Source organism: Pseudomonas sp. RSB 5.4 (assembly GCF_037126175.1).
In the GTDB taxonomy this organism is placed as follows: Bacteria; Pseudomonadota; Gammaproteobacteria; order Pseudomonadales; family Pseudomonadaceae; genus Aquipseudomonas; species Aquipseudomonas fluorescens_H.
The window spans coordinates 4,087,596-4,144,847 of the sequence record NZ_CP146986.1 but is presented as its reverse complement, the minus strand read 5'-3'; the positions used below and the strand labels follow the sequence as shown (position 1 = coordinate 4,144,847).

The following is a 57,252-nucleotide window of genomic DNA, read 5'->3' as shown; positions in this document are numbered from 1 at the left end:
CAGTGACGCTCGGCCAGCGGGCCGGATGTCGACAAGAAAAATGGGGAAGACCATGGCACGTATCCTGATCGTCGATGATTCGCCGACTGAAATGTACAAACTCACCGGCATGCTCGAAAAGCACGGCCATGAAGTGCTCAAGGCCGAAAACGGCGCCGACGGCGTGGCCCTGGCCCGTCAGGAAAAGCCCGACGCGGTCTTGATGGACATCGTCATGCCCGGCCTCAATGGCTTCCAGGCCACCCGGCAACTGACCAAGGATGCCGAGACCAGCCATATTCCGGTGATCATCATCACCACCAAGGATCAGGAAACCGACAAGGTCTGGGGTACGCGCCAGGGCGCGAAGGATTACCTGACCAAGCCGGTCGAAGAAGACACCCTGATCAAGACCCTGAACAACGTGCTGGCCGGTTGATCGCGCCGCCATGAACCAGTCGCTGACCGCGTTCGAGCTGCTGTGGCAGATCGACCAGCGCTGCCGCCTGCTGGCGGCGGACCTGCCGTCGCAAGCCGGTCGTCAGGATCGCTGGAGCGGCATCGGCTTTCGCCTCGGCGAGCACTGGTACGTGACGCCGATGGGCGAGGTCAGCGAAGTGCTGCACGAACCGCGCTGCACTCAGTTGCCCGGGGTCAAGCCGTGGGTCAAAGGGGTGGCTAACCTGCGTGGGCGCTTGCTGCCGATCATGGACCTGTGCGGCTTCTTCGGCCATGAGCTGTCGCCGCTGCGCAAACAGCGGCGGGTGCTGGTAGTGGAGCATCAGGACGTGTTCGCCGGGCTGCTGGTCGATGAAGTGTTCGGCCTGCAGCACTTCGAGCAGGACAGCTTCGAGCCGATCTCGATCAGCAAACGCCAGGGTTCCAAGGCGGAGTTCGTCAAAGGCTATTTCCGGCGCGAGCAGAACTGGCGGGTGTTCAGCCTGTTTGCACTGGCCAAGTCGCCGGTGTTCATGAGCGTCGCGATATAACCGAAGCACCATAAATCTATGGGGTGGGGGTCTGTGGCGAGGGGATTTATCCCCGATGGTTGGCGAAGCCAACCCAAAACCTGCATTCGCGATGTGCCAGATACAACTCAGTTTTGGGGCCGCTGCGCGACCCATCGGGGATAAATCCCCTCACCACAAATCCCACAGTGGACCGTGGCAGGTTTCATAGGCGAGGACCGATGACAAAAGCAAAAACAGGCAAATCGGCGGAAGGGTCGCGCAGTCGTTCGCAGATCATTGTGCTGTTTATCGCACTGATCGTGTTCATCATGCTGCTGTTCGCCAACTTCGCCTACCTCAACACCCAGGCCAACTACGACAAGCAGTACATCGGCCACGCCGGTGAGCTGCGCGTGCTGTCGCAGCGGATTGCCAAGAACGCCACCGAAGCCGCCGCCGGCAAGGCCGCCGCGTTCAAGTTGCTGAGCGATGCGCGTAACGATTTCGCCCAGCGCTGGGGTTACCTGAAGAAGGGCGATCCGGCCACCGGCCTGCCACCCGCGCCGGCCAGCGTGCGCCCGGAAATGCGCGCGGTGCAGCTGGACTGGGAACGCCTGCTGAAAAATACCGATGCGATTCTCTCCAGCGAACAGACCGTGCTCTCGCTGCATCAAGTCGCCGCGACGCTGGCCGAAACCGTGCCGCAGTTGCAGATCGAATACGAAAAAGTCGTCGAGATCCTTCTGCAACGCGGCGCCCCGGCAGCGCAAGTGGCAATGGCCCAGCGCCAATCGCTGCTCGCTGAACGCATTCTCGGCGCGGTCAACACCGTGCTGGCCGGTGACGAAAACTCGCAGCAGGCTGCCGACGCTTTTGGCCGCGATGCCACCCGTTTCGGCCAGGTGCTCAACGGCATGTTGCAGGGCAACCCGACCCTGAAGATCAGCCAGGTTGAAGACCGCGACGCCCGTGCGCGGCTGAGTGAAATTTCCGAGCTGTTCCAGTTCGTCTCCGGCTCGGTGGACGAAATCCTCGAAACCTCACCGGAACTGTTCAAGGTCCGGGAGTCGGCGAGCAACATTTTCAGCCTGTCGCAAACCCTGCTCGACGAAGCCTCGCACCTCGCCAGCGGTTTCGAAAACCTTGCCGGTGGGCGCAGCACCGACACCATCGGCGGCTACGTGCTGGGCTTGCTGGCGCTGGCCTCGATCATCCTGATCGGCATGGTCATGGTCCGTGAAACCAATCGCCAGTTGCGCGAGACCGCCGAGAAAAACGAGCGCAACCAGAACGCGATCATGCGCCTGCTCGACGAGATCGAAGACCTCGCCGACGGCGACCTGACCGTGACCGCCTCGGTGACCGAAGACTTCACCGGGACCATCGCCGATTCGATCAACTACTCGGTCGATCAACTGCGCGATCTGGTCGCGACCATCAACCTCACCGCCGGCCAGGTCGCCGCCGCCGTGCAGGAAACCCAGGCCACCGCGATGCACCTGGCACAGGCCTCGGAACATCAGGCGCAGCAGATCTCCGAAGCCTCGACCGCGATCAACGACATGGCCCAGTCCATCGATCAGGTCTCGGCCAACGCCGCCGAGTCGTCGGCGGTGGCCGAGCGTTCGGTGGAAATCGCCAACAAGGGCAACGAGGTGGTGCACAACACCATCCACGGCATGGACAACATCCGCGAACAGATTCAGGACACCGCCAAGCGCATCAAGCGCCTGGGCGAGTCGTCGCAGGAAATCGGCGACATCGTCAGCCTGATCGACGACATTGCCGACCAGACCAACATCCTCGCGCTCAACGCGGCGATTCAGGCCTCGATGGCCGGAGATGCCGGACGCGGGTTTGCCGTGGTCGCCGACGAAGTGCAGCGGCTGGCCGAGCGCTCGTCCGCCGCCACCCGGCAGATCGAAACGCTGGTGCGGGCGATTCAGGCTGACACCAACGAAGCGGTGATTTCCATGGAGCAGACCACCACCGAAGTGGTGCGCGGCGCGCGACTGGCGCAGGATGCCGGAGTGGCGCTGGAAGAAATCGAAGGCGTTTCGAAAACCCTTGCCGCGCTGATTCAAAGCATCTCCAATGCGGCGCAGCAGCAGACCTCGTCGGCCGGGCAGATTTCCATGACGATGAACGTGATCCAGCAGATCACCACGCAGACATCGTCCGGCTCGACCGCCACCGCCGAGAGCATCGGCAATCTGGCGAAGATGGCCAGTCAGCTGCGCCGTTCGGTATCCGGTTTCACCTTGCCGTCGGCGTCCGCGACGGACAAGGCGTGAGTGGAGTGGTTATGGGTGACCGGCACGACTACGTGGCCCTCGAATGGGTCAAGGGTGAAATTGCCGAAACGCTGAGGCAGGCGCATCAGGCGATTGAAGCCGTGCTCGATGATCCGCAGGCCTCACCGGGGCTGGACGAGTGTCTGACGTATATTCATCAGGTGCACGGCAGCCTGCAGATGGTCGAGTTCTACGGCGCCGCTTTGCTCGCCGAAGAGATGGAACATCTGGTCGAAGCCTTGCAGCAGGAGCGCGTCAGCCACCGTGACGAAGCCCTGCACCTGCTGCTGCAAGCCCTCGGGCAATTGCCGATCTACCTCGATCGCGTGCAGAGCGCCCGCCGCGACCTGCCGCTGGTGGTGCTGCCGCTGATCAACGATCTGCGCAGTGCGCGCGGCGACAGCCTGCTCTCGGAAACCAGCCTGTTCAGCCCGCCCTTGCCGGACTTGCCGCCGTTGAGCGCACAAGCCTTGGCCGCGCTGGAGCCTCCCGACCTGCCCAATGTGCTGCGTAAATTGCGCCAGATGCTGCAAATGGCGCTGGTCGGTTTGCTGCGCGAGCAGGATGACCAGACCCACCTCGAATACCTGGCGAAAGTCTTCCAGCGCCTCGAAGCGCTGAGCTTTGACGCGCCGTTGAGTCCGCTGTGGCAGGTCGCTTCAGCCCTGGTCGAAGGCATGCGCGAAGGCGCCATCGCCAACAGTCCGGCGTTGCGCAGCCTGTTCAAGGACGCCGACAAAGAGCTCAAGCGCCTGCTCGAACAGGGCATGCGCGGCCTCAATCAGCCTCCCCCGCCGGAGCTGCTGAAAAGCCTGCTGTTCTATATTGCCAAAGCCGAACATCCCACCGGGCAGATGCTGACCATGAAAGATCGCTACTCCCTGGACGACGCGTTGCCCGACAGCGCGATGGTCGACGAAGAACGCGCGCGTCTGGCCGGTCCCGACCGCGATGCGATGCGCTCGGTGCTGGCGGCATTGTGCGAAGAGCTGGTGCGGGTCAAGGAACGCCTCGACCTGTTCGTGCGCAGCGACCGTCAGCACACCTCCGATCTGGAGAGTCTGCTGGCGCCGCTGCGGCAGATCGCCGACACCCTCGCGGTGCTCGGTTTCGGCCAGCCGCGCAAAGTCATCATCGATCAACTGGCGGTGGTACTCAGCCTCGTTCAGGGCCAGCGCGAACCGAACGACGCGACCCTGATGGACGTGGCCGGCGCGCTGCTTTACGTCGAAGCCAACCTCGCCGGAATGGTCGGCACCGTAGAGCCGGAAAGCCCCGAAGACGCGCGCCTGCCGACCACTGATCTGACGCAGATCCATCAGATCGTGATCAAGGAAGCACGCATCTGCCTGCAACAGGCCAAGGACATGATCGTCGATTACATCGACGCCGACTGGGATCGCCAGCAACTGCAACCGCTGCCGGAACTGCTGACCCAGGTGCGCGGCGCGCTGGCGATGATTCCGCTGAGCCGCGCGGCGAGTCTGGTCGAGGCCTGCAACAGCTTCATTCGCGAACACTTGCTGCTGGATCCGCACGAGCCGGGCTGGCAGCAACTGGATCACCTCGCCGACGTCATCTCCAGCCTCGAGTATTACCTCGAACGCCTGAGCGACGACCCGCAAGCGCCGAATGAACAACTGCTGGATGTTGCACAGAAAAGCCTCGCCAGCCTGGGGTTCTTTCCACATGAGCAGCACGTGCCGGTGCTCGACGATGTACTCAGCCCCAGCGAAGCGCTGGTGATGCAAGACCTGCAGGTACTGGATGACCCCGAGACCGTGAAGTCGCTGGCCGAGGTGCTGGCCAGCCCGGTGTCGGCGGTCAACCCGCCGGCCTTGATCACCCCCGGCAACCTGATGCCGCCGCCCGCCGATGAAGAACCGGTGGACGATGAACTGCGCGAAGTGTTCCTCGAAGAGACCGACGAGGTGCTTGAGGTTCTGCACGAATACCTGCCGCGCTGGTCGGCCGACACCCATGACCGCGCCGCACTGACTGAATTGCGTCGGGCCTTTCATACCTTGAAGGGCAGCGGGCGCATGGTTCGCGCATTGATCCTTGGCGAGCTGGCGTGGGCCGTGGAAAACCTGCTCAACCGCGTGCTGGAGCACAGTGTCGAGCCTGGCGCGCAGGTGCAGCAGTTGCTCACCGACACAGTGTTGCTGCTGCCGGAGCTGATCAGCGAATTCGCCACGCACCGCCAGCGTCAGCGCAGCGATGTCGATCAACTGGCGGCCCGTGCGCATGCGCTGGCCAAAGGTGTCGAGCCGCTGGCGGCCGAAGACGTCGACGATGTGGCGGCCCTCGATCCGCTGTTGCTGGAGATTTTCCGCAACGAGGCCGAAACCCACCTCGCCAGCCTCAATCGCTTCCTCGATCAGGCCGCCGAGCATGTGCCGCTGCCGGCCAGCGACGAATTGCAGCGCGCCTTGCACACGCTCAAGGGCAGTGCGTCGATGGCCGGCGTGTTGCCGATTGCCGAACTGGCGGCGCCGCTGGATAAGCTGGCGCGCGAGTTCAAGGCGCATCAGTTGCCGCTGGATCTCGATGAAGTGGAATTGCTCCTCGAAGCCGAAGGCCTGTTCCGCGTCGGTCTGCGCCAGCTCAAGCACGATCCGCTGGCGCCGATTGTCGGTGCGCAGTCGCTGATCAAACGCATCGAAACGCTGCTGGCCGAGCGCCTGGAAGCGATCCTCAACGCGCCGAACACCGGTCTGCGGATCAAGCGCGATGCGCAACTGATCAACAACTTCCTCGCCCAGGGCATGGACATCCTGCTCGACGCCGAAAGCCTGTTGCAGCGTTGGCAACAACACCCCGGCGAGCGCCAGGAACTCAGCGCGCTGCTGGATGAACTGACCACCCTCGGCGAAGGCGCGCACCTCGCCGATCTGCTGCCGGTGGACGTGTTGTGCGAAGCCTTGCTCGACCTCTATGGCGCTGTCGAAGAAAGCAGCCTGGCGGTCAGCGACAGGTTTTTCCAGGAGGCGCAGAACGCCCACGAAGCGTTGATCAACATGCTCGACGAACTGGCTGCAGGCCAGGAAATCACCCCACAGCCGCAGCGCGTCCGCGCCTTGCACGAACTGCTCGATGAAAGCCTCGACCCGACGGCGATGGGGCTGATTCGCAGCGACGGCAGCAGGACCTTGAGCATCAGCGAACTGGGCGCCGCGACCGCCGAACTCGCCCACACCCATGCCGAGACCGCCCCCGACGACGAGATCGTTGAAATCTTCCTCGAAGAAGCGGTGGATATTCTCGACAGTGCCGGTCAGGCCTTGCAGCGTTGGGTGAGCGACCCGGACAACGCTGCGCCGCTGTCGTCGTTGCAGCGCGATTTGCACACCCTCAAGGGCGGCGCGCGGATGGCCGAAGTCGATGCCATCGGCGATCTGGCCCATGAGCTGGAAAGTCTTTATGAAGGTCTGGTGGATCGTCGCCACAGTTACAGCGAGCTGCTTGGGCGCTTGCTGCACAAAAGTCACGACCGCTTGGCGCAGTTGCTCGAACAGTTGCAGAACCATCAGGCGCTGACCCCGGCGCAAGACCTGATCGAAGCGATCCGCCAGTTCCGCCAGGGCCAGGCCGGCAGTCCCGAAACGGCGCAGCCGACGCCTGAACACGACAGCGCGGCGCATGATCCGGAGCTGCTGGAAATCTTCCTCGAAGAAGGTTTCGACATCATTGAAAGCTCCGGCGCGGCGCTGCTGCGCTGGCAGGCAGAGCCGGGCAATCGCCAGGAAGTGGAAACCCTGCTGCGCGATCTGCACACCCTCAAGGGCGGCGCGCGGATGGTCGAGATCGGCCCGATCGGCGACCTCGCCCATGAGCTCGAATACCTTTACGAAAGCCTCGCTACCGGCGTGCTGCAACCGTCCGCCGAACTGTTCGCGCTGGTGCAGCGCGGGCATGACCGGCTGGCGCAAATGCTTGATGGCGTGCGTGCCGGGCAGCCATGCCCACCGGCGGATCGGCTGATCAATGCGATCCAGAATTTCAGCCACCCGGTGACTCTCGACACGCCACCGCTGCAACCGATTCCGGCCAAGACCGAGCCTGCGGCACCCGCCGCTGATGCCGGCGCGGACATGGTCAAGGTCTCCGCCGAACTGCTCGATGAGCTGGTCAACCTGGCCGGGGAAACCTCGATTTTCCGTGGGCGTATCGAGCAGCAAGTCAGCGATGCGCAAACCGCGCTGAACGAGATGGAAACCACCATCGAGCGCATGCGCGATCAGCTTCGCCGGCTCGACACCGAAACCCAGGGGCGGATTCTCAGCCGTCAGCAAGTCGATGCCGAACGCCTCGGTTATGAAGAATTCGATCCTCTGGAAATGGACCGTCATTCACAGTTGCAGCAACTGTCGCGGGCGCTGTTCGAATCCGCCTCCGACTTGCTCGATCTCAAGGAAACCCTCGACCGCCGCAACCACGACGCCGAGAACCTGTTGCAGCAACAGGGGCGGATCAACACCGAGTTGCAGGAAGGCCTGATGCGTACGCGCATGGTGCCGTTCGAACGCATGCTGCCGCGCCTGAAACGCATCGTGCGTCAGGTCGCCGAAGAGCTGAACAAAGATGTCGCGTTCATCATCGGCAACGCCGAAGGCGAGATGGATCGCAATGTGCTGGAGCGCATGGCCGCGCCGCTGGAGCACATGCTGCGCAACGCCGTCGACCATGGTCTGGAGTCGGCCGAAGTGCGGCTGGCGGCGGGCAAACCGGCGCAGGGTACGATTACGCTGGACCTGACCCGCGAGGGCGGCGACATCGTTTTCGATATTCGTGACGATGGTGCCGGGGTGCCGCTGGAAGCGGTGCGGCGCAAGGCGATCAAGCGCGGCCTGCTGGCACCGGACGCCGAGATCAGCGACCGCGACGTGCTGCAGTTCATCCTGCAGCCGGGCTTCTCCACGGCGGAAAAGATCACCCAGATTTCCGGGCGCGGCGTTGGCATGGACGTGGTTCATGAGGAAGTCCGCCAGCTCGGCGGCACCATGAGCATCGATTCGGTGCCGGGGCAGGGCGTGCACTTCCGCATTCGTCTGCCGTTCACCGTGTCGGTCAACCGCGCGCTGATGGTGCAATGCGGCGAGGATCAATACGCGATTCCGCTGAACACCATCGAAGGCATCGTCCGCGTGTTGCCGAATGATCTGGAAGGGCACTACCGCAACGATCCGCCGAGCTATCACTACGCCGGTCAGCGCTACGAGTTGTGCTATCTGGGCGAGCTGCTGAAAACCGCGCCACGGCCCAAACTGCTCGGCCAGAGCCTGCCGTTGCCGGTGTTGCTGGTGCAGTGCAATGACCGGCACATCGCGGTGCAGGTCGATGCGATGGCTGGCACCCGCGAGATCGTGGTCAAGAGCCTCGGCCCGCAGTTCGCGGCAGTGCAGGGCGTGTCCGGGGCGACGATTCTCGGCGATGGCCGGGTGGTGCTGATTCTTGATTTGCTCGCACCGATCCGCGCGATGCAGGCGCGGGTTGCACAGCGTCCGGCGCAGGCGGAAATCGACAGCGAACCGCAGAAGCCGTTGCTGGTACTGGTGGTCGACGACTCGGTGACCGTGCGCAAGGTCACCAGCCGTTTGCTCGAACGCCACGGCATGAATGTACTGACCGCCAAGGACGGTGTCGACGCCATGTTGCTGCTCGAAGAACACATGCCCGACATGATGCTGCTCGACATCGAAATGCCGCGCATGGACGGCTTCGAAGTCGCCACCCAGGTGCGCAACGACGAACGTCTGCAACACCTGCCGATCATCATGATCACCTCGCGCACCGGGCAGAAACACCGCGACCGCGCGATGGCCATCGGCGTCAACGACTACCTCGGCAAGCCGTATCAGGAATCGGTGCTGCTCGAAAGCATTGCCCACTGGAGCAAGAAACATGCATGAGCGTCGCCACAACGCGCGCACCAGCCAACTCACCGGCCTGCTGCTGCCGCTGGCCGACCGCAACCTGATCCTGCCCAACGTCGCCGTCGCCGAACTGATCGACTACCAGGCCAGCGCCTTCGATCTCGACACCCCGCCGTGGTATCTGGGGCGGGTGAGCTGGCGTGAACGGCAGATTCCGCTGCTGAGTTTCGAGTCGGCCTGCGGGCAGAAAATCGTCATCGGCGAACGCGCGCGGATCGTCATCCTCAACGCCCTTGGCGGCTTGCCACAGCTGAAATTCATTGCGCTGCTGGTGCAGGGGATCCCGCGTTCGTACAAGCTCGACAGTCAGTTGAGTTATGTCGATGTGCCGTTGTGTGCGCTGGAACAGGCGGCGGTGCAGGTCGGGGAACAGGTAGCGAAGGTGCCGGATTTGTTGGGGCTGGAGCAGTTGTTGGTGGCGGCTGGGCTGGTTCACTGATCCAGAGTTTGTGGTGATCTTGCTGGCCTCTTCGCGAGCAAGCTCGCTCCCACATTGGAACTTCAGTGAACACAGATTTTGGACACGACACAGATCCCCTGTGGGAGCGAGCTTGCTCGCGAAGGCGCCAGTCGCTTCACTCTGATCCGACAGACAAGCCCTCAATTTCTACAGCGCAATAAACACCATTCAGCACAGCTGTTTAAAGACACTCAGTGTTACGCCTAATCCGCCTACAAATCCTTGCGCCACTGCCTACGCATGCACCAGAATCCGCCGGCTTGTGCGCCTTGGGCATGCTGCGTAACTTGATCCCGTCACTGATTCCCAGTGATCGGGTTTAGCAGCTCGTGGTTAATCTAAGGGTGCACATACATCATCGTCAGGCTCAGTGCCTGCATTCGATGGCGGCTGTGCGCAGGGCGCTTCGGCGCGCCGGCTTCCTTAGGTTCCCCGGTCTGCTAACCTGCGTTCAGCTGCCACCCCTTCTTTTAGCAGAGAAGCGGTTCCAGCTTTATTTCGGAACCTGAAAGTGATTAAACCAACACTAAGTCCGCCGCCAACAGACACGGCCTCCCCCTACGAAACCCCCGAATCGAAGAAATTCCACGAAGCCGCCGAACGCGCCCTCGATCATTACCTCGGCCCGCCAAAACCCGACCTCATGGCCACGCCCTACACCCCCAACACGCTGTACATGGCCAACCCCGATGCCGACAGCGAATCCCTACTGGCCGACGCCAGTGAATCGTTAGGCTCGGCCACGGTCATGCTCAACAACCATGCGGCGCTGGTGCAAGGCACGCACCGCAAGACGCTGCAGGGCATTGCTCAGGTGGTGATGGTGGCGGAGATGGCGGTGAATCGGGTGTTGGATAAGTTGGTGCCGACGGAGTAGCGAAAAAGCTGACCCTCACCCCAGCCCTTTCCGGAGGGAGAGGGGGCCGACCGCAGGATGCTCACAATTTTCGCCAACCGGAAAGTACCGCTGTGAATCCATAATCGACTCGGTGGGGCAGGTCGATGTATGGCGCCAGACACCTCGGTCAGTCCCCTCTCCCTCCGGGAGAGGGCTAGGGTGAGGGCGCTCTCGATCGTTACCCTGAGCGTAATGATTCACCACCGCGCTTGATTGATGCGCCCCGCTCACACGCCTACCTTGGCTCCACGACAGCGAACCCCGTGGAGTGAGCATGACAACAACAATTTCCCCCGACTCGCGCTGGACGCGGCGGCGTGACGAGAAGCAGCGGCGTCTCGACAAGGTGCGCGGGCTGGCCGACGGTGTGGTGTTGCCCAGTGACAGGATCGTCGCGGCGCTCGAAGCGCTGATCCATCCCGGCGACCGGGTGGTGCTGGAGGGCAATAACCAGAAGCAGGCGGATTTCCTTTCCCGTTCGCTGGCCAAGGCTGACCCGGCCAAGCTGCATGATTTGCACATGATCATGCCCAGCGTTGGTCGCTCCGAGCACCTTGATCTGTTCGAGCGCGGCATCGCCCGCAAGCTCGATTTCTCCTTCGCCGGCACCCAGAGCCTGCGCATCAGCCAGTTGCTTGAAGACGGCTTGCTGGAAATCGGCGCGATCCACACTTACATCGAACTCTACGCGCGGCTGGTGGTGGACCTGATCCCCAACGTCGTGCTCTCGGCCGGGTTCATGGCCGACCGCGCCGGCAACATCTACACCGGCCCCAGCACCGAAGACACCCCGGCACTGATCGAACCGGCCGCGTTCAGCGACGGCATCGTCATCGTCCAGGTCAACCAGTTGGTCGATGACGTCAGCGAACTGCCTCGCGTCGATATCCCGGCCTCGTGGGTGGATTTCGTGGTGGTGGCCGACAAGCCGTTCTATATCGAACCGCTGTTCACCCGCGACCCACGCCACATCAAACCAGTGCACGTGTTGATGGCGATGATGGCGATTCGCGGGATCTACGAAAAACACAACGTGCAGTCGCTCAACCACGGCATCGGTTTCAACACCGCCGCGATCGAATTGATCCTGCCGACCTACGGCGAATCCCTCGGCCTCAAAGGCAAGATCTGCCGCAACTGGACGCTCAACCCGCACCCGACGCTGATCCCGGCGATCGAAAGCGGCTGGGTCGAGAGCGTGCATTGCTTCGGCACCGAACTTGGCATGGAGAACTACATCGCCGCACGCCCGGACGTGTTCTTCACCGGTCGCGACGGCTCGCTGCGTTCCAATCGGATGTTCTGCCAACTCGCCGGGCAGTACGCGATGGATCTGTTTATCGGCGCGACGTTGCAGGTCGATGGCGACGGCCATTCCTCGACCGTGACCCGTGGTCGCCTCGCCGGTTTCGGCGGTGCGCCGAACATGGGCCACGACCCGCGTGGTCGCCGTCACGGCACCCCGGCGTGGCTCGACATGCGCCACGACGACGCGCCGCAACCGATGCTCGAACGCGGCAAGAAACTTGTGGTGCAAATGGTCGAGACCTTCCAGGAGGGTGGCAAACCGACCTTCGTTGAAACCCTCGACGCGGTGGAAGTGGCGAAGAAAAGCGGTATGCCGCTGGCGCCGATCATGATCTACGGCGACGACGTCACCCACCTGCTCACCGAGGAGGGCATCGCCTACCTGTATAAGGCCCGTTCGCTGGAAGAACGCCAGGCGATGATCGCTGCGGTTGCGGGCGTGACCGCCATCGGCTTGCGGCATAACCCGAAAGACACCGAACGCATGCGCCGCGAAGGTCTGATCGCCTTGCCCGAAGACCTCGGCATCCGTCGCACCGACGCCACCCGCGAACTGCTGGCGGCGAAAAGCGTGGCCGATCTGGTCGAGTGGTCCGGCGGCCTCTACAACCCGCCCGCCAAGTTCAGGAGCTGGTAATGCACGCACTCAATCTGCAAGCGAAACCCCTGAGCCTGAGCGAACGCCTGGCCGATCTGGCGGTGGATGCGCTGATCGACGAAGCCGATCTGTCGCCGAAACCTGCGTTGGTCGACCGACGTGGCAATGGCGCGCACAGCGATCTGCACTTGGGCCTGATGCACGCTTCGGCGTTGTCGTTATGGCCGGCGTTCAAGGAAATGGCTGAAGCCGCAGTTGAAATCGGCGCAGTCGATTCAACGTTGCGCGAAGCGATTGGTCGGATCGGCCGTGAAGGCGAGCAAGCCATGCTCACGACCACCAACGGCGTGAACACCCATCGCGGTGCCATTTGGGCGCTGGGATTATTGGTGACGGCGGCTGCACTGGAACCGCAATCCTCCAGCGCCAATGCCGTGACCCTGCGCGCTGCGCGTCTGGCGTTGCTGGATGACCGTCACGCGCCGAAGCCATTGAGCCACGGCGCGCAAGTCGCCCTGCGCTACGGCGCACGCGGTGCCCGCGAAGAAGCGCAACTCGGCTTTCCGTCCGTGCTGCAACGCGGCTTGCCGCAGCTCAAGCGCAGCCGCGCCAACGGCCACGGCGAACAGAACGCCCGGCTCGATGCGCTGCTGGCGATCATGACCGAACTGGCCGACACCTGCGTGCTCTACCGCGCCGGTGAACAGGGCCTGCACGCTATGCAGCAAGGTGCGCAAGCGGTGCTCGACGCTGGCGGCAGCGCCAGCCTCACCGGGCGTCGGCGCCTGCACGAACTGGATCAACAACTCATCGCATTGAATGCCTCGCCCGGTGGCGCCGCCGACTTGCTCGCCGCCACGCTGTTGCTCGATCGTATCGAGCGCGACGGCATCCTTCAGGGAGCGTTTTGATGGAAACCTTATCCTTTGAATTCCCCGCCGGGCAGCCGCCACGCGGGCGGGCGCTGGTCGGTTGTGTCGGCTCGGGCGATCTGGAAGTGCTGATCGAGCCGGGGCTGGCCGGCAAGTTGACGATCAATGTGCAGACCTCGGTCAACGGTGCGCAGCAGCGCTGGCAGCATCTGTTTGCGCGGATGTTCGACGGCACCACGCCACCGGCGATGGCCATCGATATTCACGATTTCGGCGCCACGCCGGGGGTGGTGCGTCTGCGCCTGGAACAAGGTTTCGAGGAGATCGGCCATGACTGACAGCGCAGCGCTGTTGCACAAGCACAGCTTCGTCGAACTCGGTGCACGGCAACGGGCGAAAGCCTTGCTCGATGCCGGGTCCTTCCGCGAATTGCTCGACCCGTTTCAACGGGTCATGTCGCCATGGCTTGAACGCCAGGGCGTGGTGCCGCAAGCCGATGATGGTGTAGTGATCGCCAAGGGCAGCCTCGACGGTTTGCCGGTGGTGATCGCCGCCATCGAAGGCGCGTTTCAGGGCGGCAGCCTCGGCGAAGTCGGCGGGGCGAAGATCGCCGGCGCGCTGGAACTGGCCGCCGAAGACAATCGCAAGGGCATCCCGACCCGTGCCGTGCTGCTGCTGGAAACCGGTGGCGTGCGTTTGCAGGAAGCCAACCTCGGGCTGGCGGCGATCGCCGATATTCACGCGGCGATTGTCGATTTGCAGCAGTACCAACCGGTGGTCGGTGTGGTCGCGGGCAGCGTCGGCTGTTTCGGCGGCATGTCGATTGCCGCCGCGCTGTGCAGCTATTTGCTGGTGACTCAGGAAGCACGCCTCGGCCTCAACGGCCCGCAAGTGATCGAGCAGGAAGCCGGGATCGAAGAATACGATTCCCGCGACCGGCCCTTCATCTGGAGCCTGACCGGTGGCGAGCAACGTTTTGCCAGTGGTCTGGTGGATCGTTATGTCGCCGATGATGTGGCGCAGATCCGTCAGCAGGTCGGTGAATTGCTGCAGCAGGGTTTGCCCGCTAAGCCGCGCAGTCAGCGCGCCGATTGGTTTCTGCAATGCCTGAACCGTTTGGACACCGCCAAGCAAATCGAACCGTCGGTGGTTCGCGATCTGTATCAAGGAGAGCGCTCATGAGTGGTTATTCCGTGCGCGGTTTGAACTGGTTCAACGCCCTGAGCGCTGGTGCGAAAGCGGTCGAAGGTTTGCCGCCATCGTTGAAGGTCGCCGACGGCGAACTTGGGCGGTTTATCGCGGTGGTCGCTGACCCGGACAACCGTTTCCCACGGGCTCGCAACGGTGAAGTCGGCTTGCTCGAAGGCTGGGGTCTGGCCAAGGCTGTGGATGACGTGATCACGGCAGATCGCGACAAAGCGCAGAAGCGCCCGATCATCGCCATCGTCGATGTCCCGAGCCAGGCTTACGGTCGTCGCGAAGAAGCCCTCGGCATTCATCAGGCCCTGGCCGGTGCGGCGGACAGTTATGCCCGCGCCCGTTTGGCCGGGCATCCGGTGATTGCGCTGCTGGTGGGCAAGGCCATGTCCGGGGCGTTTCTGGCTCACGGTTATCAGGCCAACCGTTTGATTGCCCTGCGCGATCCGGGGGTGATGGTGCATGCGATGGGCAAGGCCTCGGCGGCGCGGGTGACCTTGCGCAGTGTCGAGGAACTGGAAGCGCTGGCCGCCAGCGTGCCGCCGATGGCCTATGACATCGACAGCTACGCCAGCCTCGGTTTGCTCTGGGAAACCCTCTCGGTGCAGCAGATCGAGCAGCCGACGGCGGAGGATCTGGCGCGGGTGACCGAGTGCCTGAAACAGGCCATCGGCGATATCGCCAGCACTGACTTGAGCAATCGTCTCGGCGCAAAAAATCGCCAAGCCTCCAGCCGCGTGCGCGAACTGTTGAGGGCGCAGTGGTGAACATGCCACTGGCCCACGACCTGCTGTGGGGCATGACCCCAGCGCAGTTACCGGCGGATGCGCCGCAGTGGGCAATCGAGTCGCTGGCTGCCGGGCAACCGGTGGTGGTTCGGCGCGCGGTGGGCGCGGAAGGTTGGGTCGCGGTGGGCATTCGCGGTGCGTTGCGTGAGCAGCGGCTGGCGGCGTTTATGGCGCTCGATTCGATTGCCTGTCGGGTCAGCCCCGAAGCGCTTAGTCATGTCGATTGCGAGCGCGATCTGCCAGTGATGCAGGCCCTCAAACAACTGCGGCCAATGCTCGATGACTGCGGCTGGGTCTGGGGTGTCAGCGGCAGTGTCGGGTTTGAGTTGGCCAGTGGTTTTACCGCGATGCACGCGGCCAGTGACCTCGATCTGATTCTGCGGACACCGCAACTGATCACGCGTAATCAGGCACGCAAACTGGTCGCGGTTTTTGATCAAGCCGTGTGCCGGGTCGACATGCAATTGCAGACGCCGTTCGGTGCAGTCGCGTTGCGCGAATGGGCCAGTGGGTCTGCACGGGTGCTGCTGAAAAACACCCATCAAGCCTGTCTGGTCACTGATCCGTGGAACCCGCAGGAGCAGGCAGCGTGAGCAGCCTGTTGGTGTTCCCCGGCCAGGGTGCGCAACAACCGGGCATGCTCCAGCGTTTGCCTCGGGAAGCGTTGATCGAGGCCAGCGACGTGCTCGGTGAAGACGTCGCGCTGCTCGATTCTGCCGATGCGTTGCGCAGCACCCGGGCGGTTCAGCTGTGCCTGTTGATCGCCGGGGTCGCTGCTTCACGACAATTGCTGCAGGACGGACTCACGGCGGATTACGTCGCCGGCCTGTCCATCGGTGCGTACCCGGCAGCGGTGGTCGCCGGGGCGCTGAGCTTCAGCGATGCGTTGCATCTGGTCAGCCTGCGCGGTGAGTTGATGCAGCAGGCTTATCCACAGGGCTATGGCATGACCGCAATCATCGGCCTGCAATTATCCACCGTCGAAACGCTGCTGGCGCAGGTGCACAGCGCGCAGTCGCCGGTGTACCTGGCCAACATCAACGCCGATAACCAGGTGGTGATTGCTGGCAGCGACGCGGCGATGCAAGCGGTGGCCGAACTGGCGCGCAGTCGTGGCGCCGGTCTGGCCAAACGCCTGGCGGTGAGCGTGCCGTCACACTGTCCGTTGCTGGAAGCGCCGGCGCAAACCCTCGCCGAAGCCTTCGCCAAGGTTGCACTGAACACCCCGAAAATCGCTTACCTGAGTGGCAGCCGCGCGCGTCCGCTGATCAAGCCTGATGCCTTGCGCGACGACCTCGCCTTCAACATGTGCCGCGTGGTGGACTGGCGCGGCACCGTGCAAAGCGCTTACGAGCGCGGCGTGCGGCTACAGATTGAACTGCCGCCCGGTGCGGTGCTGACCGGGCTGGCGCGCCGGGTGTTTGAATCGGGCACGGTCACTGCCTTCGACAGTGCGCGTCTGGACACCTTGCAGGCGCTGTTGCGAGAGGAGGGTGGCCGCCGACCATAAACCGCCGCGACTCAGGCTTCGAACAACAAAAACAACATTCGACGATGCACTTTGAGGACTACAACAATGATTATTTACGGTGTGGCGCTGCTGGCGATCTGTACGCTGGCAGGGGTGATCATGGGTGACATGCTCGGCGTGTTGCTGGGCGTCAAATCCAACGTCGGCGGGGTCGGCATCGCCATGATCCTGCTGATCTGCGCGCGGTTGTGGATGCAGAAACGCGGCGGCATGACCAAGGATTGCGAAATGGGCGTCGGCTTCTGGGGCGCGATGTACATTCCGGTGGTGGTGGCGATGGCCGCGCAACAGAACGTCGTCACCGCCCTGCACGGCGGCCCGGTGGCGGTGCTCGCGGCGATCGGTTCGGTAGTGGTCTGTGGCTGCACGATTGCCTTGATCAGCCGCACCCACAAGGGCGAACCGTTGCCCGACGAACCGGTGGAAGTCACGCCGGTCGGCACCCCGGTAGGAGGTCGCTGACATGTGGGCACTCATTGAAAACGGTCTGGAACACAACGGTCTGGTCACTGCCTTCGCCTTCGTCGGCGTGATCATGTGGGTCTCGGTGATTCTCTCGAAACGCCTGACCTTCGGGCGCATTCACGGCTCGGCGATTGCCATCGTCATCGGTCTGGTGCTGGCCTGGGTCGGCGGCACCCTGACTGGCGGCCAGAAAGGCCTGGCGGATCTGACGCTGTTTTCCGGCATCGGCCTGATGGGCGGGGCGATGCTGCGTGATTTCGCAATTGTCGCCACGGCGTTCGAAGTGCAGGCGACCGAGGCGAAGAAGGCCGGGTTGATCGGCGTGATTGCGCTGCTGCTCGGTACGATCCTGCCGTTCATTGTCGGCGCGTGCATGGCCTGGGCCTTCGGGTATCGCGATGCGGTGAGCATGACCACTATCGGCGCGGGCGCGGTGACCTACATCGTCGGCCCGGTGACCGGCGCGGCGATTGGCGCGACCTCGGATGTGATGGCGCTGTCGATTGCCACCGGATTGATCAAGGCGATTCTGGTGATGGTCGGCACGCCGGTCGCAGCGCGCTGGATGGGCCTGGATAACCCACGTTCGGCGATGGTGTTCGGCGGCTTGGCCGGTACGGTGAGCGGGGTGACCGCGGGGCTGGCGGCGACGGATCGGCGGTTGGTGCCTTATGGGGCTTTGACCGCTACGTTCCACACCGGGCTTGGCTGTTTGCTGGGACCATCGCTGTTGTTCTTCATTGTTCGCGGTATTGTTGGCTAGATACGGAATTTGAGTTGTCTGGGCTGACGCTTTCGCGAGCAAGCCCGCTCCCACATTTGGAATGCGTTCCCCTGTGGGAGCGGGCTTGCTCGCGAAGGGCGCGACTCGGTCTCAAGTCTGGCGATTGGCATACATCCGACACTCCGCCAGCAACGCCAGCAGATTCGGATCGCGCTCCTTGGCCTTCAAGAACACCACGCCAATGTGCTGCTGCAAGCGGTACTTCTCCTGCAACGCAATCAGCTTCACCCGATTCTCGTACACCGCCGCAATCCGCCCCGGCAGCAACGCATAACCCACCCCCGAGCTGACCATGCTCAGCAGGGTGAAGATGTCGTTGACCTGCATCGCCACCTTCGGCTCGAACCCCGCCTGCTTGAACACCCGGATGCCGTCCTGATGGGTGGCGAAGCCCTGGGTCAGGGTGATGAAGGTTTCGTCGCGCACTTCCGCCAGATCGACCTCCTGACGCTGGGCGAATCTTGAATCTGCTGGCGTGGCGAGGAAAATGTCGTCGGAGAACAGCGGGATCTGCTCGCAGTCCGGATCGCTGACCGTGTCGTCCAGCGACACCAGAATCGCGTCGACTTCCATGTTCTTCAGCTTGTACAGCAGGTCGATGTTCGAGCCGAGGATCAGATCGATGTTGAGTTCGCTGCGACGGATCTTCAGGCCCATGATCAGTTGCGGTACGGTTTTCACCGTCAGCGAATACAGCGAGCCGAGCTTGAAGCGTTCAGCGGAGAATCCGGCAGCCTCGCGGGTCAGGCGCACGCTTTCGACCACGTCCTGGATCAGCTTCTGCGCGCGCTCTTCGAGCACGTAGGCGCTTTCCAGTGGCGTCAGGTTGCGGCCTTCGTGCTTGAACAGCGGGCAGCGCAGGGCGCTTTCCAGCGAATGGATCGCCCGGTGCACGCTGACATTGCTGGTCTGCAACTCGGCAGCGGCACGCGCCAGGTTGCCGGTGCGCATGAAGGCGAGGAACACCTCGAGTTTTTTCAGGGTCAATTCTTCGTCGATCAGCATGGCGCGGACTCTTTTTGGTATCGACCGATTGTGCCCAATTACCGTGGCGTGCTCAGGTCCGCGTTGAACAGAAACATTGCGCTTTTACGCTCAAGGCCCGAGCCTTGCGCGCTGCGGTGACGAATAACGAGGTGAGTGACACATGTATCACGGAGAAAAACTCAACGCCTGGACGCACTTGGTCGGGGCAGTGGCCGCATTTATCGGCGGCGTGTGGATGCTGGTGATTGCCAGCCTCGACGGCAGTCCGTGGAAAATTGTCAGCGTGGCGATCTACGCCTTTACCTTGCTGGTGCTCTACAGCGCCTCGACCGTGTACCACAGCGTGCGCGGGCGCAAGAAAGCGATCATGAAAAAGGTCGATCACTTTTCGATTTACCTGCTGATCGCCGGCAGCTACACGCCGTTCTGTCTGGTGACGCTGCGTGGGCCGTGGGGCTGGACCTTGTTCGGGATTGTCTGGGGGCTGGCGCTGATCGGCATTTTGCAGGAGATCAAGCCACGCTCCGAGGCGCGGATCCTGTCGATCGTGATCTATGCGGTGATGGGCTGGATTGTGCTGGTGGCGGTCAAGCCGTTGATTGCTGCTTTGGGCACGGCAGGCTTTGCCTGGCTGGCGTCGGGCGGGGTGTTGTACACCGTGGGGATCATCTTTTTTGCCCTCGATCACCGGTTGCGCCATGCCCATGGGATCTGGCATCTGTTCGTGATCGCCGGGAGTCTGCTGCACTTTGTGGCGATTCTGTTTTATGTCCTGTAGACCGGGTCGCTGCCAATCGCTGGCAAGCCAGCTCCCACAGGGTTTGGGGGTGCTCACAAATGTTGTGGCCAACAAAGCACCTGTGGGAGCTGGCTTGCCAGCGATGGCGTCCTAGAAATCACCCCACAACTGTTGAGCTACCGCCAGTGCAACCACCGGCGCGGTCTCGGTACGCAACACGCGCGGCCCAAGGCGTGCCGCGTGGAAGCCGTTGCCCTTGGCCTGCTCAACCTCGGCATCCGACAAACCACCCTCCGGCCCGATCAGGAACGCCAGTGTCGCCGGTTTGGCATGGCTCACCAGCGGCTCGGCCACCGGGTGCAGCACCAGTTTCAATTCGGCCTGAGTCTGTTTCAGCCAATCGGCCAGCAGCAGCGGCGGGTGAATCACCGGCACCCGCGAACGACCGCATTGTTCGCAGGCGCTGATCGCCACCTGACGCCAGTGCAGCAGGCGCTTGTCGGCGCGTTCGTCCTTGAGCCGCACTTCGCAGCGGTCGCTGAAGATCGGGGTGATTTCGCTCACGCCCAACTCGGTGGCTTTCTGGATCGCCCAGTCCATCCGCTCGCCCCGGGACAGGCCCTGACCGAGGTGGATCTGCAACGGCGATTCGATCTGGCCGGGCAGTTGCTCGTCGATCTGCACGACGACGCGTTTCTTGCCGACTTCCACCAGCGAGCCGCGAAGCTCATGGCCGGAACCGTCGAACAACTGCACCGCATCGCCCTCGGCCATGCGCAGCACGCGGCTGATGTAATGCGCCTGAGCCTCCGGCAATTCGTGTTCGCCGGTGCTCAGGGGGGCGTCGATAAAGAAGCGGGACAGTCTCATTTCGGGTCTCTGGAAAGATGTGAATCAGTTGGAACGGTGTCGACTTCATTCGCGAGCAAGCCCGCTCCCACAGGGAAATGCATTCCAAATGTGGGAGCGGGCTTGCTCGCGAAAGCGGCAGCCCAGGCACCACAATCTTGAACAATTCAAATCAGCCCGGATCGCGGAACCCCGGGTGGAAATCCTTCGGCACGGCCACGCTGACGCTGTCACGGGTGGCGATGTCGATGCCTTCGCTGGCGACTTCGGCGAGGAAGTCGATCTGCTCCGGGGTGATCACGTACGGCGGCAGGAAATACACCACGCTGCCCAGCGGCCGCAGCAGCGCCCCGCGTTCCAGCGCATGCTGGAACACCTTCAGGCCGCGTCGCTCCTGCCAAGGGTAGGCCTCTTTCGTGGCTTTATCCTTGACCATCTCGATCGCCAGCACCATCCCGGTCTGGCGTACTTCCGAGACGTTCGGGTGATCGACCAGATGCGCAGTGGCCGAGGCCATGCGCCGGGCCAGGGCCTGGTTGTTCTCGATGACGTTGTCCTGCTCGAAGATATCCAGCGTTGCCAGCGCCGCCGCACAGGCCAGCGGGTTGCCGGTGTAGCTGTGCGAGTGGAGGAAGGCGCGCAGGGTCGGGTAGTCGTCGTAGAACGCGCTGTAGACCTCGTCGGTGGTCAGGCACGCCGCCAGCGGCAGGTAGCCGCCGGTCAGGGCCTTGGACAGGCAGAGGAAGTCCGGGCGAATGCCGGCCTGTTCACAGGCAAACATGGTGCCGGTACGGCCGAAACCGACGGCGATTTCGTCGAGGATCAGGTGCACGCCATAGCGGTCGCAGGCTTCGCGCAGCAGCTTGAGGTATACCGGGTGGTACATGCGCATGCCGCCGGCGCCCTGAATCAACGGCTCGACGATCACGGCCGCGACGCTGTCATGGTTTTCGGCCAGCGTCTGTTCCATCGCCGCAAACATGTTGCGTGAGTGTTCTTCCCAGCTCATGCCCTGCGGGCGCAGGTAGCAATCCGGGCTTGGCACCTTGATGGTGTTCATCAGCAGGGCTTTGTAGGTTTCGGTGAACAGCGGCACGTCGCCGACCGACATCGCCGCCATGGTTTCACCGTGGTAGCTGTTGGTCAGGGTGACGAAGCGTTTCTTGTTCGGCTGGCCGCGATTGAGCCAGTAGTGAAAGCTCATTTTCAGCGCGACTTCGATGCAGGATGAACCGTTATCGGCGTAGAACACCCGGTTCAGGCCTTCGGGCGTCATCTTCACCAGACGCTCGGACAGCTCGATCACCGGCTGGTGGCTGAAACCGGCGAGGATCACGTGTTCCAGCTGATCGACCTGATCCTTGATGCGCTGGTTGATCCGCGGGTTGGCGTGGCCGAACACGTTGACCCACCAGGAGCTGACGGCATCGAGGTAGCGCTTGCCTTCGAAGTCTTCGAGCCAGACGCCTTCACCGCGTTTGATCGGGATCAGCGGCAGCTGTTCGTGGTCTTTCATCTGGGTGCAGGGATGCCACAGCACCGCGAGGTCGCGTTGCATCCACTGGTTATTCAGGCCCATTTACAGTCTCCTCGAGGCGGCTCGCGTCAGGCGCGGGCAAACAATCGCGCAAGCCTATGCAATGCATCGCGCCGGGACAACCCATTGTGTGGATTGAACTACTTTGTATGGGCTGACAGAGGACGCAGATGGCGTTGTCATGCCTGCCAGAAAACACTCGAGAGCCAGCAACGAATCCCCTTTAATCTTTCCTTAACTCATGTGTTCAAGACTCTTGATCGCATTTCTCGATATTTCAAAGCAAAATTTTCCGCTTTAATTCGATAGATAACTCGCTAGTCTTGGTTCGCAGTTCTCACAGGATTTGGGCAATGCAGCTACGTAACTCTGCTTCTCGCTATGGTTGGGTCAGCATCTTCATGCACTGGGGCGTGGCGCTGGCGGTCTTCGGACTGTTCGCGTTGGGTCTGTGGATGGTGGGGCTGGATTACTACAGCAGCTGGCGCAAAGACGCGCCGGATCTGCACAAGAGCATCGGTCTGGTGTTGCTGGGCGTGATGGTGTTGCGGGTGCTATGGCGCTTTGTCAGCCCGCCGCCGCCAACGCTGCAGACCTACAGCCGCATGACCCGCATCGGCGCCAAATTCGGCCACGGGTTTCTGTACCTCGCGCTGTTCGCCGTGATGATTGCCGGTTACCTGATTTCCACCGCAGACGGTGTCGGGATCCCGGTGTTTGGCCTGTTTGAAGTTCCTGCACTGGTTTCCGGACTACCGGATCAGGCAGATACCGCTGGGGTGATTCATCTCTGGCTGGCATGGGCGCTGGTAATTTTTTCCGGTCTCCATGCGTTGGCAGCATTGAAGCACCACTTTATCGATCGTGATGCGACCCTGACGCGAATGCTCGGTCGCAAAGCCTGAAATTCAACCTCGACTCAAAGGAAAAGAAAGCATGTTGAAAAAGACTCTGGCCGCTCTGGCAATCGGTTCTGCCGTACTGTCCGCGAACGTGATGGCTGCTGATTACACTGTCGACAAGGAAGGCCAGCACGCTTTCGTCGACTTCAAGATCAGCCACCTGGGCTACAGCTACATCACCGGTACCTTCAAGGACATCGACGGCAAGTTCAGCTTTGACGCCGCCAAGCCTGAAGACAGCAAAATCGAATTCAACGTGAAAACCGCCAGCGTGTTCACCAACCACGCCGAGCGCGACAAGCACATCTCCAGCAAAGACTTCTTGGACGTGGGCAAATACGCTGACGCCAAGTTCGTCTCCACCAGCGTCAAATCCACCGGCAAGAACGCCGATGGCAAAGACACTGCCGACGTGACCGGCGACCTGACCCTGCACGGCGTGACCAAGCCAATCGTGGTCAAGGCTGTGTTCCTGGGCGAAGGCAAGGATCCATGGGGCGGCTACCGTGCCGGCTTTGAAGGCACCACCAGCATCAAGCGCTCTGATTTCGGCAAGATGATGGATCTGGGTCCACAGTCCGACAAGGTCGACCTGTACATCTCGTTCGAAGGTGTGAAAGCGAAGTAATTTTCGCCGCCATACAAAAACGCCCCCGGTCGTAAGGCCGGGGGCGTTTTTTATTGCCCGCCAGATCACTTGAGACCACCGCATATCCACTGTGGGAGCGAGCTTGCTCGCGAATGCGGTGTGTCATTCACCAGAGGTCTCGACTGATCCGACGCTTTCGCGAGCAAGCTCGCTCCCACAGGGGGATTGTGGTGATGCAGGGATTTGTGGGAGCAAAAAAAATGCCCCGGCTCTTGCGAGCCGGGGCATTTTTTATGGCAGCGATAACTCAGCGATTGCGGGTCAGCAGTGCTGGTTTCTCGCCGCGCGGACGGGTCGGCAGTTGATCGAGCTGCTCAGGCGTCGGGAAGCGGTCGGCTTTCGATTCCTTGTGCATGATCTTCGGCCCGGTGCTGCGCGGGTTCTGCACGGCCGGTTCGGCGCGTTGCTGATCGTCGCGAGCCGGGCGGCGGTTGCGCGAGGACTCGTCACGACGGCCCTGGCCGTCACGCGGAGCACCGTTGCGCGGGCCGTTGCGTTTGCCCGGTGGAGTGCCGGTGCTCGAACCGTTGCTGTTGCGCGGACCGTTCTGGCGACCTTGCGGCTGACCGCCACGAGGGGCGCCAGCGCCTGCACCTTGTGCCGGCGCACCCGGACGACGGCCACGGCCACCGGCAGGGGCGGCTTTCGGCACGTAATCCACGCGGTTACCGAAGTTATCGATATCGTCGTCGAGGAACTCGTCCGGTGCACGATCAGCCGCCGCACGTGGTGGCTGGCTCGGACGCTGTTCGCGGGCCGGGGTGCCTTCACGTGGTTTCTGCTGACGGGCAGGGCGCTCGCCGCGTTCGCCGGCGGGTTTTTCCTTGCCCTTGTCTTTGCCTTTGTCCTTGCGACCGCCGCCACCACCGCCGCCATTCGGACCGTCGCCACGCGGGCCACGGGCGTTGCGCGGGTTGCGCATGTCCGGACGCTCGCGCACTTCAGGCTTCTCGGCCTCGATGGTGCTGGCATCGAAGCCCATCAGGTCGCCGTCGGCGATTTTCTGCTTGGTCATGCGTTCGATGCTTTTCAGCAGTTTTTCTTCGTCCGGGGCCACCAGCGAGATCGCCTCGCCCGAACGACCGGCACGGCCAGTACGGCCGATACGGTGCACATAGTCTTCATCGACGTTCGGCAGTTCGAAGTTGACCACGTGTGGCAACTGGTCGATGTCCAGACCGCGCGCGGCGATGTCGGTAGCGACCAGGATGCGCACTTCACCGGCCTTGAAGTCGGCCAGGGCTTTGGTGCGGGCGTTCTGGCTCTTGTTACCGTGGATCGCCACAGCCGGCAGGCCGTGTTTGTCCAGGTACTCGGCCAGACGGTTGGCGCCGTGCTTGGTACGGGTGAACACCAGTACCTGTTCCCAGGCGCCGGCGGTGATCAGGTGCGCCAGCAGGGCACGCTTGTGGCTGGCCGGCAGACGGAACACGCGTTGTTCGATGCGCTCGACCGTGGTGTTCGGCGGCGTCACTTCGATACGTTCCGGGTTGTGCAGCAGCTTGCCGGCAAGATCGGTGATGTCTTTGGAGAACGTCGCCGAGAACAGCAGGTTCTGACGTTTGGCCGGCAGACGCGCGAGGACTTTCTTCACGTCGTGGACGAAGCCCATGTCGAGCATGCGGTCGGCTTCGTCGAGGACGAGGATTTCGACGTGAGACAGATCGACGCTGCCCTGGCCGGCGAGGTCGAGCAGACGCCCCGGGCAGGCGACGAGCACGTCAACACCACGGGACATGGCCTGGACCTGCGGGTTCATGCCGACGCCGCCGAAGATGCAGGCGCTGACGAATTTCAGGTCACGGGCGTAGATCTTGAAGCTCTCGTGAACCTGGGCCGCGAGTTCGCGGGTCGGGGTCAGGACCAGAACGCGCGGTTGGCGCGGGCCATGACGCTGGGATTTGTCCGGGTGACCATTAGGGAACAACCGCTCCAGGATCGGAAGGGCGAAACCGCCGGTTTTACCGGTACCTGTCTGTGCCGCAACCATCAGGTCGCGACCTTGCAACACGGCGGGAATGGCCCGCTGTTGCACCGGAGTAGGCTCGGTATAGCCCGCATCTTCGATGGCACGGACTAAAGCCTCGGAGAGACCGAGGGAAGCAAAGGACATGAGTAATCCTGTTTTAGTTAGGGCTTGGCCCAATGGGAGTCTTGCCTGGCGCGAATCACGTTTAAGAGGACGCAATCCCGTCCGGTCCTGCTGCGGTTCCGAAGGCACGTCAGGAGCGCTCGCGCGGGCTGAAAGCTGCGCTGTAGCGGGTCGAGAGGCCTGTTACGGTTCCGGGCGTCCGGGCGTGAGCCTGGCGGGAACGCCGGAGTATAACAGAGCAATCACTGCGCGCTGCTTTCCTGCTGCTCAACGGTTTTGCGGCTGGCCGAGGCGTTGCTCAGCGGAGCGGCGTCGACCGGGGCTGCGCCGTAGCGTGCGCTGAGCTCGGCGTAGGCCGGTTCACGCTTGAATCGTTTGAGTTCAGCGCCAAAGCGCTGCACCAGCAGATCCATCCCGGCATTGCGTCGAACGGCCAGATATTGGCTCTGGCGGCTGATGATCGTAGGATTTTCGCTGATCTGATCGCGGATATTCAACTGATCGAGCAAATGCTGACCGACGCGGCGATCGGTGATCAGCAAGTCTATGCGTCCGCGCAGCAGTTTGCCGAAGTTGGCCTCGTGGGTCGGTGCCGGCTCGCGGGTGAATAATGTCGATTCGCTGAAGTCCGGGCTGTACAGATAGCCCGGCGAAGTGCCGATGGTCAGGCCTTTGAGTTCTTCGAGCTTGCTGAAGGGGTGTGGCCGGTCATTGGCGTAGAACATCACGAACTCGACGTCCGACAGCGGTTCACTCGGATAGAGCAGGGTGGCGTCGCGCTCGTCACTATGAAAGATATCCAGCGCGCCGTCAGCCTGGCCGGTCTCGAGCATCGACAGGCAGCGTTTCCACGGCAGGAACTGCCATTCGACTTCGATTCCCAGACGCTTGAACACGATGGCGGTGGTTTCGTAGTCCAGCCCGAGGTTCTTGCCGTCCTCCTCATACACGTAAGGGGCCCACGGCTCGGTGACAATACGCAACTTCTCGCCCCGAGCGGCAAAGCTCAGGCAAGCAAAAACCAGCACCGTGAATAATTGCGCGATCAAAGGCATGGCTTGAGATTACGACGAGAAACGCGAAAGAGCCAGAAAGTGCCTGCACAAGCTCTAATTCGGGGATTCAAAAGCAAAAGATCGCAGCCTCGACACCCTTTTAGGAGCTGCCGAAGGCTGCGATCTTTTGACTTTGCTTTGATGCTTTTTAGCGCGGCAACTTCAGGTTATTCCAGATCGCCAGACTCGGTTCAGCCTGGTTCATGGAATAGAAGTGCAGCCCCGGCGCGCCACCCTGCAGCAGGCGTTCGCACATTTCGCTGACAACTTGCTCGCCGAAGCGCTGAATGCTTTGGCTGTCATCGCCGTAGGCTTCCAGTTGCTTGCGGATCCAGCGCGGAATTTCCGCACCGCAGGCATCGGAGAAACGCGCGAGTTTGCTGTAGTTGGTGATCGGCATGATCCCCGGTACCACCGGAATATCCACACCCAGTGCCTGCAAACGGTCGACGAAGTAGAAGTAGCTGTCGGCGTTGAAGAAGTACTGGGTGATCGCGCTGTCGGCGCCAGCGCGGGCCTTGCGCACGAAGTTGGCGAGATCGTCTTCGTAATTGCGCGCTTGCGGATGCATCTCCGGGTAAGCGGCAACTTCGATGTGGAAATGATCGCCGGTTTCTTCACGAATGAACTCAACCAGTTCATTGGCGTGACGCAGCTCGCCGCTGGTCATGCCCATGCCGGAGGGCAGGTCGCCGCGCAGGGCAACGATGCGCTTGATGCCGGCAGCCTTGTACTCGTTCAGCAGGCCGCGCAGGTCGTCCTTGCTGTCGCCGACGCAAGACAGGTGCGGTGCGGCCGGTACTTTGACTTCGCTTTCCAGCTGCAGAACGGTGTTGAGGGTGCGATCACGGGTCGAACCACCAGCGCCATAGGTGCAGGAGAAGAAATCGGGATTGTACGTTGCCAACTGACGGGCAACGTTGAGCAGCTTTTCATGCCCAGCATCGGTCTTGGTCGGGAAGAACTCGAAGCTGTAGCGACGGTCTTGGGACATGGGAAATACCCTTGGAAACACGAAGCCTGTGAGGCTTGCACCGCCCATGTGGGAGCGGGCTTGCTCGCGAAAGCGGCGGGTCAGGCAACATCAATGCTGAATGACAGACCGCTTTCGCGAGCAAGCCCGCTCCCACAGGGAGAGCAGGCCGCCGCGTCAATCAGTAGCGGTAAGCGTGCGGCTTGAACGGGCCTTCGACGGTCACGCCGATGTAGTCAGCCTGTTGCTTGGTCAGTTGAGTGACCACGCCGCCGAAGCCGCGCACCATTTCCAGGGCCACTTCTTCGTCGAGTTTCTTCGGCAGTACTTCAACGGTCAGACGCTCGGCTTTCTGCGCTGGCGACAGGTCGGCGTACTTCTGGCCGAACAGGAAGATCTGAGCCAGAACCTGGTTGGCGAACGAACCGTCCATGATGCGGCTCGGGTGACCGGTGGCGTTGCCCAGGTTCACCAGACGGCCTTCGGCCAGCAGGATCAGGTAGTCGTCGTTCTGTGCGTCGAAAGCGCCCGGGCCGGTACGGTGGATCTTGTGGACCTGTGGCTTCACTTCTTCCCACGCCCAGTTCTTGCGCATGAAAGCGGTGTCGATTTCGTTGTCGAAGTGACCGATGTTGCAGACAACAGCGCGCTTCTTCAGGGCTTTGAGCATGTTCGCGTCGCAAACATTGACGTTACCGGTGGTGGTCACGATCAGGTCGATCTTGCCCAGCAGCGCTTTGTCGATGCTCGCTTCGGTGCCGTCGTTGATACCGTCGATGAACGGCGAAACCAGTTCGAAACCGTCCATGCAGGCCTGCATGGCGCAGATCGGGTCAACTTCGGAAACCTTGACGATCATGCCTTCCTGACGCAGGGACTGAGCAGAGCCCTTGCCCACGTCACCGTAACCGATGACCAGCGCTTGCTTGCCGGACAGCAGGTGGTCGGTACCGCGCTTGATCGCATCGTTCAGGCTGTGACGGCAGCCGTACTTGTTGTCGTTCTTGGACTTGGTCACCGAGTCGTTGACGTTGATCGCCGGGATCTTCAGCTCGCCCTTGGCCAGCATGTCCAGCAGGCGGTGAACGCCGGTGGTGGTTTCTTCGGTCACGCCGTGAACACGGTCCAGCACCTGTGGGTACTTGTCGTGCAGCAGCTGAGTCAGGTCGCCGCCGTCGTCGAGGATCATGTTGGCGTCCCATGGCTGGCCATCCTTCAGGATGGTCTGCTCCAGGCACCATTCGTATTCTTCTTCAGTCTCGCCTTTCCAGGCGAAAACCGGGATGCCGGCGGCAGCGATGGACGCAGCGGCCTGATCCTGAGTCGAGAAAATGTTGCAGGACGACCAGCGTACTTCGGCACCCAGGGCAACCAGGGTTTCGATCAGCACGGCAGTCTGAATGGTCATGTGGATGCAGCCGAGGATTTTCGCGCCCTTGAGCGGCTGCTCGGAAGCGTACTTGCGGCGCAGACCCATCAGGGCCGGCATTTCCGATTCGGCGATGATGGTTTCGCGACGGCCCCAGGCGGCCAGGGACATATCGGCAACTTTGTAATCGTTAAAATCTGCAGGCGTGATAACAGCGCTCATGAAGAGCCTCCATTCGTAATGTATGCGAATGGGCGCCGTTGTGCGTTTAGTGTCCGGCCGTGGCCAGTCAACGCCCCATCCGAGCCTGACAGGTTGATCCTGCTGCAGCGCCCCTCGGACAGGTGGCGGGAAAACGGTAGCAAGTGAAGGTTACCGTTTTGAAACGGGGGCGATTATAGCCGTCTAGACTGATCTTCCAAAGGGTTTCTGTCGGCCAAATGAAGATCGCTAATAGCGACCATAGTAGAAGGCTCATGGAGCCTGACCGTCCGGTCTGCCAAGATGGCGCCATCTTTCGGCAAACGCTCAGGAGTGAACATGAATTTCCACACCCGCAAATGGGTAAAACCCGAAGACCTCAACCCCAACGGCACCCTGTTCGGTGGCAGCCTGCTGCGCTGGATCGACGAAGAAGCGGCGATTTACGCCATCGTCCAGTTGGGCAATCAGCGCGTAGTGACCAAGTACATTTCCGAGATCAACTTCGTCAGCGCCTCGCGCCAGGGCGACATCATCGAGCTGGGCATCACCGCCACCGAGTTCGGCCGCACCTCGATCACCCTGACCTGCGAAGTGCGTAACAAGATCACCCGCAAGAGCATCCTCACGGTCGAGAAGATGGTGTTCGTCAACCTTGGCGAAGATGGTTTGCCAGCCCCGCACGGACGGACCGAGATCAAGTACGTCAAAGACCAGTTCAAGGAAGATGAATTGGTCAGCAACTAACATCGGCGGCGCCCCCTTCGCGAGCAAGCCCGCTCCCACATGGATTGCGTTGTACCTGTGGGAGCGGGCTTGCTCGCGAATGCGGTTGTGCAGTCAGCGAAGAATCATCTGGCCACTGAACAGCCATGAACCGCCGGGGTCGTAGGTAAACACCACCCCCCACGGTTCCCACGCCATGACCACGCCCACCGACGGCAAGACCCCCAACCTCTCGACCGATGAACAACACGAAGTCGAGAAAAACCAGCCGCCCCGCGCGGCGGTTCTGCATGAAATCATCCGCACTCAAGGCGATCAGGAACTGGAGCGCAGCATTGCCGCGCTGTGGTGGTCGGCGCTCGCCGCCGGGCTGACCATGGGCCTGTCGCTGATGGGCATGGGCCTGCTCAATTCGCGCCTGCCCGAGGGCGAGGAATTCAAGGTGATCGCCAGTTTCGGCTACTGCGCCGGTTTCCTCGCGGTGATCCTCGCGCGCCAGCAACTGTTCACCGAAAACACCCTGACCGCCGTCCTCCCGGTGATGAGCAAACCGACCCTGGCCAATTTCGGCCGGTTGATCCGCCTGTGGGGCGTGGTCCTGTTCGGCAATTTGTGCGGGACGATTCTGGTGGCGTACGTGATGCTCGAGCTGCCGATCTTCGACGCCAAGACCGATCACGCCTTCCTTGAAATCGGCCGCAAGGTCATGGAGAACCACGCCAGTCAGATGTTCGCCAAGGGCATCGTTTCCGGCTGGATGATCGCCACCATGGTCTGGATGATCCCGTCCATGGAGAGCGCGAAGATGTGGATCATCATCCTCATCACCTACCTGATGGCGCTGGGCGACTTCACCCACATCGTGGTCGGTTCGGCGGAAGTGTCGTATCTGGTGTTTGCCGGCGAGCTGCCGTGGAGTGATTTCTGGATGGTGTTTGCCGGGCCGACGCTGGCGGGCAACATCATCGGCGGCAGTTTCATCTTCGCCCTGATCAGCCATGCGCAGATCCGCAGCGAGAGCGGCGCGCCGAAAGAAACAGGCAAAGGGTCTGCGGATCAGGCCGAGAAGCCCGATCCGCAGCAGATCAGAAAATGATCAGTGGTGCGCGGGCTCGGCCGCTGTGGCCGGCTCGTCACGGGTGGCGTGCTTGACCAGTTTGCCGATGGTCAGACCCTGCAACAGGATCGACGACAGCACCACGATGTAGGTGATGCTCAGCAGCAGATCGCGCTCCGGGCCCAGCGGCAGGGCCAAAGCCAGTGCCACCGAAACGCCGCCGCGCAAACCGCCCCAGGTCAGGATGCGGATGGTGCCACGCGGCACCGTGCGCCAACGGCGTAGCAGAACGATGGCCGGGGCCACGGTGAGCAGGCGCGAAAGCAGGATCGCCAGCGCCAGCAAACTGGCCGCCGCCACGTGCGCCCAGTTGAACGGCAGCAGCAACAGCTCCATGCCGATCAGCGCGAACAGCAGGGCGTTGAGCATGTCATCGAGCAGCTCCCAGAAGCCGTCGAGGTACTTGCGCGTCATGTCGTTCATCGCCAGGTTGCGTCCCAGGTTACCGATGATCAGACCGGCGACCACCATCGCAATCGGCGCCGAGACGTGCAGTTCGGTGGCCATCGCCGAACCGCCGATCACCAGCGCGAGGGTCAGCATCACGGTGATCTGATGCTGCTGGACGCTCTTGATCATCCGGTACACCCCATAACCGATCAGCCCGCCGAACAGCACGCCGCCAATGGCTTCGTGAACGAACAGCATGGCGGTGGCGCTGATCGTCGGCGTTTCACCCAATTGGGCGATACCCAGCAGCACGGTGAACACCACCACCGCTGTGCCGTCGTTGAACAGCGACTCGCCGACGATGGTGGTTTTCAGCGGCTTCGAAGCGTTGGCGGTGCGCAGGACGCCGAGCACCGCAATCGGGTCGGTCGGCGAAATCAGCGCGCCGAACAACAGGCAGTAGAGGAAGCTCACGTGCCAGCCGAACAGGGCAAAAATGTAATAGGCGAGGCTACCGATCACGACGGTCGCAATCAGCACGCCGAAAGTGGCCAGCAGGCCGATCGGCCAGCGATAGCTGCGCAGGTCGTTGAGGTTGACGTGCAGGGCGCCGGCGAACAGCAGAAACGACAGCATCCAGTTCATCAGCAGATCGCCGAAGTCGATCTGGCCGATCAGTTGCTGCACGCGTTCTTCGAGGCCGGGATAGCCGAGCAGGCTCAGGCCTTGCAGCAACAGGGAGAACATCAGCGCGGTGACCATCACGCCGATGGTCGGCGGCAGGCCGATGAAGCGGTAGTTGACGAAGGTGAGAAGGGTGGTGAGGCAGATGAATGCGGCTACGAGTTCAAGCATCCGGGCTCCTTTGGATGGGGGGGAAAGACAGCGCCCCGATTCTTCGGCGCAAAGGTTGGATGGGCTGATTCGGGGTGGGGACACAACTATGTCCCCTCGGTTGGTCGGCCGCGCACATTGGTGTAGGGTCAACAATAAAAATCAAGGAGTGGAACGTGCTGGCGACAGTTCTGGTGTTGATGGCGGCGCTGTTGCATGCGACGTGGAATACCCTGATCAAGTTCAGCGCCGAACGGCTGCTGGTAGTGGCGTGCATGGACACGGTGGCGCTGCTGTTTGTCGCCCTCGCATTTCCATTCATCAGCCTGCCGCCGGCGGACATCTGGCCGTGGATTCTGGCTTCGGCGGCGTTCGAGCTGCTGTATCGCTATCTACTGATTCAAGCCTATCGGGTCGGCGACCTCGGGTTGGTCTATCCGCTGATGCGCGGCTTGTCGCCGCTGGTGGTGCTGGCACTGACCCTGATCTTCGCCGGCGAAGTGCTTACCGCGCAGCAGATCTTCGGGATCATGCTGATTCCGCTGGGCATGGCCTGCCTGCTCTGGCAGGGCGGCGGCGGCAAACATCTGCCGTGGTCAATGCTGCCGGTGGTGGCGCTGATCGGGCTGTGCATCGGCTGCTACACCTACATCGATGGCCAGGCTTTGCGGCGCTGGTCGCATCCACTGGATTACCTGGTCTGGGTCACGTTGCTCAGCGCCTGGCCGTTTCCGTTGCTGGCCTGGGTCGCCAAACGCCCGGCATTTATGGTGTTCTGGCGTGAACAATGGAAGCTGGGCCTCGCGGTCGGGTTCTGCGTGTTGTTCAGCTACGCTCTGGTGCTGTGGGCGATGCAGTTGGGCTCGATTGCCGAAGCGGCGGCGTTGCGCGAGATCAGCGTGATTCTGGTGGTGCTGTTCGGCATGCGCTACCTGAAAGAACCTTTCGGCAAGCCGCGGCTCTTAGCCTGTGGGCTGGTGCTGATCGGCATGCTGGTGATGAAGTTCTGACCGCCCGCAATTCTCTATCACTCGAAGAAGGACGGCTTTATGACGGTGGCTCTGTGGTGCGTATTGATCGCGATTTTCCTGCCGTATGTGTGCACGATCGTGGCCAAGGCCAGCGGCGGTTTCAGGCTTCAGGACAACCATGATCCCCGGGACTTTCTCGAAAGTCTGAACGGCGTGGCCCGACGGGCGCATGCGGCGCAGTTGAACAGTTTCGAGGTGATGCCGGCGTTTGCGGCAGCGGTGATCGTTGCGCATCTGGTGGGCACGGCGCAGTTGGTAACGGTGAATGTGCTGGCGGTGATGTTCATCACCAGTCGCCTGCTGTACATCATCTGCTACCTGGCGGACTGGGCGATTCTGCGGTCGCTGGTGTGGTTTGTCGGGATGGGGCTGATTGCTGCGTTCTTCTTTGTATCGGTCTGAATCTCGGGTGTTGCTGCCGGCCTCTTCGCGAGCAAGCCCGCTCCCACAGGTATCAATGGCGAGCAAAAATCCTGTGTACACCAAAGAACCCTGTGGGAGCGGGCTTGCCCGCGAAGGCGATAGCTCAGGCACCGAGGTGCTTAAGGTTTGTCCTTAACCGTATCGGCGACCTGGGGCACTTGCGGCAACGCCGCACCTTTAGGCCAGAGCATCCAGATCTGCCCCTGCTGCTTCATGTCCCCGGCTAACTGCCCGGCGGCGTCGCCCGTGCCCCAGAACAGGTCCGCGCGCACCTCGCCGGCAATCGCGCCGCCTGTGTCCTGCGCCGCGACCGGGCGAACCAAAGCGGTGCCATCCGGGCGGGTGGTCGACAGCCACAGCAGGCTGCCCAGCGGAATCACTTTGCGATCCACCGCTGCGCTGTAGCCGGCGGTCAGCGGCACATTGAGCGAACCGCGCGGGCCTTCGTTGCTGTCCGGGTTACGGGTGAAGAACACGTAGCTCGGGTTGCTGCCCAGCAGCTCCGGGATGCGCGACGGGTTGGCCTTGGCCCAGTTGCTGATCGCGCTCATGGTCACGTCTTCTTTCTTCAACTCGCCCTGCTCCACCAGCCAGCGGCCGATCGGTCGGTACGGGTGGCCGTTCTGGTCGGCGTAGGCGATGCGCAGTTGCTTGCCATCCGGCGTCTGAATCCGCCCCGAGCCCTGGATCTGCAAAAACTGCAGGTTCATCGGGTCGGTGAGGTACGCCACCACCGGTGCTTTTACGCCTTTGGATTCAATGGTCGCCGCGTCGTCGTAAGGCTTGAGCACCCGACCTTCAAGGCGGCCGCGCAAGCGCTTGCCCTTGAGTTCCGGATAAATACTGTCCAGCGAGACGATGATCATGTCTTCCGGCACGCCATACACCGGCACGTTGGCTACGTCGGTGGGCGTCAGGCTGCCGGGGTAGACCGGTTCGTAGTAACCGGTGATCAGACCGTTGGGGTTGTCATGCTCGGCGCGCAGGCCGAACACATCGAGGTTCTGCTTGAGGAACGCGCGGATCTCGTTGGCGCTCTGCGGCACGTTGGCGGCTGCGGCGCAGGTGCCGCCCCAGATCGGGTCAGCCTTGAGTCGGGTGCAGGCGCTGCGCCACGAGCCGAAACCGGCCACCAGATCGCTGTCGGACACCGCCGGCAGGGCTTCCCAGGTGGCACTGGAATAAGTGGCCAAGGCGTGGGTTTTCGGTTTGGCATTGTCGCCGCCCGTACAGCCGGCAAGGATTGCCAGCAGCGGCAGGGTTGCGATCAGTGGGTGACGCCAGGCCTTGAAACGGCTGTTCATGGAGTGATTCCTGTGCCGGTCGCCCAAGTGCTCCATGCGCTCGGGCAACCCGTATTTTTAATAGGGCTATTGGTGTTTGTCGGCGACGCGAGGATACTGGCCGCCGAATTCCGTGACTTGAAGCCACCATGACTCTTAAAAGAATTTCTGTTGTATTGCTGGCCTGTCTGACCTTGTCCGCCTGTGGCGGTGTCGATCCGAATTCTCCGCTGGGGCAACGCAAGGCGATCTTCAAGCAGATGCTCAAGACCGGCGAAGACCTGGGCGGCATGTTGCGCGGACGCATTCCGTTCGACGGGCCGAAATTCACCGAGGGTGCAGTGAAGCTCGACGCGCTGTCCCATGAGCCGTGGAAGCATTTCCCGCAGGTGCGTGAAGAAGATCACACCAGCGCCAAGGACGATGTCTGGTCGCGTCAGGCACGCTTTCAGGAACTGGCCCGCAACCTTGAAGCGGCCACCGGTGAGCTGGTGACTGCCAGCAAGGTTCAGCCGTACAAGGCCAGTAACCTCGGGCCGGCGGTGCAGAAGGTTGAAGATGCCTGCAGCGCTTGCCATAAAGAGTTTCGGGATCATTGATTGTCTGAGGCTGCCGGACGACTGAAGACTGTGGCGAGGGAGCTTGCTCCCGCTGGGTCGCGAAGCGGCCCCAACCCCATTCAACCGCGCTGTAACAGACTCAACTCGATTAATGGGTTTACGACGGCTGCGCCGCCGAGCGGGAGCAAGCTCCCTCGCCACAGGACATCGCCCTCAACACGGGTTACTTGTCGATCTGGTCCAGCGCGTCCTGCAGTTCTTTGCGCGACTCGGCGAGCTTGTTCTTGCGCTTGTCGATCTTCTCCGGATCGCCTTTCTTCATGGCCTTGTCGAGATCAGCCTGGCGCTTGCTGACTTCGTGCTTGGCTTCCAGCACCTTGTTTTCGCGTTCTTTCTTCAGACCGGCGTCAGTGCAATTCTTCGTCACTTCATCCAGGGCGGTTTGCAGGCCAGCCTGCTGATCGGTGTTGCCCCGGGACTTGGCCTGTTCGAGCTGATTGATGATGCCCTGCTTCTTGGCGGCGCAACCGGTCAGGCCCGGTGCATCTTCGTCGGCCATTACAGGCGCGGCCAGGACGCCACAGAGAGTCAGCAAGGCGAGCGGTGCAAGAAATTTCATAAAAGCTCCATGTGCAAAGGCAGTCGGGTCGGGGGCACTGCGCTGTTTGAGCGTCTGATGGCCCTTGGGTTCCCGGCTGCCGGGGGATTGCGTGATCAGAAACCGTCGATTCCGGCGGCGCGTAATGTTTCACTCAGGGCCAGCACCTGCGGGTCGCGGAAGAATGCGCTCAATTGCGCCGCGCGGCCCGGGCCGATTCCGGCTTGTGCCTGCCATTGTTCGGTGTCGCGTTGCGCCAGCGCCAGCCACGAGTCGGCCAGTCGGGCCTGACCTGTCGGCGGCATGCCCAACGCTTTGAGCCACTGGGTGAACGGCCGTTGCCGGGCGCTGTGAAAGCTGTTGATCAGGCGTGCGCTGCTGCGTTCGCCGAAGCCGGCAATGTTAGCAAGCTCTGGCTCGTCGAGGGTCAACCAATCCAGCAGGTTGTTCAGACGGCCTGTTTCCAGAAGTTTCTCCCAGGTACCGCGCCCGACATTCTGCAACGCCAGGCCTTGTTTGCCACTGAGCCAGGTCAGTCGAGCGAGAAACTGGCTTTTGCATTCCGGCGTCGGTTGCCAGCAGCTCAGGGCATGAAAGTCGCGGGCGTCGGGAATCTCCAGATCGGCGCGTTCGACACTGCGCAGCACCACACTGTCGAGTCGCGGAATGGTCAGTCCGGCCAGGCTGATGGCAACCTGATCGCCGGGACGGATGTCCAGTTCCTGCCAGCGCTTTAGCGAGCTGACGCTGACACGTTTGATCTGACGGTCATCGAGGGCAACGGGCTTCAGTTCCAGAACGGGGGTGATACGCCCGGTGCGACCGACTTTGAAATTGACTTTGCGCACCTGCGCCAAGGCCAGGGCGAACGGGTATTTCCAGGCGATGGCCCAGTAGGGCGAGCGCGCCTGCCAGCGTTCGGCGGGAGGCCTCTGGCTTTGGCGCAGAACGATCCCGTCCGTGGCGAACGGCAGGGGTGAGCGATACCAGTGTTCGCGCCATGTCTGAGCCTCGGCGAAATGGCTGATCGGCTGGCTGTAAGGTGCGGTCGTGGCGAAGCCCAATGTAGCCAGCATGGAAATTTGATCCGGCAGTTCGATCGGCCCTTGCGGCCAGTCCCAGACGAACAGGCCGACCCCGGCCGCTTGTTCGGTACTCAAGGTTTTGCGCGCCATCAGGCCGGCAACGGTCGCACGGGCGTTGACGCTGCCGGAACTGGCCTGAACATGCTTGTCCAGGCGCCAATAGAGTTCGCCCTGAACCAGCAGATCCAACGGTCGTGTCAAGCGTTGGGGAATGGCGCTGATCTTCTGCGCGGAAGGAGTCCAGTCATGACCGTTGACTCCGTCGCCACGACTGATCGCCTGCCGCAAGACGCCACCGCTATAGACCAGCGTCACGGCGACGCCATCGACTTTGGGTTGTACCCAGACATCCTTTCGATCCCGCATCCAGGTTTCAATGGCCGATGCCTCGTGAATCTTGTCCAGGCCAGTGTGGGCGACCGGGTGCGCGACGGAGCCTGATGCTGTGCGTAAAGGGGCGGGCGCCGAGTGCCGCGCGAAGCACTGGCGCCATTCGTTGAGTCGCAAGCGCGATTGATCGTAGAGCTCGTCGGCAATCAGCGAGCGGCCTTCGCGGTGGTAGGCGTCGTCCCATTGGTCGATCTGCTTTTGCAGGGCCGAGACTTCAGTTTGCGCCTTGCTGGCTGACCAGTCCGGGCAGGCGGCATAGGCGATCAGAGGGGTGAAACTCAGCAGAAGCGTTGAAAACAGGCGCAGCGTGACAAGCATTTTGAGCGTCCTTGCTCAGGGGCAATGCTTTAAGGCTAGGCGAGGATTCAGAGAGGCACCGGGTGGGTGTTTTGCATGGTGTTTCCATGCTCAAACTCGGGTTGCCGGGACTGGCCTCTTCGCGGGCAAGCCCGCTCCCACAGGGTTCTTGATTGATATTGGAATGGTTTTTCAGGCATGAAAAAGCCCCGCACGGCGCGAACCGTGCGGGGCTTTTTGTGCAGCCGGGGAGGGCTTACAGACCAGCGGCAGAACGCAGAGCGTCGGCGCGGTCGGTTTTTTCCCAGGTGAAGGTGGTGAAGGTGTCTTCGCCAACCGTCTTGGTCTGCGGAGCACGGCCGAAGTGGCCGTAGGCTGCAGTTTCCTGGTACATCGGGTGCAGCAGATCGAGCATGGTGGTGATCGCGTATGGACGCAGGTCGAACACTTCACGCACCAGTTTGATGATCTTGTCATCGCTGATCTTGCCGGTACCGAAGGTGTTCAGCGAGATCGAAGTCGGCTGAGCGACACCGATGGCGTAGGACACCTGGATCTCGCAACGCTCGGCCAGGCCGGCAGCCACGATGTTCTTGGCAACGTAACGGCCAGCGTAGGCAGCCGAACGGTCAACCTTCGATGGATCTTTACCGGAGAACGCGCCACCGCCGTGACGGGCCATGCCGCCGTAGCTGTCGACGATGATCTTGCGACCGGTCAGACCGCAGTCACCTACCGGGCCGCCAATGATGAACTGGCCGGTCGGGTTGATGTGGAACTGGGTGTCCTTGCTCAGCAGTTCGGCAGGCAGTACGTGCTTGACGATCAGCTCCATCACGCCTTCGCGCAGGTCTTTGTACGACACTTCAGGGTTGTGCTGGGTCGACAGTACAACGGCGTCGATACCGACCACCTTGCCGCCTTCGTAACGGCAGGTCACTTGCGACTTGGCGTCCGGACGCAGCCACGGCAGCAGACCCGATTTGCGGGCTTCGGCCTGACGCTGCACCAGCTGGTGCGAGAAGGTGATCGGAGCCGGCATCAAAACGTCGGTTTCGTTGCTGGCGTAGCCGAACATCAGGCCCTGGTCGCCGGCGCCCTGATCTTCAGGCTTGGCACGGTCAACACCCTGGTTGATGTCTGGGGACTGCTTGCCGATGATGTTCATCACGCCGCAGGTCGCGCCGTCGAAGCCGACTTCGGAGCTGGTGTAGCCGATGTCGCAGATCACGTCACGAACGATCTGCTCCAGGTCGACCCAGGCGCTGGTGGTCACTTCACCGGCGACGATGGCTACGCCGGTCTTGACCAGGGTTTCCACGGCAACGCGTGCGTGTTTGTCCTGGGCGATAATGGCGTCCAGCACCGCATCGGAAATCTGGTCGGCGATTTTGTCCGGATGCCCTTCGGACACGGACTCGGAGGTGAAGAGGGAGTATTCGCTCATCTCGATGTTTTCCTGAATTTACCGATGGTGAGTGTCGCCAGCCGGTCGCTGAAAGTGGCGAACCTGGATCTGGAAACCATTACGTAAGCCTACATAGAGGCTGTCCCCGGGAACGAGTCCCGCAGCGGTGGCCCAACGGGCCAAATCGTCCTGTTCAAACCCCAACCACAGATCACCGCAGGCCTCCCTGGCCCAACTCTGGTTGTGGCTACATAACTCTGTCACGAGCAGGCTACCGCCCGGTTGCAGCAGGCCGGCCATGTGCTTGAGCGCTTCGGCCGGCGCGGCGAAATGGTGCAACACCATGTTCAGTACCACGCAATCGGCCTGAAGGCTGGAGCCATTCAATGCATCGGCCAATTGCAGGCTGACGTTAGCCAGCCGTTCACGTTCACATACCTGACGCGCCAGTTCGAGCATCGCCGGGCTGTTGTCCAGCGCGGTTACGGTGCCGAAGCGACGGGCCAGTTCCGGCAGGAAAGCACCATCGCCGGGGCCGACTTCAATGGCCGTGGCAGCACCATTGAAGTTCAATTTGTCGAGCAGGGCCAGCACGCTGTCGCGGTACTGCGGCAGGCCTGCGATCAAGTCTTGCTGAGCGCGAAATTTCTCTGCGACCCGAGCGAAAAATTCCTGGCTGGCCGCTTCACGTTGCCCGTGAACCTGGGCGATACGCGCTTGCACGTCCTCTGGCAGCGTCAGGTTGTCGACTTCTTCTAACAATGCGGCGTGCAGTTTACCGCCCAGCAATTCGGTGTGAGGCAGGGCGCGACGATAGAAAATCGCGTTGCCTTCTCGGCGTGTCGCCACCAGGTCGGCCTGGGCCAGCACCTTGAGGTGGTGGCTCATGCCGGACTGACCGATGCCGAAAATCTGCGCCAGCTCCAGTACGCCGAACGAGTCGTTGGCCAGCGTGCGCAATACATTCAGGCGCAGCGGGTCGCCGCCGGCCTTGCACAGGGCCGCCAGCTCGTCGCAGTCGTCATGGCGAATGGAAGGCACGCGTAAGTTCATAGGGCCAGCAGTCTAGTGACGGCGGGAAATCGCCGCAAGGGCAATATCAAAAAGTTTTGATATTGCACGATAGATGGCACTTCTCACTGGCTGGTTAACTCTACAAACGAACAGCGGAAAGGTTTCACCAGGCGAATCCACTGTTAACCATGGGAAAAACGCCTCCGTATGACTATCTGTCATTGCCCCGAGGCGCTCCGGTGAGGGAAAATGCCCTCCTTTTTTCCGTTTCAATTATTCACACCCAGGAGATCAGCGATGCCTAGCCGTCGTGAGCGTGCCAACGCCATTCGTGCCCTCAGCATGGATGCCGTGCAAAAAGCCAACAGCGGCCATCCCGGTGCCCCCATGGGTATGGCAGATATCGCCGAAGTACTTTGGCGCGACTACCTCAAGCACAACCCGAGCAACCCGTCGTTCGCCGACCGTGACCGCTTCGTGCTGTCCAACGGCCACGGCTCGATGTTGATCTACTCGCTGCTGCACCTGACCGGTTACGACCTGTCGATCGACGACCTCAAGCAGTTCCGTCAGCTGCACAGCCGCACCCCGGGTCACCCGGAATTCGGCTACACCCCGGGCGTCGAGACCACCACCGGCCCGCTGGGTCAGGGTCTGGCCAACGCTGTCGGCTTCGCCCTGGCAGAAAAGGTTCTGGGCGCGCAGTTCAACCGTCCTGGCCACGACATCGTGGATCACCACACCTACGTGTTCCTCGGTGATGGCTGCATGATGGAAGGCATTTCCCACGAAGTTGCTTCCCTGGCCGGTACGCTGGGCTTGGGCAAGCTGATCGCCTTCTATGATGACAACGGCATCTCCATCGACGGCGAAGTCGAGGGCTGGTTCACCGACGACACCCCGAAGCGTTTCGAAGCCTACAACTGGCAGGTGATCCGCAACGTCGACGGTCACGATCCGGAAGAGATCAAGACCGCCATCGAGACCGCGCGCAAGAGCCCGCTGCCGACCCTGATCTGCTGCAAGACCACCATCGGTTTCGGTTCGCCGAACAAGCAGGGCAAGGAAGATTGCCACGGCGCGCCACTGGGTGACGCCGAAATCGCCCTGACCCGCAAGGCGCTGAACTGGAACTACGGCCCGTTCGAAATCCCGGCCGACATTTATGCCGAGTGGGATGCCAAGGAAAAAGGTCGCGCCGCCGAAGCCGAGTGGGATCAGCGTTTCGCTGCCTACTCCGCGGCGTTCCCGACCGAAGCCAACGAGCTGATCCGTCGTCTGAGCGGCGAACTGCCGGCTGACTTCGCTGAAAAAGCCTCGGCTTACATCGCTGAAGTGGCGGCCAAAGGCGAAACCATCGCCAGCCGCAAAGCCAGCCAGAACACCCTGAACGCGTTCGGCCCGCTGCTGCCGGAACTGCTCGGCGGTTCGGCTGACCTGGCCGGTTCCAACCTGACTCTGTGGAAAGGTTGCAAAGGCGTCAGCGCTGAAGACGCCAGCGGCAACTACATGTACTACGGCGTGCGCGAATTCGGCATGACCGCGATCATGAACGGCGTGTCCCTGCACGGCGGCCTGGTGCCTTACGGCGCGACCTTCCTGATGTTCATGGAATACGCGCGCAACGCAGTGCGCATGTCGGCGCTGATGAAGAAGCGTGTGATTCACGTCTACACCCACGACTCCATCGGTCTGGGCGAAGACGGCCCGACGCACCAGCCGATCGAGCAACTGACCAGCCTGCGCACCACGCCGAACCTCGACACCTGGCGTCCAGCCGACGCCGTGGAATCGGCGGTGGCCTGGAAAAACGCTCTGGAACGTAAAGACGGCCCATCGGCGCTGATCTTCTCGCGTCAGAACCTGCAGCACCAGGAACGCGATGCCGGCCAGATCGCCGACATCAGCCGCGGTGGCTACGTGTTGAAGGACTGCGCAGGCGAGCCTGAGCTGATCCTGATCTCCACCGGTTCGGAAGTCGGCCTGGCCGTTCAGGCCTACGACAAGCTGACCGAGCAGGGCCGCAAGGTGCGCGTGGTTTCCATGCCTTGCACCAGCGTGTTCGACGCTCAGGACGCTGGCTACAAGCAATCGGTTCTGCCGCTGCAGGTCAGCGCCCGTATCGCGATCGAAGCGGCTCACGCCGACTTCTGGTTCAAGTACGTGGGTCTGGAAGGTCGCGTGATCGGCATGACCACCTACGGCGAATCGGCTCCGGCTTCGGCACTGTTCGAAGAGTTCGGCTTCACCCTGGAAAACATCCTGGGTCAGGCTGAAGAACTGCTGGAAGACTGATCCAGAAGTCGCGTCGTCTGGACTGACGCCTTCGCGAGCAAGCCCGCTCCCACAGGGGGATTTGTTGTGTGACACAAGCAGTGTTCACAACCCTGATCCAGTGTGGGAGCGGGCTTGCTCGCGAAATCGGTGGTTCAGACACCACTGCAATAACCGATTCAAACGGTAATCGAGAACCCCATGCCTCAACCGCGTCCCTACAAAGTTGCACTCAACGGCTACGGCCGGATTGGTCGTTGCGTCTTGCGTGCATTGTTTGAGCGAGGGGCGAAGGCAGGGTTTGAAATTGTCGCGATCAACGATCTGGCGGACATGGCCAGCATCGAATACCTGACACGCTTCGACTCCACCCACGGCCGTTTTCCCGGCGAAGTGCGAGTAGAAGGCGATTGTCTGCATATTAATGGCGACTGCGTGAAGGTCCTGCGCAGTGCCACCCCCGAAGGCATTGACTGGGCGGCGCTGGGCGTCGACCTGGTGCTCGAATGCTCCGGCGCTTACCACACCCGCGAAGATGGCCAGCGTTTCCTCGACGCCGGCGCGCCGCGCGTGCTGTTCTCGCAACCGATGGCCAGCGAGGCGGATGTCGATGCCACCATCGTCTACGGCGTCAATCAGGATTGCCTGACCGGCGCCGAACTGCTGGTGTCCAACGCGTCCTGCACCACCAACTGCGGTGTGCCGCTGCTGCGCTTGCTGGACAAGGCGATCGGCCTGGATTACGTGTCGATCACCACGATTCACTCGGCGATGAACGATCAGCCGGTGATCGACGCCTATCACCACGAAGACCTGCGCCGCACCCGTTCGGCGTTCCAGTCGGTGATCCCGGTGTCCACCGGTCTGGCGCGTGGCATCGAGCGCCTGCTGCCGGAACTTGCCGGGCGAATTCAGGCCAAAGCCGTACGCGTGCCGACGGTCAACGTGTCCTGCCTCGACATCACGATGCAGACCGCCACCGCGACCGACGCGAACGAGGTCAACCGGATCCTGCGCGAGGCCGCCACCAATGGCCCGCTCAAAGGTCTACTGGCCTACACCGAGTTGCCGCATGCCAGCTGTGATTTCAACCATGACCCACATTCGGCCATCGTCGATGCCAGTCAGACCCGTGTTTCCGGCCCGAAGCTGGTGAACATCCTGGCCTGGTTCGACAACGAATGGGGTTTTGCCAACCGAATGCTGGACGTTGCAGAACACTATCTGCAAACAGCGATTTCAAAAAAACCTGCTCTCTAAGAACAGCTACTCAGGAAGTGCGACCCATGACCGTGTTGAAGATGTCCGACCTCGATCTGCAAGGTAAGCGCGTATTGATCCGCGAAGACCTCAACGTCCCAGTAAAGGACGGTGTTGTCACCAGCGATGCGCGTATCCTGGCTTCGCTGCCGACCATCAAGCTGGCCCTGGAAAAAGGCGCGGCGGTGATGGTGTGTTCGCACCTGGGCCGTCCGACCGAAGGCGAGTTCTCCGCCGAGAACAGCCTCAAGCCAGTCGCCGACTACCTGAGCAAGGCCCTGGGTCGCGAAGTGCCGCTGGTGGCCGATTACCTGGGCGGCGTTGACGTCAAGGCCGGCGACATCGTGCTGTTCGAAAACGTGCGCTTCAACAAGGGCGAGAAAAAGAACGCCGACGAACTGGCCCAGCAATACGCCGCCCTGTGCGACGTGTTCGTGATGGACGCCTTCGGCACCGCGCACCGCGCCGAGGGTTCGACCCACGGCGTGGCCAAGTTCGCCAAAGTCGCCGCGGCAGGCCCGTTGCTGGCCGCTGAGCTGGACGCACTGGGCAAGGCGCTGGGCGCACCGGCCAAGCCAATGGCTGCGATCGTTGCCGGCTCCAAAGTGTCGACCAAACTCGACGTCCTCAACAGCCTGAGCCAGATCTGCGATCAACTGATCGTCGGTGGCGGCATCGCCAACACCTTCCTCGCTGCCGCCGGTCACCCGGTCGGCAAGTCGCTGTACGAGCCGGACCTGCTGGACACCGCACGCGCCATCGCCGCCAAGGTCAGCGTGCCGCTGCCGGTGGACGTGGTCGTCGCCAAGGAATTCGCGGAAAGCGCCGAAGCCACCGTCAAGCTGATCGCTGACGTGGCTGCTGACGACATGATTCTGGACATCGGCCCGCAGACCGCCGCCAACTTCGCCGAACTGCTGAAATCGTCGAAAACCATCCTGTGGAACGGCCCGGTCGGCGTGTTCGAATTCGACCAGTTCGGCAACGGCACCAAAGTGCTGGCCCAGGCCATCGCTGACAGCGCGGCGTTCTCCATTGCCGGCGGTGGCGACACCCTGGCGGCCATCGATAAATATGGCGTGGCTGAGCAGATCTCCTACATTTCCACCGGTGGTGGCGCGTTCCTCGAATTCGTCGAAGGCAAGGTGCTGCCGGCCGTTGAAGTTCTGGAAAGCCGGGCCAAGGCCTGAGGCCGCCCGTTTGGCCAGGCAAAGGAGTGGTTACATGGTCAAGTCGTTAGTGCTGTTGTTGCTGACCGGTACATTGGCGGCCTGCGGGAGTAACCCTAAGGCCGAGGCGACACCTGCGCCGGATGCGGTGCAGAAAGGCTGCTACCAGGCCGACTGGCAGGCCGAAACCAACCCGGTGCTGAACAAGCGCTCGGGGCCGGATGGCCTGGACAAGTACGAGACGCAAACCCCGGCCAAGGAACATGGTTGTCCTTGACCGGTCTGACTCTTTAACTCAGGGCTGGCGGCTTGCGCCGTCAGTCGAGGAACACGGATGAAAGGCTTGATTGCCATTGCGGCGTTGGCATTGTTGGGCGGTTGCGCGCAGATGAATCTGTTTCAGTCGTCCGCCCCTGCTGACAACTGGACGACATGGACCTGCGACAGCCAGGCCAAAGTGCTGTGGCGCTACACCGATGCCAGCCAGAAGGAAGTCGATGTTCGACTGGGCGGCGGCGATCAGGTCTATCGCCTGAAAGAAGAACCGGGCGCCTCGGGCGTGCTGTACAGCGACGGCATGCTGGCGTTTCACGTCAAGGGTGATGAAGGTCTGGTGTACTGGGTCGCCACCAATGACCTGATCGGTCGCGGCTGCAAGGCGCAGTAACACGATTGAATTGATGTACAGAGATCCGAATGTGGGAGCGGGCTTGCTCGCGAAAGCGGTGAATCAGCTTGCGGTGATGTTGAATGTTGAACCGCATTCGCGAGCAAGCCCGCTCCCACACGGGTTCTGCGTAGTCCTGAAGAATTTGCTTTATCGAATCACCAGACCGGGCTTCGACCCCCGATCTGCAAGCACTTGAATAGCCGCCGCCGCTCCGGCAGGCTGGCACGATTAACGACCCTCAACCGGGAGAGACACACACAATGGCACTTATCAGCATGCGCCAGATGCTGGACCACGCAGCCGAGTTCGGCTACGGCGTTCCAGCCTTCAACGTCAACAACCTTGAGCAGATGCGCGCCATCATGGAAGCCGCTGACAAGACTGACTCCCCGGTGATCGTCCAGGCTTCGGCCGGCGCTCGCAAATACGCCGGCGCGCCATTCCTGCGTCACCTGATCCTGGCGGCGATCGAAGAATTCCCGCACATCCCGGTGTGTATGCACCAGGACCACGGCACCAGCCCTGACGTCTGCCAGCGCTCGATCCAACTGGGCTTCAGCTCGGTGATGATGGACGGCTCCCTCGGCGAAGACGGCAAGACCCCGACCGACTACGAATACAACGTCCGCGTTACCCAGCAGACCGTGGCCATGGCTCACGCCTGCGGCGTTTCGGTTGAAGGCGAGCTGGGCTGCCTGGGTTCGCTGGAAACCGGCATGGCCGGTGAAGAAGACGGCATCGGCGCTGAAGGCGTTCTGGATCACAGCCAGATGCTCACCGACCCGGAAGAAGCCGCTGACTTCGTCAAGAAGACCCAGGTCGATGCCCTGGCCATCGCCATCGGCACCAGCCACGGCGCCTACAAGTTCACCAAGCCACCTACCGGCGACGTGCTGGCGATCGACCGCATCAAGGAAATCCACAAGCGCATCCCGAACACCCACCTGGTGATGCACGGTTCCTCTTCGGTTCCGCAAGAGTGGCTGGCGATCATCAACCAGTACGGCGGCGACATCAAAGAAACCTACGGCGTACCGGTTGAAGAAATCGTCGAAGGCATCAAGTACGGCGTACGCAAGGTCAACATCGACACCGACCTGCGCCTGGCATCCACCGGCGCCATGCGTCGCCTGATGGCCACCAACCCGAGCGAATTCGACCCACGTAAATTCTTCGGCGCGACCGTGACTGCGATGCGTGATGTATGTATCGCTCGTTATGAAGCGTTCGGAACTGCGGGGAATGCTTCGAAGATCAAGCCGATCTCGTTGGAAGCGATGTTCCAGCGGTATTTGAAGGGTGAGTTGAACGCTAAGGTGAACTAAGCCTGGGCGTTTGATCGCGTAAATGAAAAACCCGCCAAGTGGCGGGTTTTTTTTGTGTGAGTTTTTCATTGTGAACAAATTAACGGCTGGCGGCTAAAAATGTCGTTAAAAAGATTTTTAAATTTTCTCTCGATAAGACCGATATGTTTGACATTTTCCCCGCACGAGATGTGGTCGAATGCATAGTTATTTTAGAGAGAAAAATAAATTTCGTTAACGACTGCATAAATTGTTTTGCTTATTTCGAAATCGTATAAAGAACTGTCATTTCTGACAGGTGATTTAAAATTCATTGCAGCCTATCGTCCCAATGCAATCAGAGAGGAAGTAACGATAAATATATTTATCCCTCCCTTTACTGATTTTGTTCCTTCTATGTAATGGAGAGGTTGAAATGTCAAGCATTGATGTCCGTGAGAAATTTAAAAAGCATGAGCTCAGTGGCGAGGTCAGCTGTATGTTGTACGGCAAGGATGGCGAAAGTGGCGAAGAGAAAGCTGAGTATAAATCTACTCATCTTTATGGAGATTACTCTGACAACATTTACGTGCATGCAAGTAGCCATACTGAACATCATTCGGAAGATATTTTGTTTTTATTCTCCAAGGATCTTATTCCGGGTACATATCACTATTATCCCGACTTCCCCAATGTAATTGATTTTGTATGCGACGCGCGATATGCCCCTGCATGGAGGCCTCAATCTGGATTATTCGTACTGGAAAAAAATAGCTCTGGAGTTGTTAAAGGAGAGTTTAGGTTTCATAAGGAGCCAGGGAATAAGGGGTTCGCAGTTTCGGGTGGTAAGTTTTTTGTAAATTTCCCTACTTCTGTTTCGTAGGAAAGGGCGGGAAAGGAGAACCAAGTGTCTAGTCCTGAAATAGGTTTAAACCGTTTCAAGACTAGAAACCCCTTTGCTCTCATCACGTAGTTGATCCCCTGTGGGAGCGGGCTTGCTCGCGAATGCGGACCGTCATTCAACATTAATGTTGCTGACCCACCGTATTCGCGAGCAAGCCCGCTCCCACAGGATTTTGGGTAGGTCTTGAGGCCGCCGATATCACTTGTTGTGATCAATATCCAGCTTGGTAAACGTCACCTGCCCACCCTCACTGGTATACCCGGTGTTGTCCTGCACATACACGCCAGCCTTGAAGTACAGCGGCTTATTCCGCCAGGTTGCGCTGATCTGTGAATCCCACTGATAGCCTGCCGCGCTCACGCCGAGCGCACCGCCGGGACTAAGGTGGATCAGGTAGTTGAATTCGTTGTCCAGCTTGATACCGGTGGCGAGGGTGATGACGCGGCTTTCGTCATCATCGGGGTGCATGCGCACTTTGATGACGAGGTTGCCGGTTTCGGTCTTGGTCCTGTACTGGTATTCAAGTTTGACCATCGGCTTCTGGCTTTCGTACGCGTGGATCTGGCCGATGACGATCTTGCCGGAGCTGGGCACCTTGTTCACCGCGAGGGTCGCGCGCAGGGTGTTGTCTGCGTCCGGGTAATACCAGTTGCGCAGGGTGCCGTTGCTGAAGGTTTCGCGCAGTTCGGTGCGCGGGTAGATGGCGTTTTCGGTTTTTGACCCGGTCACCGGTGACCAGAAAAACAGCGTGCCGGTGTCGGAATGGAAGTACTGATCCTTGAAGCCATTCACCAGTTTGGAGGTTTCGACGGTGTACGGCGGACTGCCGACGGGAACGCTGAGGTTCCAGGTTGCGAGATCGATCATGTCGGTTCTTCCACTCAATTCATCCTGAACGCGAGTGCCAGAAGCTCTAGCCCGCGCCTTTTCGGGCGGCAGTTATAAGCGTAGAGGAGTTTTTTGTTAACGCCCGTTTGGCAGATGATTGGCGTCAACATCCTGTCGAAATGCCATCTGTGCCGGTTTTCGGGGGCTGCAGGGGTGACCGTTAGTCGGTAAGTCGCAGCTTTGGCTAAATGATGGCGGCGTGACAGCTTCTGCTTTCACAGATCCGCGACTAGAGTGATGACTCAGTAACTGTACGGTTTTCACAAGAAACCGACCGATATCCCGACAAGAGATGTCCCGACAAGAGAAGCAGCATGGAATGCGCGCAACCCCAGCCAGGTGAAGGCAGCTCTGTCCTTTTGATCGTTGATGATTACCCTGAAAACCTGATCAGCATGCGCGCGTTGCTGCAGCGTCAGGATTGGCACGTCATGACCGCCGCCTCCGGCTTCGAGGCACTCAATCTGCTGCTCGAACACGACGTCGACCTGGTGCTGCTGGATGTGCAGATGCCGGGCATGGACGGCTTCGAAGTCGCGCGACTGATGCGCGGCAGCCAGCGCACACGCCTCACACCGATCATTTTCCTCACCGCCAACGAACAGTCACAGGACGCCGTGATCAAGGGCTACGCCAGTGGCGCGGTGGATTATCTGTTCAAGCCGTTTGATCCGCAGATTCTCAAGCCGAAAGTCCAGGCGCTGCTCGAACACCAGCGCAACCGCCGCGCCTTGCAGCGCCTGAGTCATGATCTGGAGGTCGCGCGGGCCTTCAATGCCTCGGTGCTGGATAACGCGGCGGAAGGCATTCTGGTACTCGGCGAGGACGGCTTGATCCGCTTCGCCAACCCGGCGATTTCGCGGCTGCTGAATGCGCCGGTGAAAGAGCTGGAGGGCGAGGAATTTCTCGATTATCTGCAGAAACCGCACATCCCGCTGTGGGCCGATTCCGAGTTGTTGGCCGGCTATAAACGCGGTGAGACCCTGCGTCTGCACGATGCGTTGTTGCGCACGGCGCCGGGGCAGCAGGTGCCGGTGGCGCTGTCCTGCGCGCCGTTGCCCGCCGAACAACACGCGATGGTGGTGACGGTGCTGGACATGTCGGTGGTACGTCACCTGCATCAGCAGCTGGAATTTCAAGCGGTCACCGATCCGTTAACCGGTCTGCTCAATCGCCGGGGTTTTTATCAGACCGTGGAAAACCTGCTGCTGCGCGGTGAACGCAGCGACAGCAGTTGGGTGCTGTTGTACCTCGACCTCGATGGTTTCAAGCGGGTCAACGATTCCCTTGGCCACGATGCCGGCGACCGGGTGCTGCGCTGGGTCTCCGAGCAGTTGAAAGCCTGCCTGCGACCGTTCGATATTCTCGCGCGTATGGGCGGTGATGAGTTCACTGCGCTGCTCGATCTGGAATTCCCAGAGCAAGCGGCGAAGATTGCCGAGAAACTCATCGAGCGAGTGTCGATCTGTCAGCAAATCGAAGGGCTGGATATCGCCCTCGGCGCGAGTATCGGCATCGCCACCTACCCGGACTGCGGTTCTAACCTCGACGGCCTGCTGCGCGCCTCGGACATCGCCATGTATGAGGCGAAGCGCGCCGGGCGTCAGCAATATCGCTTTTATGATCACGAAATGAACGGTCGCGCCCGCTCGCGGCTGATGCTCGAGGAAAGCGTGCGCAACGCCATCGAGAACCGCGATTTCAATCTGGTGTATCAGCCACAGGTCGCGATCGACAGCGGGCAGATCCGCGGTTTCGAGGCGTTGCTGCGCTGGCAGCATCCGAGCGTCGGCGATGTGCCGCCGGGGTTGTTCCTGCCGTTGCTGGAAGAAGCGCGGCTGATCAGTCGGCTCGGCAGCTGGATCTATCATCGCGGCGCCGGCCAGCGTAAAGCCTGGGAAACCCTGTTCGCCGAAGATCTGGTGCTTGGCGTGAGTTTGAGCAACACCCAGTTCGGGCTGCCGAACCTGGTCACCGAGTTACGCCAGGTGCTGGAGCGGCACTCGTTGCAGCCGCGGCAACTGGAGGTGGAAATCACCGAAGACGCGCTGATGCACAACCCCGACGAGACCCGCAAACAGCTGCGCCTGCTGCGTAATCTCGGGGTGCGCGTGGCGCTGGATGATTTTGGTTCGGGACCGTGTTCGCTGGCGCATCTGCGTGATCTGGAACTGGACACGCTCAAGCTCGATCGACACCTGATTGCGCGGCTGCCGGATTCGACGCGCGACGCGGCGCTGGTCAGCAACGTGATCAATCTGTGTAAACAGTACGGCTTGCTGGTGATCGCCGAAGGCGTGGAAACCATCGAACAGTACCAATGGCTGCAAGCGCATGGCTGCGAATATGTGCAGGGTTTCCTGGTGGCGCGTCCGCTGACCTCCGAAGACGCCGCCAGCTTCGCCGAGCCCTTCGACTGGAGCGCGCTGCCGGTTTGAATTCGCTACACTGGCGCTCTTTTCGAACCGTGTTGTCGTGCCCATGACTGCGTTGAAATACCTCCAGGCCTATCCCGCGCCATTGCAGGATCAGGTGCGCCAGCTTATCGCCGAACAGCGTCTGGGTGACTACCTGAGCCAACGCTATCCGGGGCGTCACGATGTGCAGAGCGACAAGGCGCTGTACAGCTACGCGCTGGACCTGAAGCAGGAATACCTGCGCAACGCGCCGGCCATCGACAAGGTGCTGTTCGACAACCGCCTCGACCTGACGCACCGCGCGCTGGGCCTGCACACTACGGTCTCAAGAGTGCAGGGCGGCAAGCTCAAGGCCAAGAAAGAGATTCGCATCGCCTCGTTGTTCAAGGAGGCAGCGCCCGAGTTCCTGAAGATGATCGTCGTGCATGAACTGGCGCACTTCAAGGAATCGGACCACAACAAGGCCTTCTATAAATTGTGCGAGCACATGCTGCCGGGGTATCACCAGGTCGAGTTCGATCTGCGGGTGTACCTGACGTGGCGGGATCTGCAATAGCCGTTAACAAGGAGCGTGTGGATGGACGTCAGCAAGACCAAAAGCAGTTTTTACCGGCGCCTGTATGTGGCCTACCTGATCGACAGCGGCCTGGCCCCAAGCGTCCCTGCGCTGACCGAAGTGACCGGCATGCCCCGGCGCACGGCACAGGACACCATCGCCGCGCTGGCAGATCTGGATATCGTCTGTGAATTCGAGCAGGAAGAGGGCGCGCGCAACCATGCCGGGCGCTATCGGATTCGCGAGTGGGGGGCGATTGATCGCGGGTGGATCGAGCGTAATCTGCGGCAGATCAAGGCTGTGCTGGAGTATCCCTGAGTTTCGCAGTGCCTGAGTTGACGCCTTCGCGAGCAAGCCCGCTCCCACAGTAGACCGAGTTCCTTCAGATGGAATGCGATCAAAATGTGGGAGCGGGCTTGCTCGCGAAGGGGCCCTCAAGGACGACGCATGCCTATGTGCGGAATGTCATCCTCCAGATACTCCTCACCCGCCACGACAAACCCGTACCTGCCGTAATACCCCTGCAAATGCGCCTGCGCCGACAGATAGATCGGCACCTGCGGCCAATGCTTCTCGGCCTGTTTCAGTGCGTGTTCCATCATCACATGCCCCAGCCCTTTGCCACGGCCCTGCGGCGCAATGATCACGCGGCCGATCACCACGTCACCGCCCTGGGATTCGGGATCCAGCAGGCGTAGATAGGCCATCAACTGATCATCTTCCCAACCCATGAGGTGAAGGGTGTCGCCGTCCAGATCCTGGCCGTCGAGGTCCGGGTAGGCGCATTTCTGTTCGACCACGAACACCTCAGAGCGCAGCTTCAACAGCGCGTACAGCTGCTCTTTGCCCAGATCGCTGTGATGTTTGCAGATCCACTCGATTGTCATCTTCCGACTCCTTGAACTCCGTCGCCCGATACTAAGCGCACAGGCCCTGGATGTCTGTATGGCGGAAGAGTCTGTGACAAAGGTCAAAATGCCATCATTCCTTTCTCGCGGCGGCGGCTGCTTTGTGTAATCTGCTGGAAAGCGCTGTGCACTGGCTTCAATGAGCTAATGTTAGGGCCTGGGTTTCGCCGGTAAGGGGCCTTGGGGTTTTGACTGAAAACACGCCGGGCAACTCGCCCGCTAAGGATTTTCAAGCATGCCGCGACTGCATCGAGCCTTTGCTTTGATCGGACTGCTCTTGCTGGCCCAAACCGCCGCAGCGGACAAGTTGCGGCTGGTGTTTGATATCTGGCCACCGTTTACCGACGACACGCTGGTCAACGGCGGCCTGGCCACCGACATCGTCAGCACCGCGCTGGCGCGGGCCGGTTATGCCAGCGACTACGAGCAGGTGCCGTGGGCGCGGGCGCTGCTGGGGGTTGGCGAGGGGCGCTACGACGTACTGGTCAACGCCTGGTATAACGAAGAACGCACCAAACTCGGCCAGTTCTCTAGCGAGTATCTGCTCAATCGCATCCGCTTTCTCAAGCGCAAGGACACGCCGCTGGACTACAGCAACCTGGAGCAACTGCACACCTATCCGGTGGCGGTGGTGCGCGGTTATGCCTACTCGCAGGCGTTCGATGCGGATACCGCGCTCGAGAAAGTCCCTGTGCATAACTTCGCTATGGCCGTGCGCATGCTCGCGGCGGATCGGGTCAAGCTGACCCTGGAAGATGAGTACGTTGCGCGCTATTACCTGTCGCGCGAATCACCCAAAGTGCGCAACGCCGTGGAGTTCCTGCCCAAACCGTTGAGCGAGAACAGCCTGCACATTCTGGTGAGCCTGAAGAACCCTGCGCATGAACAGATTGTGGCCGGGTTTGATAAGGCGATTGCGGCGATGAAGGCGGATGGGAGTTATGACCGGTTGTTGCGTCAGCATGGGATGTAGGGGCTGATCCGGAAATGGCTGTGTGGCTGATGGCCCTTTCGCGAGCAAGCCCGCTCCCACATTTGGAATGCGTTCTCCTGTGGGAGCGGGCTTGCTCGCGAAGAGGCCCTGACAAACACCGCAAAACTCAGGCTTCGCTGGTGTCCTTGATCAAATGCGCCGCCAACGTCCGCAACGGCCCCAACTGCCGGCAGATCAACGCCAGTTGTGTCTGCACCAGCCGTTGCCCTTCATCGATCTCGTCCGGCATCTGCTCCAGCTCGTTGGCCAGTGCTTCTTCTTCGTCACTCTGAATCGCCACCGGCTGCTTGTTCGCCAGGCCCTGGGCGATGTCGTCGATGCTCGTGGCCAGTTTCACCCCGGCACCGTCGATCAGCTGTTCGCGCACGTCCGCCGGTAGCTGCGTTTCGCGATGCGCACCCAGTCCGGACAGGTAACTGAGCAGGGTGTGTGACAGCACCAGGAACCGGAAGCCGACATCCGCCTCCTTCCGGAAATGCCCCGGCTCCATCAGCATGTTGGCCAAGGTGGTCGACAGCGCCGCATCGGCGTTGTGCGCGTTGCGTCGGGCCAGGCGATAGGCGAGGTCGTCGCTCTTGCCGGCGGCGTATTGCTGCATGATCTGGCGCAGATAGATGCTGTTGCAGGTCAGGGTGTTGGCCAGCACTTTATTCAGGCGTCGACCCTGCCAGTCCGGCAGGAACAGGAACACTGTCAGGCCGGCGATCAGGCTGCCGAGCAGGGTATCGAACAGGCGCGGCAGGAACAGCCCGTAGCCATCGCCGATCTGGTTGAAGCAGAACAGCACCATGATCGTGATCGCGGCGGTCGCCACCGTGTAGCGCGTGGTGCGGTTGGTAAAGAACACCACCCCGGCGGCGATCGCGAAGCACGACTGCACCAGCGGGCTGGGGAACAGATCGAACAGCGCCCAGGCCACGGTCAGACCGATGGCGGTGCCGAGAATCCGCTGCCCGAGTTTGCGCCGCGTCGCGCCGTAGTTCGGCTGGCAGACGAACAGGGTGGTGAGGATGATCCAGTAACCCTGCGACGGGTGAATCAGGTGCACCATGCCATAGCCGATACTCAGCGCCAGCGGCAAGCGCAGGGCGTGGCGGAACAGCAGGGAAGTCGGTGTCAGTTGCGTGCGCAGGCGAATCCACACGTCCTTGAGGTTGCGCGGCGAGCGGTCGAGCAGGCTGCTGTCAGTGGCGTCTGCCAAGGCATCGGGGTTGCTCGCGTCGCTGAGCAAACGGTCGAGGGTGCCGAGGTTGGCTGCCAGTGCACGCAGCGAACGCAGGAGGCCGCGCCACGCCGGATTGCTCTGGATGCGCAGGTGTTCAAGGGAGGCATCGAGGTCAGTCAGTGCTTCGGCAAAACTGGCGTCGTAGACGAATGGCTGGCGCATCTGGATCGATTCGGCCAACGCGCGGCAGGCCTTGCCCTGCTGGCGCAACAAACGCTGGCAGCGGAACAGCACGTCGCTGTGGAAGAACGCATCGGCCAGCGCGTTGTACGGATAGTGCGAAGAGCTGGCGCGTTCGTGGATGTCCTGGGCGAGGAAGTACAGCTTCAGATAACGGCTGACTTTCGAACCCGGGCGACCGTTGCCGACCCGGTGCAGAATGATTTCCTTGGCGCTGTTCAGCGCCGCCACCACGCGACCGTTTTGCTGCGCCAGTTCCAGCCGTCGTCCTTCGACGTCCAGTTGGCGGATCGGCTCGAACAGCGAGGCTTTGAGCTTTAGGTAGAAGCCCAGTTCACGGAACAATCGCGCCAGGCTCTGCTGCACTGGCTGGTTGGAAAACAGCGCCTGCCACAGCACCGAGAGCAGGCCGTACCACGCGGCGCCGGCCACCAGCAGCATCGGCTCGTGCCAGAAATCGGTGACCGCGCCGCCGCGCTGATCCACGCCGATCATGGTGTAGACCGACAGGATCAACGTCGCCGAGGCGATCGCACCGTAACGCTCGCCGAGCGCGCCGAGCATGGTCAGGCCGAAGCTGGCCAGTGCCAGAGCAATGGCAAATACGATGGGGTAGGGGAAGAGCAGTTCCACCGACAGCGCGGCGATGCTGAAACACACCAGTGTGACCGCCAGTGCGTTGAGGCGGCCCTGCCAACTGTCGTCGGTCTCGGCCAGGGCGCTGGCGATAATCCCCAGGAACAACGGGATCAGCAAGCCCATTTCATCCTGATACCAACACAGCGCCATGCTGCCGGTCAGGGCGATGAACACCCGCACGCTGTAGCTGAATTTATCCAGCGCCCACAGGCGCCGCAAAGACTGACGAAACGAGGTCGAGGACATGAAGTGCGAAGGCCTTCCGAGGCGATGCCGCTAAATTGAGCCAGTAATGACGCCGACGCAATGGCGCCGATCACATCTGACAGCAAAAAGTGTTCCTTACTGCATCACACATAACAACTGTGGGAGGGGGCTTGCTCGCGATGGCGGTGTATCAGTCAGCCAATGATTGAATGACAGAAAGCAATCGCGAGCAGGCTCGCTCCCACAGGTTTTGCGTTTGATTTTGGATCAGACGTACTGCGCAGCCGCGTAACCCGAGGCCCAGGCCCACTGGAAGTTGAAGCCACCCAGATGCCCGGTGACGTCGAGCACTTCACCGATGAAATACAGGCCAGGGCTTTTCAGCGATTCCATGGTCTTGGACGACACTTCGCGGGTGTCAACGCCACCCAGCGTGACCTCGGCGGTGCGGTAGCCTTCGGTGCCGGCCGGGACGACTTTCCAACTGCCGAGTTTGTCGGCGATCTGCGCCAGTTCGGCGTGGGTGTACTGTTTCATCGGTTTGGAAACGAACCAGTTGTCCGCCAACAGATTGGCCATCTTCTTGGTGAAGATCTCACCAAGCAAAGTTTTCAGCTCGCTGTTCGGGCGCTCGGCCACTTGCTGCTGCAGCCATGCGGCGGTGTCGTGATCCGGCAACAGGTTGATCTCCACGGTGTCACCCGGCTCCCAGAACGACGAGATCTGCAGAATCGCCGGGCCGCTGAGGCCACGGTGGGTGAACAGAATGTTCTCGCGAAAGCTCTGCTCGTTGCAGCTGACCAGACAATCCACCGAAGTACCGGACAGCTCGGTGCACAGTTCCTTGAGCTGATCGGTGATGGTGAACGGCACCAGCCCGGCGCGGGTCGGCAGCAGTTCATGGCCGAACTGTTTGGCCACCTGATAACCGAAGCCTGTAGCGCCCAGCGTCGGGATCGACAGCCCGCCGGTGGCAATCACTAGCGACTGGCACTGGAGCTGGCCGAGGGTGGTGTCGAGTAGGTAACCGTTCTCGACTTTCTCGATGGTCTGGATCGAGGTGTCGAGGTGCAGCTCGACGCCGACCTGATCGCACTCGTCGAGCAGCA

The 57,252-nt window shown here is 61.2% G+C and carries 51 protein-coding genes and 1 riboswitch (1 of these 52 cut by a window edge); of the genes, 34 read left to right on the top strand and 17 right to left on the bottom strand.

Annotated elements, in window-relative coordinates:
- Positions 1–52 precede the first annotated feature (52 nt).
- From pilH to madM, 15 genes are all read left to right on the top strand, one after another.
- Positions 53–418, top strand: a complete 366-nt coding sequence (gene pilH / locus V9L13_RS18740; protein ID WP_003229091.1) for a twitching motility response regulator PilH — start codon at positions 53–55, stop codon at positions 416–418.
- Between the two features lie 10 nt (positions 419–428).
- Positions 429–968 carry a chemotaxis protein CheW gene (locus V9L13_RS18735; protein WP_003229089.1) on the top strand — a complete coding sequence of 180 codons (540 nt, stop codon included), beginning with the start codon at positions 429–431 and terminating at the stop codon, positions 966–968.
- Between the two features lie 200 nt (positions 969–1,168).
- Positions 1,169–3,223 (top strand): methyl-accepting chemotaxis protein, encoded by a 2,055-nt coding sequence (locus V9L13_RS18730; protein WP_338800228.1) that lies wholly within the window; start codon positions 1,169–1,171, stop codon positions 3,221–3,223.
- 11 nt (positions 3,224–3,234) lie between these two features.
- Positions 3,235–9,135: an Hpt domain-containing protein gene (locus V9L13_RS18725; protein ID WP_338802881.1), complete on the top strand. Its 5,901-nt coding sequence runs from the start codon at positions 3,235–3,237 to the stop codon at positions 9,133–9,135.
- A complete protein-coding gene (locus V9L13_RS18720) occupies positions 9,128–9,598 on the top strand; it encodes a chemotaxis protein CheW (RefSeq protein WP_338800227.1) in 471 nt (156 codons plus the stop codon). Before V9L13_RS18725 ends, V9L13_RS18720 begins: the two co-directional genes overlap by 8 nt.
- Before the next feature lie 532 nt (positions 9,599–10,130).
- Entirely contained in the window at positions 10,131–10,496 is a 366-nt protein-coding gene (locus V9L13_RS18715; protein ID WP_338800226.1) for a hypothetical protein, read from the top strand.
- A 295-nt stretch (positions 10,497–10,791) separates the two neighbouring features.
- On the top strand, positions 10,792–12,462 hold the full coding sequence (mdcA, locus tag V9L13_RS18710) for a malonate decarboxylase subunit alpha (RefSeq protein ID WP_338800225.1): 1,671 nt from the start codon (positions 10,792–10,794) through the stop codon (positions 12,460–12,462).
- Complete coding sequence (locus tag V9L13_RS18705) at positions 12,462–13,334, top strand: triphosphoribosyl-dephospho-CoA synthase (RefSeq protein ID WP_338800224.1); 873 nt, start codon at positions 12,462–12,464, stop codon at positions 13,332–13,334. The genes mdcA and V9L13_RS18705 overlap by 1 nt, the downstream gene beginning before the upstream one ends.
- Entirely contained in the window at positions 13,334–13,633 is a 300-nt protein-coding gene (locus V9L13_RS18700; protein ID WP_003229075.1) for a malonate decarboxylase subunit delta, read from the top strand. Before V9L13_RS18705 ends, V9L13_RS18700 begins: the two co-directional genes overlap by 1 nt.
- Positions 13,626–14,477 (top strand): biotin-independent malonate decarboxylase subunit beta, encoded by an 852-nt coding sequence (locus V9L13_RS18695; protein WP_338800223.1) that lies wholly within the window; start codon positions 13,626–13,628, stop codon positions 14,475–14,477. The genes V9L13_RS18700 and V9L13_RS18695 overlap by 8 nt, the downstream gene beginning before the upstream one ends.
- Entirely contained in the window at positions 14,474–15,259 is a 786-nt protein-coding gene (gene mdcE / locus V9L13_RS18690) for a biotin-independent malonate decarboxylase subunit gamma (protein WP_338800222.1), read from the top strand. The genes V9L13_RS18695 and mdcE overlap by 4 nt, the downstream gene beginning before the upstream one ends.
- Positions 15,253–15,873: a malonate decarboxylase holo-ACP synthase gene (locus tag V9L13_RS18685; protein ID WP_338800221.1), complete on the top strand. Its 621-nt coding sequence runs from the start codon at positions 15,253–15,255 to the stop codon at positions 15,871–15,873. The genes mdcE and V9L13_RS18685 overlap by 7 nt, the downstream gene beginning before the upstream one ends.
- Positions 15,870–16,790 carry a malonate decarboxylase subunit epsilon gene (gene mdcH, locus V9L13_RS18680; RefSeq protein WP_338800220.1) on the top strand — a complete coding sequence of 307 codons (921 nt, stop codon included), beginning with the start codon at positions 15,870–15,872 and terminating at the stop codon, positions 16,788–16,790. The genes V9L13_RS18685 and mdcH overlap by 4 nt, the downstream gene beginning before the upstream one ends.
- 66 nt (positions 16,791–16,856) lie before the next feature.
- Positions 16,857–17,273 (top strand): malonate transporter subunit MadL, encoded by a 417-nt coding sequence (gene madL / locus V9L13_RS18675; RefSeq protein WP_003229065.1) that lies wholly within the window; start codon positions 16,857–16,859, stop codon positions 17,271–17,273.
- A gap of 1 nt (position 17,274) precedes the next feature.
- Positions 17,275–18,039, top strand: coding sequence for a malonate transporter subunit MadM (madM, locus tag V9L13_RS18670; RefSeq protein WP_135296751.1), 765 nt, complete (start codon positions 17,275–17,277; stop codon positions 18,037–18,039).
- Positions 18,040–18,150: 111 nt separating this feature from the next.
- Here the strand turns inward: madM and V9L13_RS18665 are convergent, their stop codons facing one another.
- Positions 18,151–19,065: a LysR substrate-binding domain-containing protein gene (locus tag V9L13_RS18665; RefSeq protein ID WP_338800219.1), complete on the bottom strand. Its 915-nt coding sequence runs from the start codon at positions 19,063–19,065 to the stop codon at positions 18,151–18,153.
- A gap of 142 nt (positions 19,066–19,207) precedes the next feature.
- On the opposite strand from V9L13_RS18665, the gene V9L13_RS18660 reads away from it, so the two are divergent.
- The gene (locus V9L13_RS18660; protein ID WP_007964065.1) at positions 19,208–19,825 is read left to right on the top strand and encodes a hemolysin III family protein; all 618 of its coding nucleotides are present in this window, start codon (positions 19,208–19,210) and stop codon (positions 19,823–19,825) included.
- A 111-nt stretch (positions 19,826–19,936) separates the two neighbouring features.
- On the opposite strand, the gene V9L13_RS18655 is transcribed toward V9L13_RS18660, so the two are convergent.
- The gene (locus tag V9L13_RS18655; protein ID WP_338800218.1) at positions 19,937–20,656 is read right to left on the bottom strand and encodes a 16S rRNA (uracil(1498)-N(3))-methyltransferase; all 720 of its coding nucleotides are present in this window, start codon (positions 20,654–20,656) and stop codon (positions 19,937–19,939) included.
- A gap of 151 nt (positions 20,657–20,807) precedes the next feature.
- Positions 20,808–22,214: an adenosylmethionine--8-amino-7-oxononanoate transaminase gene (locus V9L13_RS18650; protein WP_338800217.1), complete on the bottom strand. Its 1,407-nt coding sequence runs from the start codon at positions 22,212–22,214 to the stop codon at positions 20,808–20,810.
- Positions 22,215–22,525: 311 nt separating this feature from the next.
- On the opposite strand from V9L13_RS18650, the gene V9L13_RS18645 reads away from it, so the two are divergent.
- Both V9L13_RS18645 and V9L13_RS18640 read left to right on the top strand, forming a co-directional pair.
- Positions 22,526–23,077 carry a cytochrome b gene (locus tag V9L13_RS18645; RefSeq protein ID WP_338800216.1) on the top strand — a complete coding sequence of 184 codons (552 nt, stop codon included), beginning with the start codon at positions 22,526–22,528 and terminating at the stop codon, positions 23,075–23,077.
- Positions 23,078–23,108: 31 nt separating this feature from the next.
- Positions 23,109–23,702: a YceI family protein gene (locus V9L13_RS18640; RefSeq protein ID WP_096795740.1), complete on the top strand. Its 594-nt coding sequence runs from the start codon at positions 23,109–23,111 to the stop codon at positions 23,700–23,702.
- Positions 23,703–23,970: 268 nt separating this feature from the next.
- On the opposite strand, the gene V9L13_RS18635 is transcribed toward V9L13_RS18640, so the two are convergent.
- The 4 genes from V9L13_RS18635 to ahcY form a co-directional block, all read right to left on the bottom strand.
- Complete coding sequence (locus tag V9L13_RS18635; protein WP_338800215.1) at positions 23,971–25,836, bottom strand: DEAD/DEAH box helicase; 1,866 nt, start codon at positions 25,834–25,836, stop codon at positions 23,971–23,973.
- Between the two features lie 221 nt (positions 25,837–26,057).
- Positions 26,058–26,870 carry a transporter substrate-binding domain-containing protein gene (locus V9L13_RS18630; protein ID WP_201136370.1) on the bottom strand — a complete coding sequence of 271 codons (813 nt, stop codon included), beginning with the start codon at positions 26,868–26,870 and terminating at the stop codon, positions 26,058–26,060.
- A 148-nt stretch (positions 26,871–27,018) separates the two neighbouring features.
- Positions 27,019–27,864, bottom strand: a complete 846-nt coding sequence (metF, locus tag V9L13_RS18625) for a methylenetetrahydrofolate reductase [NAD(P)H] (RefSeq protein ID WP_003229047.1) — start codon at positions 27,862–27,864, stop codon at positions 27,019–27,021.
- 160 nt (positions 27,865–28,024) lie between these two features.
- On the bottom strand, positions 28,025–29,434 hold the full coding sequence (ahcY, locus tag V9L13_RS18620) for an adenosylhomocysteinase (RefSeq protein WP_007959684.1): 1,410 nt from the start codon (positions 29,432–29,434) through the stop codon (positions 28,025–28,027).
- A gap of 23 nt (positions 29,435–29,457) precedes the next feature.
- Positions 29,458–29,556: riboswitch (S-adenosyl-L-homocysteine riboswitch) on the bottom strand.
- Positions 29,557–29,752: 196 nt separating this feature from the next.
- On the opposite strand from ahcY, the gene V9L13_RS18615 reads away from it, so the two are divergent.
- Together V9L13_RS18615 and V9L13_RS18610 are read left to right on the top strand one after the other, a co-directional pair.
- Positions 29,753–30,160, top strand: coding sequence for a hotdog domain-containing protein (locus tag V9L13_RS18615; protein WP_095137509.1), 408 nt, complete (start codon positions 29,753–29,755; stop codon positions 30,158–30,160).
- 175 nt (positions 30,161–30,335) lie between these two features.
- Entirely contained in the window at positions 30,336–31,235 is a 900-nt protein-coding gene (locus V9L13_RS18610) for a formate/nitrite transporter family protein (protein ID WP_003229042.1), read from the top strand.
- Here V9L13_RS18610 and V9L13_RS18605 read toward each other — a convergent pair whose 3' ends face one another.
- Positions 31,236–32,501, bottom strand: a complete 1,266-nt coding sequence (locus V9L13_RS18605; protein ID WP_064589608.1) for a sodium:proton antiporter — start codon at positions 32,499–32,501, stop codon at positions 31,236–31,238.
- 155 nt (positions 32,502–32,656) lie between these two features.
- Here V9L13_RS18605 and V9L13_RS18600 point away from each other — a divergent pair, with 155 nt between their 5' ends.
- Both V9L13_RS18600 and V9L13_RS18595 read left to right on the top strand, forming a co-directional pair.
- Positions 32,657–33,490, top strand: a complete 834-nt coding sequence (locus tag V9L13_RS18600) for an EamA family transporter (protein WP_338800214.1) — start codon at positions 32,657–32,659, stop codon at positions 33,488–33,490.
- A gap of 39 nt (positions 33,491–33,529) precedes the next feature.
- Positions 33,530–33,913: an MAPEG family protein gene (locus V9L13_RS18595; RefSeq protein ID WP_003229034.1), complete on the top strand. Its 384-nt coding sequence runs from the start codon at positions 33,530–33,532 to the stop codon at positions 33,911–33,913.
- A 140-nt stretch (positions 33,914–34,053) separates the two neighbouring features.
- On the opposite strand, the gene V9L13_RS18590 is transcribed toward V9L13_RS18595, so the two are convergent.
- A complete protein-coding gene (locus tag V9L13_RS18590; RefSeq protein WP_338800213.1) occupies positions 34,054–35,238 on the bottom strand; it encodes a murein transglycosylase A in 1,185 nt (394 codons plus the stop codon).
- A gap of 128 nt (positions 35,239–35,366) precedes the next feature.
- Here V9L13_RS18590 and V9L13_RS18585 point away from each other — a divergent pair, with 128 nt between their 5' ends.
- Positions 35,367–35,816 (top strand): cytochrome c, encoded by a 450-nt coding sequence (locus tag V9L13_RS18585; RefSeq protein ID WP_003229030.1) that lies wholly within the window; start codon positions 35,367–35,369, stop codon positions 35,814–35,816.
- Positions 35,817–36,000: 184 nt separating this feature from the next.
- On the opposite strand, the gene V9L13_RS18580 is transcribed toward V9L13_RS18585, so the two are convergent.
- From V9L13_RS18580 to V9L13_RS18565, 4 genes are all read right to left on the bottom strand, one after another.
- A complete protein-coding gene (locus tag V9L13_RS18580; protein ID WP_003229029.1) occupies positions 36,001–36,396 on the bottom strand; it encodes a DUF1090 domain-containing protein in 396 nt (131 codons plus the stop codon).
- Positions 36,397–36,491: 95 nt separating this feature from the next.
- Positions 36,492–38,168, bottom strand: a complete 1,677-nt coding sequence (gene ligB, locus V9L13_RS18575; RefSeq protein ID WP_338800212.1) for an NAD-dependent DNA ligase LigB — start codon at positions 38,166–38,168, stop codon at positions 36,492–36,494.
- A 235-nt stretch (positions 38,169–38,403) separates the two neighbouring features.
- On the bottom strand, positions 38,404–39,594 hold the full coding sequence (gene metK / locus V9L13_RS18570; protein ID WP_003229025.1) for a methionine adenosyltransferase: 1,191 nt from the start codon (positions 39,592–39,594) through the stop codon (positions 38,404–38,406).
- An 18-nt stretch (positions 39,595–39,612) separates the two neighbouring features.
- Complete coding sequence (locus V9L13_RS18565) at positions 39,613–40,608, bottom strand: metalloregulator ArsR/SmtB family transcription factor (protein ID WP_338800211.1); 996 nt, start codon at positions 40,606–40,608, stop codon at positions 39,613–39,615.
- 258 nt (positions 40,609–40,866) lie between these two features.
- Between V9L13_RS18565 and tkt the strand changes: the two genes are divergently transcribed.
- The 7 genes from tkt to V9L13_RS18530 all read left to right on the top strand — a co-directional run bounded on the left by tkt (position 40,867) and on the right by V9L13_RS18530 (position 48,108).
- Positions 40,867–42,864: a transketolase gene (gene tkt, locus V9L13_RS18560; protein ID WP_201136375.1), complete on the top strand. Its 1,998-nt coding sequence runs from the start codon at positions 40,867–40,869 to the stop codon at positions 42,862–42,864.
- A gap of 180 nt (positions 42,865–43,044) precedes the next feature.
- Positions 43,045–44,103 (top strand): erythrose-4-phosphate dehydrogenase, encoded by a 1,059-nt coding sequence (gene epd / locus V9L13_RS18555; RefSeq protein ID WP_103485200.1) that lies wholly within the window; start codon positions 43,045–43,047, stop codon positions 44,101–44,103.
- 26 nt (positions 44,104–44,129) lie between these two features.
- Positions 44,130–45,293 (top strand): phosphoglycerate kinase, encoded by a 1,164-nt coding sequence (locus tag V9L13_RS18550; RefSeq protein ID WP_007961877.1) that lies wholly within the window; start codon positions 44,130–44,132, stop codon positions 45,291–45,293.
- Between the two features lie 34 nt (positions 45,294–45,327).
- Positions 45,328–45,549, top strand: coding sequence for a hypothetical protein (locus V9L13_RS18545; protein ID WP_003229014.1), 222 nt, complete (start codon positions 45,328–45,330; stop codon positions 45,547–45,549).
- A 57-nt stretch (positions 45,550–45,606) separates the two neighbouring features.
- A complete protein-coding gene (locus tag V9L13_RS18540; RefSeq protein WP_064589596.1) occupies positions 45,607–45,939 on the top strand; it encodes an MliC family protein in 333 nt (110 codons plus the stop codon).
- A 263-nt stretch (positions 45,940–46,202) separates the two neighbouring features.
- Positions 46,203–47,267, top strand: coding sequence for a class II fructose-bisphosphate aldolase (gene fba, locus V9L13_RS18535; RefSeq protein ID WP_003229012.1), 1,065 nt, complete (start codon positions 46,203–46,205; stop codon positions 47,265–47,267).
- 394 nt (positions 47,268–47,661) lie between these two features.
- Entirely contained in the window at positions 47,662–48,108 is a 447-nt protein-coding gene (locus V9L13_RS18530; protein ID WP_338800210.1) for a hypothetical protein, read from the top strand.
- Between the two features lie 219 nt (positions 48,109–48,327).
- On the opposite strand, the gene V9L13_RS18525 is transcribed toward V9L13_RS18530, so the two are convergent.
- The gene (locus V9L13_RS18525; protein ID WP_338800209.1) at positions 48,328–48,996 is read right to left on the bottom strand and encodes a polysaccharide lyase family 7 protein; all 669 of its coding nucleotides are present in this window, start codon (positions 48,994–48,996) and stop codon (positions 48,328–48,330) included.
- A gap of 335 nt (positions 48,997–49,331) precedes the next feature.
- On the opposite strand from V9L13_RS18525, the gene V9L13_RS18520 reads away from it, so the two are divergent.
- Genes V9L13_RS18520 through V9L13_RS18510 form a run of 3 tightly spaced genes read left to right on the top strand, consistent with a single transcriptional unit; the run spans position 49,332 to position 52,308 of the window.
- Entirely contained in the window at positions 49,332–51,455 is a 2,124-nt protein-coding gene (locus V9L13_RS18520) for an EAL domain-containing protein (RefSeq protein WP_338800208.1), read from the top strand.
- Positions 51,456–51,498: 43 nt separating this feature from the next.
- Complete coding sequence (locus tag V9L13_RS18515) at positions 51,499–51,990, top strand: M48 family metallopeptidase (protein ID WP_338800207.1); 492 nt, start codon at positions 51,499–51,501, stop codon at positions 51,988–51,990.
- A gap of 21 nt (positions 51,991–52,011) precedes the next feature.
- A complete protein-coding gene (locus tag V9L13_RS18510) occupies positions 52,012–52,308 on the top strand; it encodes a winged helix-turn-helix domain-containing protein (protein ID WP_003229005.1) in 297 nt (98 codons plus the stop codon).
- Positions 52,309–52,424: 116 nt separating this feature from the next.
- Here V9L13_RS18510 and V9L13_RS18505 read toward each other — a convergent pair whose 3' ends face one another.
- Entirely contained in the window at positions 52,425–52,877 is a 453-nt protein-coding gene (locus V9L13_RS18505; RefSeq protein ID WP_338800206.1) for a GNAT family N-acetyltransferase, read from the bottom strand.
- A 256-nt stretch (positions 52,878–53,133) separates the two neighbouring features.
- Here V9L13_RS18505 and V9L13_RS18500 point away from each other — a divergent pair, with 256 nt between their 5' ends.
- Positions 53,134–53,871, top strand: coding sequence for a transporter substrate-binding domain-containing protein (locus V9L13_RS18500; RefSeq protein WP_338800205.1), 738 nt, complete (start codon positions 53,134–53,136; stop codon positions 53,869–53,871).
- A 127-nt stretch (positions 53,872–53,998) separates the two neighbouring features.
- On the opposite strand, the gene yccS is transcribed toward V9L13_RS18500, so the two are convergent.
- Positions 53,999–56,182, bottom strand: coding sequence for a YccS family putative transporter (gene yccS / locus V9L13_RS18495; protein ID WP_338800204.1), 2,184 nt, complete (start codon positions 56,180–56,182; stop codon positions 53,999–54,001).
- Between the two features lie 228 nt (positions 56,183–56,410).
- On the bottom strand, positions 56,411–57,252 hold the 3' portion of the coding sequence (locus V9L13_RS18490) for an NAD(P)/FAD-dependent oxidoreductase (RefSeq protein ID WP_226500930.1). The gene runs 337 nt beyond the window's last position; the window shows 842 of its 1,179 coding nt (coding positions 338–1,179); the start codon falls outside the window, past its right edge — the gene reads right to left on this strand; its stop codon occupies positions 56,411–56,413.

Bases quoted from the DNA above. Each gene is read 5' to 3' on its own strand.
- pilH (WP_003229091.1), top strand. From the start codon at position 53: ATGGCACGTATCCTGATCGTCGATGATTCGCCGACTGAAATGTACAAA.
- V9L13_RS18540 (WP_064589596.1), top strand. From the start codon at position 45,607: ATGAAAGGCTTGATTGCCATTGCGGCGTTGGCATTGTTGGGCGGTTGC.
- V9L13_RS18635 (WP_338800215.1), bottom strand. From the start codon at position 25,836: ATGTCCTTTGCTTCCCTCGGTCTCTCCGAGGCTTTAGTCCGTGCCATC.
- V9L13_RS18700 (WP_003229075.1), top strand. From the start codon at position 13,334: ATGGAAACCTTATCCTTTGAATTCCCCGCCGGGCAGCCGCCACGCGGG.
- V9L13_RS18645 (WP_338800216.1), top strand. From the start codon at position 22,526: ATGCAGCTACGTAACTCTGCTTCTCGCTATGGTTGGGTCAGCATCTTC.
- V9L13_RS18595 (WP_003229034.1), top strand. From the start codon at position 33,530: ATGACGGTGGCTCTGTGGTGCGTATTGATCGCGATTTTCCTGCCGTAT.
- V9L13_RS18610 (WP_003229042.1), top strand. From the start codon at position 30,336: ATGACCACGCCCACCGACGGCAAGACCCCCAACCTCTCGACCGATGAA.
- V9L13_RS18630 (WP_201136370.1), bottom strand. From the start codon at position 26,870: ATGCCTTTGATCGCGCAATTATTCACGGTGCTGGTTTTTGCTTGCCTG.
- V9L13_RS18525 (WP_338800209.1), bottom strand. From the start codon at position 48,996: ATGATCGATCTCGCAACCTGGAACCTCAGCGTTCCCGTCGGCAGTCCG.
- V9L13_RS18530 (WP_338800210.1), top strand. From the start codon at position 47,662: ATGTCAAGCATTGATGTCCGTGAGAAATTTAAAAAGCATGAGCTCAGT.
- V9L13_RS18605 (WP_064589608.1), bottom strand. From the start codon at position 32,501: ATGCTTGAACTCGTAGCCGCATTCATCTGCCTCACCACCCTTCTCACC.
- mdcE (WP_338800222.1), top strand. From the start codon at position 14,474: ATGAGTGGTTATTCCGTGCGCGGTTTGAACTGGTTCAACGCCCTGAGC.
- metK (WP_003229025.1), bottom strand. From the start codon at position 39,594: ATGAGCGAATACTCCCTCTTCACCTCCGAGTCCGTGTCCGAAGGGCAT.
- V9L13_RS18720 (WP_338800227.1), top strand. From the start codon at position 9,128: ATGCATGAGCGTCGCCACAACGCGCGCACCAGCCAACTCACCGGCCTG.
- V9L13_RS18500 (WP_338800205.1), top strand. From the start codon at position 53,134: ATGCCGCGACTGCATCGAGCCTTTGCTTTGATCGGACTGCTCTTGCTG.
- V9L13_RS18660 (WP_007964065.1), top strand. From the start codon at position 19,208: ATGTATCACGGAGAAAAACTCAACGCCTGGACGCACTTGGTCGGGGCA.
- madM (WP_135296751.1), top strand. From the start codon at position 17,275: ATGTGGGCACTCATTGAAAACGGTCTGGAACACAACGGTCTGGTCACT.
- V9L13_RS18545 (WP_003229014.1), top strand. From the start codon at position 45,328: ATGGTCAAGTCGTTAGTGCTGTTGTTGCTGACCGGTACATTGGCGGCC.
- V9L13_RS18735 (WP_003229089.1), top strand. From the start codon at position 429: ATGAACCAGTCGCTGACCGCGTTCGAGCTGCTGTGGCAGATCGACCAG.
- V9L13_RS18655 (WP_338800218.1), bottom strand. From the start codon at position 20,656: ATGAGACTGTCCCGCTTCTTTATCGACGCCCCCCTGAGCACCGGCGAA.
- V9L13_RS18520 (WP_338800208.1), top strand. From the start codon at position 49,332: ATGGAATGCGCGCAACCCCAGCCAGGTGAAGGCAGCTCTGTCCTTTTG.
- tkt (WP_201136375.1), top strand. From the start codon at position 40,867: ATGCCTAGCCGTCGTGAGCGTGCCAACGCCATTCGTGCCCTCAGCATG.
- V9L13_RS18585 (WP_003229030.1), top strand. From the start codon at position 35,367: ATGACTCTTAAAAGAATTTCTGTTGTATTGCTGGCCTGTCTGACCTTG.
- V9L13_RS18640 (WP_096795740.1), top strand. From the start codon at position 23,109: ATGTTGAAAAAGACTCTGGCCGCTCTGGCAATCGGTTCTGCCGTACTG.
- V9L13_RS18695 (WP_338800223.1), top strand. From the start codon at position 13,626: ATGACTGACAGCGCAGCGCTGTTGCACAAGCACAGCTTCGTCGAACTC.
- V9L13_RS18580 (WP_003229029.1), bottom strand. From the start codon at position 36,396: ATGAAATTTCTTGCACCGCTCGCCTTGCTGACTCTCTGTGGCGTCCTG.
- V9L13_RS18590 (WP_338800213.1), bottom strand. From the start codon at position 35,238: ATGAACAGCCGTTTCAAGGCCTGGCGTCACCCACTGATCGCAACCCTG.
- V9L13_RS18725 (WP_338802881.1), top strand. From the start codon at position 3,235: ATGGGTGACCGGCACGACTACGTGGCCCTCGAATGGGTCAAGGGTGAA.
- V9L13_RS18510 (WP_003229005.1), top strand. From the start codon at position 52,012: ATGGACGTCAGCAAGACCAAAAGCAGTTTTTACCGGCGCCTGTATGTG.
- V9L13_RS18615 (WP_095137509.1), top strand. From the start codon at position 29,753: ATGAATTTCCACACCCGCAAATGGGTAAAACCCGAAGACCTCAACCCC.
- V9L13_RS18565 (WP_338800211.1), bottom strand. From the start codon at position 40,608: ATGAACTTACGCGTGCCTTCCATTCGCCATGACGACTGCGACGAGCTG.
- epd (WP_103485200.1), top strand. From the start codon at position 43,045: ATGCCTCAACCGCGTCCCTACAAAGTTGCACTCAACGGCTACGGCCGG.
- fba (WP_003229012.1), top strand. From the start codon at position 46,203: ATGGCACTTATCAGCATGCGCCAGATGCTGGACCACGCAGCCGAGTTC.
- metF (WP_003229047.1), bottom strand. From the start codon at position 27,864: ATGTCCCAAGACCGTCGCTACAGCTTCGAGTTCTTCCCGACCAAGACC.
- V9L13_RS18515 (WP_338800207.1), top strand. From the start codon at position 51,499: ATGACTGCGTTGAAATACCTCCAGGCCTATCCCGCGCCATTGCAGGAT.
- ahcY (WP_007959684.1), bottom strand. From the start codon at position 29,434: ATGAGCGCTGTTATCACGCCTGCAGATTTTAACGATTACAAAGTTGCC.
- V9L13_RS18730 (WP_338800228.1), top strand. From the start codon at position 1,169: ATGACAAAAGCAAAAACAGGCAAATCGGCGGAAGGGTCGCGCAGTCGT.
- V9L13_RS18505 (WP_338800206.1), bottom strand. From the start codon at position 52,877: ATGACAATCGAGTGGATCTGCAAACATCACAGCGATCTGGGCAAAGAG.
- V9L13_RS18650 (WP_338800217.1), bottom strand. From the start codon at position 22,214: ATGGGCCTGAATAACCAGTGGATGCAACGCGACCTCGCGGTGCTGTGG.
- yccS (WP_338800204.1), bottom strand. From the start codon at position 56,182: ATGTCCTCGACCTCGTTTCGTCAGTCTTTGCGGCGCCTGTGGGCGCTG.
- ligB (WP_338800212.1), bottom strand. From the start codon at position 38,168: ATGCTTGTCACGCTGCGCCTGTTTTCAACGCTTCTGCTGAGTTTCACC.
- V9L13_RS18550 (WP_007961877.1), top strand. From the start codon at position 44,130: ATGACCGTGTTGAAGATGTCCGACCTCGATCTGCAAGGTAAGCGCGTA.
- madL (WP_003229065.1), top strand. From the start codon at position 16,857: ATGATTATTTACGGTGTGGCGCTGCTGGCGATCTGTACGCTGGCAGGG.
- V9L13_RS18705 (WP_338800224.1), top strand. From the start codon at position 12,462: ATGCACGCACTCAATCTGCAAGCGAAACCCCTGAGCCTGAGCGAACGC.
- mdcA (WP_338800225.1), top strand. From the start codon at position 10,792: ATGACAACAACAATTTCCCCCGACTCGCGCTGGACGCGGCGGCGTGAC.
- V9L13_RS18665 (WP_338800219.1), bottom strand. From the start codon at position 19,065: ATGCTGATCGACGAAGAATTGACCCTGAAAAAACTCGAGGTGTTCCTC.